Annotated in this window: 54 protein-coding genes; 33 read left to right on the plus strand and 21 right to left on the minus strand. The window is 57.9% G+C overall.

The window, feature by feature from the left end; translation table 11 throughout:
- Positions 1-206 precede the first annotated feature (206 nt).
- Positions 207-833: a hypothetical protein gene (locus tag QRN85_RS08130; protein ID WP_502870775.1), complete on the plus strand. Its 627-nt coding sequence runs from the start codon at positions 207-209 to the stop codon at positions 831-833.
- Positions 834-1,033: 200 nt separating this feature from the next.
- Here QRN85_RS08130 and QRN85_RS08135 read toward each other — a convergent pair whose 3' ends face one another.
- A complete protein-coding gene (locus tag QRN85_RS08135) occupies positions 1,034-1,489 on the minus strand; it encodes a nucleoside deaminase (RefSeq protein WP_112964029.1) in 456 nt (151 codons plus the stop codon).
- A 72-nt stretch (positions 1,490-1,561) separates the two neighbouring features.
- On the opposite strand from QRN85_RS08135, the gene QRN85_RS08140 reads away from it, so the two are divergent.
- The 10 genes from QRN85_RS08140 (at position 1,562) to QRN85_RS08185 (ending at position 11,606) form a co-directional block, all read left to right on the plus strand.
- Positions 1,562-3,463 carry a pseudouridine synthase gene (locus QRN85_RS08140; protein WP_284757387.1) on the plus strand — a complete coding sequence of 634 codons (1,902 nt, stop codon included), beginning with the start codon at positions 1,562-1,564 and terminating at the stop codon, positions 3,461-3,463.
- Positions 3,444-4,001, plus strand: coding sequence for a 16S rRNA (guanine(966)-N(2))-methyltransferase RsmD (gene rsmD / locus QRN85_RS08145; protein ID WP_113169681.1), 558 nt, complete (start codon positions 3,444-3,446; stop codon positions 3,999-4,001). The genes QRN85_RS08140 and rsmD overlap by 20 nt, the downstream gene beginning before the upstream one ends.
- Before the next feature lie 170 nt (positions 4,002-4,171).
- A complete protein-coding gene (locus QRN85_RS08150) occupies positions 4,172-5,023 on the plus strand; it encodes a patatin-like phospholipase family protein (protein ID WP_284758803.1) in 852 nt (283 codons plus the stop codon).
- Between the two features lie 91 nt (positions 5,024-5,114).
- Complete coding sequence (locus tag QRN85_RS08155; protein ID WP_112964141.1) at positions 5,115-6,461, plus strand: TldD/PmbA family protein; 1,347 nt, start codon at positions 5,115-5,117, stop codon at positions 6,459-6,461.
- Between the two features lie 96 nt (positions 6,462-6,557).
- Positions 6,558-7,361 (plus strand): 3'(2'),5'-bisphosphate nucleotidase CysQ, encoded by an 804-nt coding sequence (locus QRN85_RS08160; protein WP_284757388.1) that lies wholly within the window; start codon positions 6,558-6,560, stop codon positions 7,359-7,361.
- A 66-nt stretch (positions 7,362-7,427) separates the two neighbouring features.
- On the plus strand, positions 7,428-7,664 hold the full coding sequence (locus QRN85_RS08165) for a DUF4170 domain-containing protein (RefSeq protein ID WP_062586617.1): 237 nt from the start codon (positions 7,428-7,430) through the stop codon (positions 7,662-7,664).
- Positions 7,665-7,974: 310 nt separating this feature from the next.
- On the plus strand, positions 7,975-9,291 hold the full coding sequence (gene waaA / locus QRN85_RS08170) for a lipid IV(A) 3-deoxy-D-manno-octulosonic acid transferase (RefSeq protein WP_113093947.1): 1,317 nt from the start codon (positions 7,975-7,977) through the stop codon (positions 9,289-9,291).
- A 17-nt stretch (positions 9,292-9,308) separates the two neighbouring features.
- Positions 9,309-10,034 carry an HAD family hydrolase gene (locus QRN85_RS08175; protein WP_502870759.1) on the plus strand — a complete coding sequence of 242 codons (726 nt, stop codon included), beginning with the start codon at positions 9,309-9,311 and terminating at the stop codon, positions 10,032-10,034.
- An 85-nt stretch (positions 10,035-10,119) separates the two neighbouring features.
- A complete protein-coding gene (gene lpxK / locus QRN85_RS08180) occupies positions 10,120-11,151 on the plus strand; it encodes a tetraacyldisaccharide 4'-kinase (RefSeq protein WP_284757389.1) in 1,032 nt (343 codons plus the stop codon).
- Positions 11,152-11,261: 110 nt separating this feature from the next.
- Positions 11,262-11,606 (plus strand): hypothetical protein, encoded by a 345-nt coding sequence (locus QRN85_RS08185; protein ID WP_062586621.1) that lies wholly within the window; start codon positions 11,262-11,264, stop codon positions 11,604-11,606.
- 85 nt (positions 11,607-11,691) lie between these two features.
- Here the strand turns inward: QRN85_RS08185 and QRN85_RS08190 are convergent, their stop codons facing one another.
- The 3 genes from QRN85_RS08190 to mutL all read right to left on the minus strand — a co-directional run bounded on the left by QRN85_RS08190 (position 11,692) and on the right by mutL (position 14,453).
- The gene (locus tag QRN85_RS08190) at positions 11,692-12,189 is read right to left on the minus strand and encodes a YciE/YciF ferroxidase family protein (RefSeq protein WP_062586622.1); all 498 of its coding nucleotides are present in this window, start codon (positions 12,187-12,189) and stop codon (positions 11,692-11,694) included.
- Positions 12,190-12,322: 133 nt separating this feature from the next.
- On the minus strand, positions 12,323-12,559 hold the full coding sequence (locus tag QRN85_RS08195; RefSeq protein ID WP_284757392.1) for a DUF2093 domain-containing protein: 237 nt from the start codon (positions 12,557-12,559) through the stop codon (positions 12,323-12,325).
- Between the two features lie 76 nt (positions 12,560-12,635).
- A complete protein-coding gene (gene mutL / locus QRN85_RS08200; RefSeq protein WP_284757394.1) occupies positions 12,636-14,453 on the minus strand; it encodes a DNA mismatch repair endonuclease MutL in 1,818 nt (605 codons plus the stop codon).
- Between the two features lie 336 nt (positions 14,454-14,789).
- Between mutL and QRN85_RS08205 the strand changes: the two genes are divergently transcribed.
- Both QRN85_RS08205 and QRN85_RS08210 read left to right on the plus strand, forming a co-directional pair.
- Entirely contained in the window at positions 14,790-16,448 is a 1,659-nt protein-coding gene (locus tag QRN85_RS08205) for a response regulator (protein WP_113099942.1), read from the plus strand.
- Between the two features lie 128 nt (positions 16,449-16,576).
- Positions 16,577-17,938 carry a putative bifunctional diguanylate cyclase/phosphodiesterase gene (locus QRN85_RS08210; RefSeq protein ID WP_062587203.1) on the plus strand — a complete coding sequence of 454 codons (1,362 nt, stop codon included), beginning with the start codon at positions 16,577-16,579 and terminating at the stop codon, positions 17,936-17,938.
- Between the two features lie 40 nt (positions 17,939-17,978).
- On the opposite strand, the gene QRN85_RS08215 is transcribed toward QRN85_RS08210, so the two are convergent.
- The 4 genes from QRN85_RS08215 to QRN85_RS08230 are packed head-to-tail and all read right to left on the minus strand — an operon-like array spanning position 17,979 to position 21,196.
- The gene (locus QRN85_RS08215) at positions 17,979-18,866 is read right to left on the minus strand and encodes an SMP-30/gluconolactonase/LRE family protein (protein WP_284757397.1); all 888 of its coding nucleotides are present in this window, start codon (positions 18,864-18,866) and stop codon (positions 17,979-17,981) included.
- 2 nt (positions 18,867-18,868) lie between these two features.
- Positions 18,869-19,498, minus strand: coding sequence for a 2-dehydro-3-deoxy-6-phosphogalactonate aldolase (locus QRN85_RS08220; protein WP_122069845.1), 630 nt, complete (start codon positions 19,496-19,498; stop codon positions 18,869-18,871).
- Between the two features lie 10 nt (positions 19,499-19,508).
- Entirely contained in the window at positions 19,509-20,426 is a 918-nt protein-coding gene (locus QRN85_RS08225) for a 2-dehydro-3-deoxygalactonokinase (protein WP_284757402.1), read from the minus strand.
- Positions 20,426-21,196, minus strand: a complete 771-nt coding sequence (locus QRN85_RS08230; protein WP_284757405.1) for an SDR family NAD(P)-dependent oxidoreductase — start codon at positions 21,194-21,196, stop codon at positions 20,426-20,428. Before QRN85_RS08230 ends, QRN85_RS08225 begins: the two co-directional genes overlap by 1 nt.
- 122 nt (positions 21,197-21,318) lie before the next feature.
- On the opposite strand from QRN85_RS08230, the gene QRN85_RS08235 reads away from it, so the two are divergent.
- The 13 genes from QRN85_RS08235 to QRN85_RS08295 all read left to right on the plus strand — a co-directional run bounded on the left by QRN85_RS08235 (position 21,319) and on the right by QRN85_RS08295 (position 35,434).
- Positions 21,319-22,116 carry an IclR family transcriptional regulator gene (locus tag QRN85_RS08235; RefSeq protein ID WP_284757408.1) on the plus strand — a complete coding sequence of 266 codons (798 nt, stop codon included), beginning with the start codon at positions 21,319-21,321 and terminating at the stop codon, positions 22,114-22,116.
- Positions 22,117-22,286: 170 nt separating this feature from the next.
- Entirely contained in the window at positions 22,287-23,027 is a 741-nt protein-coding gene (locus QRN85_RS08240) for a helix-turn-helix transcriptional regulator (RefSeq protein WP_284757409.1), read from the plus strand.
- A gap of 76 nt (positions 23,028-23,103) precedes the next feature.
- Positions 23,104-24,327 (plus strand): CmpA/NrtA family ABC transporter substrate-binding protein, encoded by a 1,224-nt coding sequence (locus QRN85_RS08245; protein WP_284757410.1) that lies wholly within the window; start codon positions 23,104-23,106, stop codon positions 24,325-24,327.
- Between the two features lie 101 nt (positions 24,328-24,428).
- On the plus strand, positions 24,429-25,547 hold the full coding sequence (gene apbC / locus QRN85_RS08250; protein WP_284757412.1) for an iron-sulfur cluster carrier protein ApbC: 1,119 nt from the start codon (positions 24,429-24,431) through the stop codon (positions 25,545-25,547).
- A gap of 397 nt (positions 25,548-25,944) precedes the next feature.
- On the plus strand, positions 25,945-26,922 hold the full coding sequence (locus QRN85_RS08255; RefSeq protein ID WP_062586633.1) for a magnesium transporter CorA family protein: 978 nt from the start codon (positions 25,945-25,947) through the stop codon (positions 26,920-26,922).
- A 93-nt stretch (positions 26,923-27,015) separates the two neighbouring features.
- A complete protein-coding gene (locus tag QRN85_RS08260) occupies positions 27,016-28,854 on the plus strand; it encodes a potassium transporter Kup (RefSeq protein ID WP_244475439.1) in 1,839 nt (612 codons plus the stop codon).
- 170 nt (positions 28,855-29,024) lie between these two features.
- Complete coding sequence (locus QRN85_RS08265; protein ID WP_162729360.1) at positions 29,025-30,200, plus strand: cell wall hydrolase; 1,176 nt, start codon at positions 29,025-29,027, stop codon at positions 30,198-30,200.
- A 270-nt stretch (positions 30,201-30,470) separates the two neighbouring features.
- Positions 30,471-30,836, plus strand: a complete 366-nt coding sequence (locus tag QRN85_RS08270; RefSeq protein ID WP_062586636.1) for an AtpZ/AtpI family protein — start codon at positions 30,471-30,473, stop codon at positions 30,834-30,836.
- 61 nt (positions 30,837-30,897) lie between these two features.
- Positions 30,898-31,647, plus strand: a complete 750-nt coding sequence (locus QRN85_RS08275; RefSeq protein WP_062586637.1) for a F0F1 ATP synthase subunit A — start codon at positions 30,898-30,900, stop codon at positions 31,645-31,647.
- A 71-nt stretch (positions 31,648-31,718) separates the two neighbouring features.
- The gene (locus QRN85_RS08280; RefSeq protein WP_027673924.1) at positions 31,719-31,946 is read left to right on the plus strand and encodes a F0F1 ATP synthase subunit C; all 228 of its coding nucleotides are present in this window, start codon (positions 31,719-31,721) and stop codon (positions 31,944-31,946) included.
- Between the two features lie 78 nt (positions 31,947-32,024).
- Positions 32,025-32,663, plus strand: a complete 639-nt coding sequence (locus QRN85_RS08285) for a F0F1 ATP synthase subunit B (RefSeq protein ID WP_284757417.1) — start codon at positions 32,025-32,027, stop codon at positions 32,661-32,663.
- Between the two features lies 1 nt (position 32,664).
- On the plus strand, positions 32,665-33,150 hold the full coding sequence (locus QRN85_RS08290; RefSeq protein ID WP_062586639.1) for a F0F1 ATP synthase subunit B: 486 nt from the start codon (positions 32,665-32,667) through the stop codon (positions 33,148-33,150).
- Positions 33,151-33,601: 451 nt separating this feature from the next.
- A complete protein-coding gene (locus tag QRN85_RS08295; protein ID WP_284757418.1) occupies positions 33,602-35,434 on the plus strand; it encodes a HAMP domain-containing methyl-accepting chemotaxis protein in 1,833 nt (610 codons plus the stop codon).
- 11 nt (positions 35,435-35,445) lie between these two features.
- Here QRN85_RS08295 and rnhB read toward each other — a convergent pair whose 3' ends face one another.
- Both rnhB and QRN85_RS08305 read right to left on the minus strand, forming a co-directional pair.
- Positions 35,446-36,099: a ribonuclease HII gene (gene rnhB / locus QRN85_RS08300; protein ID WP_113169786.1), complete on the minus strand. Its 654-nt coding sequence runs from the start codon at positions 36,097-36,099 to the stop codon at positions 35,446-35,448.
- 254 nt (positions 36,100-36,353) lie between these two features.
- Positions 36,354-37,511 carry a PA0069 family radical SAM protein gene (locus QRN85_RS08305; RefSeq protein ID WP_112964008.1) on the minus strand — a complete coding sequence of 386 codons (1,158 nt, stop codon included), beginning with the start codon at positions 37,509-37,511 and terminating at the stop codon, positions 36,354-36,356.
- Between the two features lie 163 nt (positions 37,512-37,674).
- Between QRN85_RS08305 and QRN85_RS08310 the strand changes: the two genes are divergently transcribed.
- Positions 37,675-38,193: a glycosyltransferase family protein gene (locus QRN85_RS08310; protein ID WP_062586642.1), complete on the plus strand. Its 519-nt coding sequence runs from the start codon at positions 37,675-37,677 to the stop codon at positions 38,191-38,193.
- A 4-nt stretch (positions 38,194-38,197) separates the two neighbouring features.
- On the opposite strand, the gene moaB is transcribed toward QRN85_RS08310, so the two are convergent.
- The 4 genes from moaB to QRN85_RS08330 form a co-directional block, all read right to left on the minus strand.
- Positions 38,198-38,737 carry a molybdenum cofactor biosynthesis protein B gene (moaB, locus tag QRN85_RS08315; RefSeq protein WP_284757421.1) on the minus strand — a complete coding sequence of 180 codons (540 nt, stop codon included), beginning with the start codon at positions 38,735-38,737 and terminating at the stop codon, positions 38,198-38,200.
- Position 38,738: 1 nt separating this feature from the next.
- Positions 38,739-39,623, minus strand: a complete 885-nt coding sequence (locus QRN85_RS08320) for a 4-(cytidine 5'-diphospho)-2-C-methyl-D-erythritol kinase (protein ID WP_284757422.1) — start codon at positions 39,621-39,623, stop codon at positions 38,739-38,741.
- A 6-nt stretch (positions 39,624-39,629) separates the two neighbouring features.
- Positions 39,630-41,468, minus strand: coding sequence for a tetratricopeptide repeat protein (locus tag QRN85_RS08325; RefSeq protein ID WP_113169787.1), 1,839 nt, complete (start codon positions 41,466-41,468; stop codon positions 39,630-39,632).
- Positions 41,469-41,728: 260 nt separating this feature from the next.
- Positions 41,729-42,745, minus strand: coding sequence for a polyprenyl synthetase family protein (locus QRN85_RS08330; protein WP_062587207.1), 1,017 nt, complete (start codon positions 42,743-42,745; stop codon positions 41,729-41,731).
- Positions 42,746-42,861: 116 nt separating this feature from the next.
- Here QRN85_RS08330 and QRN85_RS08335 point away from each other — a divergent pair, with 116 nt between their 5' ends.
- From QRN85_RS08335 to QRN85_RS08350, 4 genes are all read left to right on the plus strand, one after another.
- Entirely contained in the window at positions 42,862-43,092 is a 231-nt protein-coding gene (locus QRN85_RS08335; RefSeq protein WP_284757425.1) for a putative signal transducing protein, read from the plus strand.
- A 3-nt stretch (positions 43,093-43,095) separates the two neighbouring features.
- Complete coding sequence (locus tag QRN85_RS08340) at positions 43,096-43,920, plus strand: tRNA1(Val) (adenine(37)-N6)-methyltransferase (RefSeq protein WP_284757426.1); 825 nt, start codon at positions 43,096-43,098, stop codon at positions 43,918-43,920.
- A gap of 120 nt (positions 43,921-44,040) precedes the next feature.
- Positions 44,041-44,898 (plus strand): S49 family peptidase, encoded by an 858-nt coding sequence (locus tag QRN85_RS08345; RefSeq protein ID WP_062586647.1) that lies wholly within the window; start codon positions 44,041-44,043, stop codon positions 44,896-44,898.
- Positions 44,899-44,912: 14 nt separating this feature from the next.
- Positions 44,913-45,107 carry a hypothetical protein gene (locus QRN85_RS08350; RefSeq protein WP_284757428.1) on the plus strand — a complete coding sequence of 65 codons (195 nt, stop codon included), beginning with the start codon at positions 44,913-44,915 and terminating at the stop codon, positions 45,105-45,107.
- A 17-nt stretch (positions 45,108-45,124) separates the two neighbouring features.
- On the opposite strand, the gene QRN85_RS08355 is transcribed toward QRN85_RS08350, so the two are convergent.
- The 4 genes from QRN85_RS08355 to QRN85_RS08370 all read right to left on the minus strand — a co-directional run bounded on the left by QRN85_RS08355 (position 45,125) and on the right by QRN85_RS08370 (position 49,973).
- Positions 45,125-47,053, minus strand: coding sequence for a DUF2207 domain-containing protein (locus QRN85_RS08355; protein ID WP_284757430.1), 1,929 nt, complete (start codon positions 47,051-47,053; stop codon positions 45,125-45,127).
- Between the two features lie 21 nt (positions 47,054-47,074).
- On the minus strand, positions 47,075-48,337 hold the full coding sequence (locus QRN85_RS08360; protein ID WP_284757431.1) for a 3-phosphoshikimate 1-carboxyvinyltransferase: 1,263 nt from the start codon (positions 48,335-48,337) through the stop codon (positions 47,075-47,077).
- A 41-nt stretch (positions 48,338-48,378) separates the two neighbouring features.
- Positions 48,379-48,930 carry a LemA family protein gene (locus QRN85_RS08365; protein WP_112964001.1) on the minus strand — a complete coding sequence of 184 codons (552 nt, stop codon included), beginning with the start codon at positions 48,928-48,930 and terminating at the stop codon, positions 48,379-48,381.
- Positions 48,931-49,016: 86 nt separating this feature from the next.
- Positions 49,017-49,973, minus strand: coding sequence for a glycine--tRNA ligase subunit alpha (locus QRN85_RS08370; RefSeq protein WP_042618133.1), 957 nt, complete (start codon positions 49,971-49,973; stop codon positions 49,017-49,019).
- A gap of 201 nt (positions 49,974-50,174) precedes the next feature.
- Here QRN85_RS08370 and glyS point away from each other — a divergent pair, with 201 nt between their 5' ends.
- A complete protein-coding gene (gene glyS, locus QRN85_RS08375; protein WP_284757432.1) occupies positions 50,175-52,328 on the plus strand; it encodes a glycine--tRNA ligase subunit beta in 2,154 nt (717 codons plus the stop codon).
- 15 nt (positions 52,329-52,343) lie between these two features.
- Positions 52,344-52,829 (plus strand): 2-thiouracil desulfurase family protein, encoded by a 486-nt coding sequence (locus QRN85_RS08380; RefSeq protein ID WP_284757433.1) that lies wholly within the window; start codon positions 52,344-52,346, stop codon positions 52,827-52,829.
- Between the two features lie 56 nt (positions 52,830-52,885).
- On the opposite strand, the gene QRN85_RS08385 is transcribed toward QRN85_RS08380, so the two are convergent.
- From QRN85_RS08385 to purD, 3 genes are all read right to left on the minus strand, one after another.
- Entirely contained in the window at positions 52,886-54,715 is a 1,830-nt protein-coding gene (locus QRN85_RS08385; RefSeq protein ID WP_284757434.1) for a methyl-accepting chemotaxis protein, read from the minus strand.
- Between the two features lie 274 nt (positions 54,716-54,989).
- Positions 54,990-55,448 (minus strand): plant virulence effector HPE1-like domain-containing protein, encoded by a 459-nt coding sequence (locus QRN85_RS08390; protein WP_284757435.1) that lies wholly within the window; start codon positions 55,446-55,448, stop codon positions 54,990-54,992.
- Between the two features lie 113 nt (positions 55,449-55,561).
- The gene (gene purD / locus QRN85_RS08395) at positions 55,562-56,836 is read right to left on the minus strand and encodes a phosphoribosylamine--glycine ligase (protein ID WP_284757437.1); all 1,275 of its coding nucleotides are present in this window, start codon (positions 56,834-56,836) and stop codon (positions 55,562-55,564) included.
- Between the last annotated feature and the right edge of the window lie 68 nt (positions 56,837-56,904).

Here is a 56,904-nt window from a genome sequence, read left to right on the forward strand (position 1 = left end):
TTAAGCGTTCATCCGGTAAACCTGCCTGAAATTGGCCGGATTTTAGCAGCAATGGGGGCTACCCAGTCGTCAGGAAAGCTAAAGCATGGATCTGAAAATCACTTCGATTTTTTAGAATGCGCGGCGACGGGAATTAGGATAAAGAGCGCCCTGTGAATGTCCGGAAGGACATGAAGGCGCTTCGGGGCGGAAGGGTTTCCATGAGCATGACGCAGAGTTTTCGCATATACGGCACCGTTCTTGGCGCGGTATCTGTTTGCCTTGCACTGAGCGCCTGCACCAGCCCGACCTACGGAACGGGCAAGTCGTCCGCCGAACAGCTGGTTGACGACCTTGGCAACGCCACGTCCATTACCGGCAATCAGGACAAGCGCAGCGTGAAGTATAACCCGCGCCCCAGTCTCGTCGTTCCTGCCCAGGCCCGTGCCGAGCAGCTGACGCAGCCGCAACAGAGCCTTGCCAACCGGGAAACCAATCCGCAATGGCCTGAGACGCCGGAAGAAGCGCGCGAGCGTCTGCGCAAGGAAGCCGACGCAAACCGTGACAATCCGAATTATCGCTCGCCACTGCTGGCCGGCAACGGCACAAACGGCCAGATGACCGAAAGCCAGAAGTGGGAAGCATTCCGCAAGGCCAAGGCCGATGCGCAGGGCGGCTCCATCGTCAACAGCAATCAGCGCAAGTTCCTGACAGACCCGCCGCTTGAATATCGCAGCGTTCCGCAGGAAGAGCTGGCCGATCTCGGTACGCCGGAATCCAAGAAGGAAAAAGAGCGCAAGAAGAACGCCGCCATGGCTGGCACCGGCAAGAGCTGGTGGAACCCCTTCCAGTAAGGATTAGGAGTTCGCATCTTCCGCCTTTGGAGGGTAGGGGCGTTGCAAAACGTCGCTTCGAACTCTGTCACCTCGCACTTGATGCGGGGTCCGGTGCGATAAAGTCTTTTGATCGCAAAAGACTCTTTATCGCCCCAGACGCGGCTCCGCTGGATACCGGGTCAAGCCCGGTATGACGAAAGAGGGGCATTTTGCGCCTTTCACTCTCCACGCTTGCCCTGAAAGAATCCGCGCAAAATCCGCGCACTTTCCACCTCTGCCATGCCTGAATAGACCTCTGGAGCGTGGTGGCATGTCGGCTGGTTGAAAAAGCGCACGCCGCTTTCCACCGCACCGCCCTTGGGGTCGTTGGCGCCATAATAGAGGCGCCTGATGCGGGCGAAGGAGATGGCCGTGGCGCACATGGTGCAGGGTTCAAGGGTCACATAAAGGTCTGCGCCGCTCAGTCGCTCTCTGCCCAGTTCCTCGCAGGCCATGCGGATGGCAAGGATTTCGGCGTGGGCTGTGACGTCGTTCAATTCGCGTGTGCGGTTGCCGGCGCTGGCGACAATGCGGCCATCCAGTACCAGCACGGCACCAATGGGGACCTCGTCCCTTTGGCCTGCTCTTTGCGCTTCTTCAAGCGCAAGGTCCATGAAATGCGTCGTTTCCGCCATTGTCCGTGCAATTTCCTCTTAACCAGTGCCGCGCGACCTGATAGGACACGGCAAACAACAGGCAAACAACAAATGACATTCAAAGACAAGCCGAAGCGCGCTGGCGGCAAAACATTCGACCGTGACAGGAAGCCGAAGCCTTCGGCGACACCGGATACGGCGCGCGACAAGAAGCCATTTACAGCCAAGGCCGAGACTGTCGTGAGCGAGACGGCGCCGAGCAAGCCGGAGCGGATTTCCAAGATCATGGCGCGCGCAGGCGTGGCTTCGCGCCGCGATGTGGAACGGATGATCATGGAAGGGCGCGTGTCGCTGAACGGCGTCAAGCTGGACAGCCCTGTCGTCAATGCCACCCTGGATGACAAGATCGAGGTTGATGGCCAGCCGATCCGTGGTGCGGAGCGTACGCGCCTGTGGCTGTACCACAAGCCAGCCGGTCTGGTGACGACCAATTCCGACCCGGAAGGGCGTCCGACAGTTTTCGACAATCTTCCGAAGGAGCTTCCGCGCGTTCTTTCCATCGGTCGTCTCGATATCAACACCGAAGGCCTGCTGCTGCTGACCAATGACGGCGGCCTCTCGCGCGTTCTTGAACTGCCGACCACTGGCTGGCTGCGCCGTTACCGCGTGCGCGCCCATGGCGAGGTCGATCAGGCCGCGTTGGACAAGCTCAAGGAGGGCATCGCGGTAGACGGTGTTCTCTACGGCGCAATCGACGCCACGCTTGACCGCACGCAGGGCCACAATGTCTGGATCACCATGGGTCTTCGCGAAGGCAAGAACCGTGAGATCAAGAATGTGCTTGGTGCGCTGGGTCTGGAAGTGAACCGCCTCATTCGCATCTCCTACGGACCGTTCCAGCTGGGTGACCTGCCGGAGAGCCAGGTGGTGGAAGTGCGTGGCCGCATGCTGCGCGATCAGCTTGGCCCCCGCCTCATCGAGGCTGCCGGTGCCAATTTTGATGCGCCGATCTATGATGCCGTTGTCGAGGAAGACGAGGCCCCGGTTCAGCGTCCCGTCAAATCCGAATGGACAAAGCGTGGTGATGCCGAGCAGAACCCGCGCGGCGGCAATTTTGCAGAAAAGCGCGACAACCCGCGTGACCGTGCGCAGGGCAAACCGGATGCAAAGCGTCCCGGAAAGCCTTTCGCAAAGGGTCGCGATGAGGATCGTGACGACGACCGTCCAAAGCGCCCGCCCATGGGCAGCAACCGCACAGCCAATGTGTGGATGGCACCAGGCGCGCGTCCCACGCGTGACGGCAAGGAGCGCAAGTCCGTGCGCGCCGAGGCAGAAAGCGTCTTCAAGAAGCCTTCGGCAGAGGCGGATGCGCGCCGCGCAATTGTCAGGCACCGGGATTCCGACGGTGAATGGATTCGCGCCGACAAGCCGGCGCAGGACGAGAGCCGTGGTCGCGGCAGGGGTGAGCGCGGCGAGAAATCCTTCGGTGACCGCAAGCCACGCGACGCAGGCAACCGGGGTGAACGCCCACGCGGCGACAAGCCCTTTGGCGACCGTCCTTCCCGCGGCGGGGAACGTAGTGAGCGGCCCTATGGCGACCGCAAGCCTCGCGATGCTGGAGAACGCTCATTTGGAGATCGTCCGGCTCGCCCGGAGAGGTCCTTCGGGGATCGCCCTGCGCGCAGCGAGCGGCCCTTCGGTGATCGCAAGCCACGTGAGGATGGTGACCGTCCGCGTTCAGAGCGTCCATTCGGCGACAAGCCACGCGGCGCAAAGCCCTTCGGTGACAAGCCTCGCGAAGGCCGCCCTTCTGGCGGCAAGCCAGGTGGCTTTGGTGGCAAGCCGAGCTTCGGCAAGCCGCGGGCAGAGCGGTCTGAGGGCGGGTTCGGTGGCAAGGGGCCCGGTGGTTCCAAGGGTCCCGGCGGCAAAGGTCCCGGTAGCGGTGGCAAGGGTCCAGGTGGTAAACCTTCTGGAGGCAGAGGAATGACGCGTAATGCGGATCGTAGGCGGTGAGTTTCGCGGCCGGTCACTGGCCGCTCCGAAATCCAACACAATCAGACCCACGATAGACCGGACACGGGAAAGCCTCTTCAACATATTGAGCCACGCCTATCCCGAAAGCCTGGATGGGACGCGCGTTCTTGATGTTTTCGCAGGCACAGGCGCGGTCGGGCTCGAGGCTCTGTCGCGCGGCTGTCGCGTGGCGCTGTTTGTCGAAAACGGCGTCGAGGGCAGGGGGCTGTTGTGGGAAAACATCGATGCTCTGGGCCTGCATGGCCGCGCGCGCATCCTGCGTCGTGACGCGACCAAACTGGGTAGCGTCAACAATATCGAGCCCTTCGATATGCTGTTTGCCGATCCGCCCTATGGACAGGGACAGGGCGAAAAGGCCTTGGCGGCGGCCCATCACGGCGGCTGGCTCGTGCCCGGCGCGCTTGCCATTCTGGAAGAGCGTGCAGACGTGCTGCTTACCGTCGAACCCGCATTCAAATTGCTGGAAAGCCGCACCTTCGGCGACTCCAAGATGCATTTCTATCGCTACGAGCCCTGACGATTATTTGCCCTCGATGATGCGCGTCTTTCGGCGCGCGTCACTCTCCTGTCGTCTTTGTCTCATAGAGCGGGTCAAGCATATGACATGTAGGAGAGGCCGCACTTTTGGCTGGAAAGAAAAAAAAGGCCTCTGGCAAGAAGCGTAAGCGCGAGGAAGCCACAAGAGAAATCCGCGACCCATCCTTTGCGCTCGCCCTTGGTGGCGGTGGCGCACGTGGCATCTGCCACATCAACATTGTCGAGGCTCTCGACGAGCTCGGCATTCGCCCCACGGCAATAGCGGGCTCCTCGATCGGCTCCATCATCGGCGCGGGCATGGCCGCTGGCATGAGTGGCCGTGACATCAGGGAATATACACTTGAGCTGATGGGCAAGAAGGGCAGCGTTGCCAACCGGCTCTGGAGCCTCGGCCCGGCCTCCATGCGCCACGCAGCTTTCGGATTTCGTCTGGGTCAGTTCAATCTTGAACTGGTGCTCGATGCGCTTTTGCCATCCGCCCTGCCCAAAAGGTTTGAAGATCTGGGCATTCCGCTGAAAGTCACAGCGACAGACTACTACGCGCAATCCGAAGTCATCGTCGAAAGTGGCGATCTGCGCCAGGCGCTGGCGGCATCTTCTGCCATTCCGGCCCTGTTCATGCCCATTCGGATGAACGATCGCATCATGATCGATGGCGGCATCTTCAATCCGGTGCCCTATGACCATCTGCTCGATGACGCCGATATCGTCATTGCAGTGGATGTGGTGGGAGGGCCCGAAGGTGACGGGACGACGATGCCCAGCCGCTTTGAAAGCCTGTTTGGTGCAAGCCAGCTGATGATGCAGTCGGTCATTTCGCTGAAACTGCGAATGCGCCCGCCGCATATCTTTCTGCGGCCCCCGGTCAATCGTTTCAAGGTGCTGGATTTCAGGAAAGCACATGAAGTGCTTGCGGAATCCGAAGTGACGAAAGACGAACTCAAGCGGCAGATTGAAATGCAGGTGGAGCTTTACCATCGCGGCCATGGTATCGAGCCGTAGGCATTTCGCTCAATTACGGGTGAAATGCGCCTTTGGCCTTGATGCGGCGTGTGCGTCGCAATAAATGAAGGTCAACGAAAGGCTTCGCCCCATGTCCTCAGCCATTGATTCCTCAAAGCTTCTCGATCGCGCCAGCGAATTGGTCGATCTGGCCCGCCGCGCCGGTGCAGATGAGGCAGATGCCGTCATCGTTCGCTCCCGCTCGCAATCTGTCGGCGTCCGGCTCGGCAAGGTCGAAAGCACGGAATCGTCCGAAAGCGATGATTTCTCGCTGCGCGTCTTTGTTGGCAGGCGTGTTGCCAGCGTTTCGGCCAATCCCGGCTTCGACCTCAAGACACTGGCGGAACGCGCGGTCGCCATGGCCAAGGTCTCGCCTGAAGACCCCTTTGCCTGCCTTGCGGACAAGGATCGATTGGCGACTTCCTATGATGATCTGCAATTGTTCGATCCGACCGAAGTTTCGGCAGATGAACTGCGTGAAGCGGCTCTTGCCGCAGAAGAGGCTGCGCTCAGCGTCAAGGGTGTCAGCAACTCCTCGGGTGCCGGGGCATCCAGTGGCATGGGCGGTCTCGTGCTTGTAACCTCGCACGGCTTTTCCGGTAGCTACATGGGAAGCCGTTTCGGCCGCTCCGTCAGCGTTATCGCCGGAGAAGGCACGAAGATGGAGCGCGACTACGAATATGACAGCCGCCTCTATTTCAAGGATCTCGACAATCCCGAAGACATCGGCAGACGCGCCGGTGAAAGAGCCGTCAAGCGTATCAATCCGCGTCAGGTGGACACGGGCAGCAATGTGACCGTCGTCTTCGACCCACGCATCGCGCGTGGTTTCGTTGGCAGCATTGCCGGTGCCATCAACGGTGCTTCCGTTGCCCGTAAGACCAGCTTCCTGCGTGACAAGATGGGCCAACAGGTTCTCAAACAAGGCCTTTCGATTACCGATGATCCGCAGATCGTGCGTGGCCCGTCGTCCCGGCCCTTCGATGGTGAGGGTATTCGCGGCGAAAAGCTTGTCATGATCGAGGACGGCGTTCTCAAGCATTGGTTCCTGTCGACATCGACTGCCCGCGAGATTGGCCTTACGACCAATGGCCGTGGCGTGCGCGGCGGAACGGCTGTATCACCCGCATCGACCAATCTGGCGCTGGAGCCCGGCGATATCTCGCCACAGGACCTCATTGCTCAGGTGGGTAGCGGCTTCTACGTCACGGAGTTGATCGGCCATGGCGCCAATCTTCTGACGGGTGAGTATAGCTGCGGCGCAAGCGGTTTCTGGATTGAAAATGGCGAGAAGGCCTTCCCGGTTTCGGAAGTGACCATCGCATCCAATTTGAAGGACATGTTCATGCGGGTTACGCCTGCAAACGACATCGACCGCAAATATGGTGTGGCTGCGCCGACACTTGCCATTGAAGGCATGACGATCGCCGGGCGCTGATACGACCGGCCGGCGGTTGCCTTTGAACACAGGCCATGCGCATGGTCTGACGGTGGCCGCATGTGCTCATGCTTATGCGCCGCCTCCCAACGGAAGATGACAGATATGAATGTTGCCGATTGGCACTCCGATCTCGAACTCATTGTGGATGCTGCCCGTCAGGCTGGAAAAGTCGCGCTGGGTTATTTCCGCAAGGACCCGGAAGTCTGGTGGAAGAGTGGCCATTCGCCCGTGAGTGCAGCAGACTACGCTGCCAATGAATTGCTGGAACGGTTGCTGCGCACGCCGCGCCCGGACTATGGCTGGCTTTCCGAAGAGACCGATGACGATAGTGACCGGCTGACGCGGGACACGGTGTTCGTGGTGGACCCGATCGACGGCACCCGCGCCTTCATTGCCGGCAAGGATACGTGGTGTGTCAGTGTGGCGGTGGTCCATCACGGCAAGCCCGTCGCCGCAGCGCTTGTTGCACCGGCCTATGACGAAGAATTTACCGCGCTTCCAACGGGGGCAGCCATGAAGAACGGCAAGCCTCTGGCCGTTTCGTCCAGCCGTGCCGACAAGATCAGGCTGGCAGCCTCCGAAGACGTTATTGCAAAGCTTCCCGGAAGCCTGAAGTCGCGGGTTGATCGGATCGCACATGTGCCATCGCTTGCTTACAGGCTTGCCATGGTCGCAGATGGCCGGATTGACGGGACATTGGTCAAACCGCATTCCCATGATTGGGATCTCGCGGCGGCGGATCTCATTCTCGAGCGTGCCGGAGGAATGTTGGTCGGGCTGGATGGCAAACGTCTGGTATACAATCGACGGCAGGTCTCCCACCCGGAATTATGCGCGGCGGGCAACCTGTTGCTTCCACATTTGCTGGAGCCGTTGAACTTGTCTGACAGAGGTTGATTTTCACAGCAAAATCCCGCAGATGAAGGCTTCTCGGGCCAACAGACAATTAGAAAGAAGTGAAATATGACTGTAGCGGGCAACCAGAAACAGCTTCTGCACCTCGTATTCGGCGGCGAGCTTGAAAATCTCCAGGACGTGCAGTTTCGCGATTTGAAGGCGCTGGATATCGTCGGTATCTTCCCGGACTACGCAACCGCATTGACGGCATGGAAGTCAAAAGCCCAGCAGACTGTGGATAACGCTCACATGCGCTACTTTATAGTGCATATGCACCGTCTTCTTGAGCCAGATAGCAAATAATCGCTGCTTTCCTACTTCGTTTGTACTATACCCAGTGGGGCAAAAAGTTGTGCGGCTTCCGTAAGGTTACGCACAACATCTGGGTGCCACTCGGCTTTTCGAGAGCTCTCTTCCGTTCTGAAACAAAAAAGACGCATTTTTGTATGAAGTAGGCTCAGACATCGACCTAAGATCGTCACACGGTTATTAGAAGATGCGATGTCTTAACAAGAACATAGAGCGATGCGGATGTGGCGTTTCGACGTGACGCGGTGCTCTTGTAGGGATCACAGGGGAAAGCATTGCGCGAAATGATCGAAGGCAGGGTGTCATGAACAGCCGAATCGCGCGTTTCGCCCTTTCGGGTTACAGAATTGCTGGTGTCGCGGCCTATCCCTTCGCGCGGCCCTATCTCATGTATCGCTCTGCCAAAGGCAAGGAAGACAAGCATCGCCGCCTTGAACGCTTTGGCTATTCCAGCGCCGAGCGCCCGCGCGGTCCGCTCGTCTGGTTTCATGCCGCAAGCGTCGGCGAAACGCTCGCGCTCGTCCCCCTCATCCGTGAAATCCGCAAGCGCGACATACACGTTCTTCTGACCACGGGCACTGTTACATCGGCAGAACTCAGCCGCACGCGCCTCGGCGGAGACGTCATCCATCAATATGTGCCGCTCGATATCAAGATTTGCCTGAACCGTTTTCTGAACTACTGGACACCGGATGCGGCGATCACGGCTGAGTCCGAGATATGGCCGATCACGATGATGGAGCTTGAGCGGCGGCATATCCCGCAAATCCGCGTCAATGCCCGGCTCTCGGATCGCTCCTTTGATCGCTGGCACCGCCGTTCAGACGTCGCAGAGGCGCTTTTCAGCAAGTTGGCGCTGGTTGTGGCGCAGTCCGACGTGGACGCAGAACGATTTCGCGACCTGGGCTCCTGGCCGGTTGTCGTGTCAGGAAACCTGAAGGGCGATACCGATCCGCCGCCTTGCGACATGGCATTGCTCGAAAACTATCGCCGCCAGATTGGCGGACGCAAGACCTGGGCCGCTATCTCCACCTTCGAAGGGGAGGAAAAGGCGGCGGGCACGGTTCACACTGCAATCAAGTCTCGAAACGGTCAACTCACCATCATCGTGCCCCGGCATCCTGAGCGGTGCGATGAGATCGAGGCGATGTTGAAGGGCATGGATCTGGTTGTTGCCCGCAGAAGCCGCAACGACGTCATCACGCCGCAGACGGACATTTTCCTTGGTGACACGATCGGCGAAATGGGTCTTTACCTGCGGCTGACCGAACTTGCCTTCGTGGGCCGCTCGCTGATGGCGGAAGGTGGTCAGAACCCGCTGGAGCCTGCAATGCTGGGCTGCGCCGTTCTTTCCGGTGCGCATGTTCAGAATTTCCGCGAAGCTTACCAGAAGCTTCTGCGTTCCGGTGGCGGTCGCATCATCCGGGATGTCGAGATGCTGGCAAAGGCCGTGCATTATCTGCTGGTCAACGATAACGAACGTTACAAGATGATCGATGCCGGCGGCAGGGTCATACAGGACATGCGCGGTGCGTTGTCCTCAACCGTCAAGGCGCTTGAGCCTTACATCAATCCGTTGACGGTAACCGCCAAGCTTCAGCCGCGCAGTGCTGTTGGTTGACGATGGACGCGGCCGGATTGGTTAAATCGCCGGATGATATTGCGGCAATCCTGTTCGACAAGGACGGAACGCTGATCGGCTATGATGCGAGCTGGGGTCCTGTTAACCGTGAGCTTGCGGCAATTGCCGCCCGTGGCGACGCGGCACTGGCCGACCGCCTGCTTCTGGCCTGTGGAATGGACCCCGTGACCGGCCATGTCATAGCCGACAGTCTGCTGGCCGCTGGCAATACGGCCCAGATTGCCGCTGGTCTGGTAGCTGCCGGTTCGCCCTGCGACGTGGGTGAACTAACGCAACGCCTCGACAAGCTGTTTACCGATGCGGCTTCCAAATCGGTGCCAGTCACGGATCTGCAGGGGCTTTTTTCCCGCCTGAAGCAGAGAGGCTACAGGCTCGGCATCGCTTCCAGCGACAATGAGGCTTCTATACGCGAAACCGCGCGACGCTTCGGCATCGAACACAGTGTCGATTTCATCGCCGGTTACGATAGCGGCCACGGCACGAAGCCGCAGCCGGGGATGGTTTACGGATTTTGCGAGGCAATCGGTCTTACCCCGGATCGCATCGCCGTTGTCGGAGACAACAACCACGATCTGCACATGGCGCGCAATGCCAAGGCGGGGCTGGGCATCGCGGTGCTCACCGGCACGGGCACAAGGCAAAGTCTTGCGGCAGACTGTGACTATTGTTTTGACGATATAACAGGTCTCGAAAGTCTTCTTCCGCCCCGCGCTGCGCTCTAGACTATTTCCCCTCTTTGCAAAATCCTTACCTTTCTGGCAGATAGCTTCTGCTAACAAACAGGGAATAGCGGGAGTTTGTGGACGGATGGTTTCGGAAGCACCGCCATTCTGGTGGGAAAAATCCGGCTGGCAGGCCTGGGCACTGGCTCCTTTTTCCTTCGTGTATGGCAAGGTCGCCGGACGGACGATGAAACGGGCAAAGCGTGCATCCGTGCCCGTACCGGTCATCTGTATCGGCAATTTCACAGTCGGCGGTGCGGGCAAGACCCCGACTGCCATTGCAATTGCGCGCGCAGCCATCGCAATGGGGCTGACGCCGGGTTTCCTCAGCCGTGGCTATGGCGGCACACTGGACGTGACGACACGGGTCGATGTCGGGCATCACCGGTCTGTCGATGTTGGCGATGAGCCCCTTTTGCTCGCTCGTGAGGCGATAACGGTCATTTCCCGCAGGCGTGTCGAAGGCGCAAAACGCCTTGTCGAAGAGGGTGTTGACCTCATCATCATGGACGACGGCTTTCAAAGCGCGCGGCTGACACTGGACTATGCCTTGGTCGTCATCGATACCCGCAGAGGCATCGGTAATGGGCATCTCGTGCCTGGGGGACCCGTCCGGGCACCGCTGGACGAGCAGATGCGCCAACTGTCTGCAATTCTCAAGGTCGGCGATGGACCTGCGGCGGATGCGATCATTCGAACAGCAGCACGGGCGGGTAAACAGATTTACGTCTCATCCATACGTCCCCGGCCACAGGCGGATCTCAAGGCCAAACCTGTCCTCGCCTATGCGGGCATTGCAGATCCCGAGAAGTTCTATCGTACCGTCTCGTCTTTGGGCGCCGATCTCGTGGTCCGGCGCTCATTCCCGGATCATCACCAGTTCAGCGACGAAGAGATTGCCGATCTGATGGAGGAGGCAGCCAAGGCCAACCTCTTGCCGGTCACAACAGCCAAGGACGCGATGCGGCTTGAGGGGCGTCATGGGCCGGCATCGGCTCTGCACCGCGCCAGCCGTGTCATCGAGATAGATATGGAATTCGATGACCCGAATGCGGCTGCGGCAATCATCGACACGGCCATGGAAAATTGCAGGCGCAGAAGGCTTCAGCAACCTTAATAGGGCCCATGGTCCGAATATGGCAGCGGCGAAGGAACAATACGACCTCAGCGCGCTTTTCCTGAAGAGTTGAGCACTTGGAGTGCTCTCCATTGCTTCAGGAGGAACACATGCCGCAGGGTACCGAAAAGAAAGTTTTCACCCCACGCGAGAGTCGCCAAGGTTTCCGGGGAAGTCCCGTTCTGATCATTCTCGTTATCAGCCTACTATTGGCAGGCGCCGTCTGGATTGTTGCCGAGACCTGGGGGGAGAGTACCGCGCCAGCGACGACAGAAACACAGTCCGCGCCTGGCCCATCGACACCAAATGCACCGGCAGACCCCGGCCCAAGCGGCACAGGTGCTTTCGACAACAACGCCCCGTCTGGCACACAGCCAGCAACAGGTGGGACCGACAGCAATCCAAATCCAGGCCAGGCCTCGCAGCCAGCCCGACCCGCGCAGCCGGCGCAATAACAACAGCAAAAAACCGGGCATTGCCCGGTTTTTTTATGTCCGTAATGCAGAACCGGGTGGATCGCCCGGTTCTGCTAAAGAGATGTCACGCAGCTTTCTGAGCAGCAGCGTTGACCGATGTCGTCGCAAGTTTGCTGAGCGATTCGTCTGTCGTGGATTCTTCGGTCAGCGTAGCGTCCAGCAACGGAACAGCCTTCGAATAGCCGAGCTTTTCTGCCCAGGCCTTCAGCGTGCCGTAACGGGTAATTTCGTAATGCTCGACAGCCTGCGCGGACGAGATCAGGCCGGCGTCGAGTGCAGCGGTGCCCTTGTAGTCTTCCATGATTTCTTCGCCTTCAGCGATGATACCCTGGATTGCTTCACAGGTTTTGCCCTGTGCGCGCTTGCCGATGATTTCAAAGACTTCCTGCAGGCGTTCGATCTGGCCCTGCGTTTCTTCCTTGTGCTTCTCGAAAGCAGCTTTCAGCTTTGGGTCGGTTGCTGCGCGTGCCATTTTCGGCAAAGCTTTCAGCACCTGACGTTCGGCGTAATAGATGTCCTTCAGCGTATCGTAAAAAAGATCGTCGAGTGTCTTCTCGGCCATTGTCAGCTCCTGTTGAAAATTGTGCCGTTGCATTGCAACGCTGATCTAACCAGCCCCGTCAGCGATAGTTCCTGACGGGTTGCGCACAAAGTTCAATTTACTTGAGCAGATCGTAATGTAAGGCCGATGCCGTTCAGGCACTTCTCTTCTGGTTTGGAAGCGCACCGGCTCGCTTCTCCGCCTCAAGAGAGGCTGCTGCGTCGGCATAGGGCTCCTGCTTGATAACGCTCCAGTAACGCAGCTCATCCAGCGGAATGAATTTGCCCGTCATGGCGCAGACGACGTGTGAACCGTTTTGAACGATGCGCATATCCCCATCGAGATATTCGATCTTCGCCTCACGGCTGCCGCCGCCTTCAAATCTGTTCATCTGTCCTGTCTCCTGACGATCTCTGTTTTCTAGCTTTTTCCTTGCGAAAATGCCAGCGGTGGCGCGTGGGATCGGCTTAACTTCTGCCGAACAGCCTTTCGATATCGGAAAGCTTGAGCTCGATATAGGTGGGGCGGCCGTGATTGCACTGGCCTGAGCCGGGTGTGTTTTCCATCTGCCGCAAAAGCGCATTCATTTCTTCTGGCCTCATGCGACGGCCCGACCTGACCGAGCCGTGGCAGGCCATGGTGGCCGCGACATATTCGAGTTTGTTGGCAAGACTGGCGGCGCTGTCCCATTCGGCAATTTCGTCCGCCAGTTGCCGCACCAGACCCTGAACGTTGACCTCGCCCAGCATGGAGGGAGTTTCGCGCACGGCGATGGCTCCGGGGCCGAAACGCTCAATGGCAAGGCCCATGCTGTCGAAGCCAGCAGCATGTTCCATCAACCGATCGCAATCCTCCTCCGGCAAATCGACAATCTCCGGAATGAGCAGAACCTGAGAGGCAGGACGCATGGAATGGAGCGCCTTGCGAATTTCCTCAAAGACCAGCCGTTCATGGGCTGCGTGTTGGTCAACGATGACAAGGCCATCATCCGTTTGCGCCACAATGTAGTTGGCGTGCACCTGTGCTCTTGCCGCGCCCAAAGGATAGCGCGCCGCATCCATGGTGGGAATGCCATCATTGGAAGGTCCAGCCTGTTCGGCACGTGCCGTCGGCATGGTGATATCGGCAAATTGTGCCTGCGCGGTTTCGCGCAGCGCCAGCTCGCCGCCGACGGACAGGGGCCGCGACGGCGAGGTTGCTGGCGACCATGCCTGCGATGAAAAAGACCGAACGGAAGAGGGGCTGTAGCCGGGACGAAACGCGCTCATCATCTGCGCAGCACCCGTCGTTGCCGCCCGGTCTCCCTCGCGCGTCAGAGCCTGCCGCACGGCACCAACGATCAGCCCGCGTATAAGGCCGGGATCGCGAAACCGCACGTCGGACTTGGCGGGATGGACGTTCACATCCACAAGAGCGGGATCGAGCGTGAGAGAGAGCACCGCTATGGGATAGCGGCCATGGGGAATTGTTTCGGCATAGGCACCGCGAATGGCGGACAGAAGCAGTTTGTCCTGCACCGGGCGTCCATTCACAAACATGTATTGATGCGCCGAATTCCCGCGGTTGAATGTGGGAACGCCCGCAAAGCCCGTCAGGGTTACGTCCTCGCGGATGGCATCGATTTCGATGGCATTGTCCTTGAAGTCGGCGCCAAGAATTTGCGCCATGCGCGCAAGGTGGTCATCACCCGTTGCCGGGAATTCCAGCGTCGACCGGTCCGTTCCCGACAGGACGAAGCGGATATGCGGGAAGGCGATGGCCATGCGTTTGACTATTTCCGTGATCGCGCCCGCTTCGGCCTTTTCCGATTTCAGGAATTTGAGGCGCGCCGGTGTGGCAAAAAACAGATCGCGCACCTCTACCGTCGTTCCCCTGTTGGAGGGAGCGGGCCGGACAGGCGACACCTTGCCGCCAGCAACCGAGATTACGGCGCCTTCGGCCGCATCCTTCTGACGGCTGGTGATCGTCAGTTTGGCGACCGAGCCGATGGAGGGCAGGGCTTCGCCGCGAAAACCCAGCGTCCGTATATCGTCCAGGTTCAGGGAAATCTTGGATGTGCAATGTCTGCGGATTGCCAGTTCAAGATCGGAAGCAGAAATGCCGCAGCCATTGTCCGAAATTCTCACGAGACCCTTGCCGCCGCCAGCGGTGGCGATTTCGATCCGGGTAGCGCCCGCATCGATCGCATTTTCAATCAATTCCTTTGCAGCACTGGATGGGCGTTCAATGACTTCCCCGGCGGCAATCTGATTGATAAGGGTTTCGGAAAGCTGTTTGATGGACATGACGCCATTTTCGAGGATTCGAGAGGTTTGCGAAAGCAAAATCCATCCAAATGGCGAAAAATGCGGGGTTGTCCCGCCAAATATTTCTTGGGCACAGCGTTAAGTGCGTCTTAAGCTAATAATTTTAGTGTGCAACCAGCTCGCAATGAATGCAGCATCATCCCGGCGCCCACCGCAGCAGGATGATTTGTGACGAAAAGCAGAGGGCGTTGCCAGGACGTGCCAGTCTGCTTCAGGTTTCACACAACATGCCCTTTATCTTCAGCCATTTTCCCCCGGCCAGAGGCCGATTTTGTGAGTGTAATTCGCTTTGAGACAGGCATGTGAGGAAGTGCAATGAATGGTGGGGCGTCGACCTGCGCAGATATGTATACTGCCATGCTCGAAGCCTTTTGCGATGCCATGTCGGTTGCCCTCATCGGCTATGATCGCGATGATCACATTGCCTTCGCCAACCGGCGAGTGCTCAGTCTTCTGCCCCTCAATGAAGCGGACATAGCCACCGGAACGCGCCTTCGCGATTTCATTGGCGCTGTCTACGATTGCCGCAGGCCGGATGGCGATGCCGTGCAGCCGCGATTGGCAGATCGTGAAGACTGGATTGCTGAACGTCTCGCCTCACACTGGAAAGAGCGGTCGGAATTTACCGAGCGCGGACTTGGCGACCGTTGGCTGCGCTTCACCCAACGACGATTGCCGTCAGGCATGGGCATCTGCGTCATTTCCGACATTTCCGAACAGAAGAAACGCGAGGACCAGTGGCGTTCCGATATTGAACGGGTGCAACTGACCGAAGAGATACTGGACACGCTGCCGCTTTCGATTTTCGTCAAGGACCGCAACGCGACCTATGTCGGTGTCAACAAGGCTGGCTGCGCCCTGCTGGAAACATCGGCAGACCTTATCCTCGGGCGCACGGTTGCCGACATTCATTCCGATCCTGTTGCCTCGCGGATCGATGCCATGGACCGCCATGTGCTGGACACCGGCAGACCAGCTATTCTGCCGGAGCGTTTAACGCGCCTTACGGGAGAGGAAATTCTCGTCATCACGAGAAAGCAGAGGGTCGGTAAACCGGGCCGATATTTTCTCGTTACGACCATGGATGATGTATCTGCCTTCGCCACCACCGGAGCGGACGGAAAACAGGTCATTTCCGGGCTGGAGCACATGTCATTCGTTCAGACGTCCTACATGGACGACGAGCACCATCAGGCTTCCCGAATTTTGCAGGGTCGCAGCATTTTGATCGTTACGCCCAATGCAAAGCTTGGCGAACAGGCGTCGAAGAAGATGAGCGCCATGGGTATCGATTGCGCAGTTGCATCGGGATACCGAGAGCAGAAAGCCTTCATGGAGTATGCCGCCTCCGCCAATGTGCGGATCGATCTCGTGGTCGTGGACATACAATTGGACGTCGCCTGCCTTGATCTGCCGCCAGTCTACGGCGTCGACGTCATGACGGTCGATGATTTTCAGCTTGAAGGCATGATCATCAGTCAGGTTACGCGTCACTTCCGTCTCATCGCCCAGAATGCGATCGCCGAACGGGCAGGGGAAGGCGTGGACATCTCCACCGGCACGGAGAAAGCGCCCCCTAAACGAGCGACTGAAGTTCTGGTCGTGGAAGACAACACGATAAACCAGATTGTCTTTTCACAAATACTCGAAAGCATGGGATTGACCTACAAGATCGCGGCTACGGGTGCTGAGGCCCTGCGGCTTTACGAGCAGGAAAAACCGTCTTTCGTGCTGATGGATACGACACTGCCGGATTTCGATGGCTTTGAAGCGACCCGCAGGCTGCGCAAGATATCGCATCAACAGGACCGCGTCCCCGTTATTGGTGTTGTTGCTCTTGCTTTTGAGGGTGACCGACAGGCCTGCTTGGATGCGGGAATGGACGATATGCTGTTGAAACCGATCAGCCCCGACATGATAGAAGCATTACTGAAACGATACATGCCTCAGAAAAACCAGTTCAACCATGGTTGAGCCGGGAAAATATAGAAATCGGGCCCGGAAAATCGGTGGCAATTTCGCAGAGTTCCGCGATAGTGTTTTCGCAAGAATCAAACATTATTGATCAACACTGACTTCAGTTTGTTGACTAGGACATGCGCATGAAACCGCCCGAGCCAAATGCGCCACAAGTGAGCCAGCACGAGTTGCAGGCCATGGCGTATAGCGACCCTTTGACAGGGTTGGGCAACCGGTACAGGCTTCGCGACAAGATCAGAATGCTTGCCGCAGAACGTGCGACTGATCCGGCGCCGTTTACCATCGGCGTGGCGAATATAGACGGTTTCAAACCCATCAATGATCTTTTTGGCGCCGAAGCGGGCGACGAAATCCTGTGTCAGGTTGCGCATCGTCTCAAAGCCTGTGTGCCTGATGGCGCTGTCGTTACGCGTCATGATGGCGATGAATTTGCTTTCGTGCTGCCGCTGGTGTTCGAACGGCTGGGTGCCGAGCGCGTCGGCAACATGATCAAGGATGTTCTGTCCGCTCCCTATGATCTGGGCGACCGCAACGTTCGGCTATCGTCATCCTTTGGCTTTGCCATTTATCCCTTCGCGGGCGAGGAATTCGAGGATCTGCTGAAAAGTGCGGAAACTGCGCTTTATCGTTCCAAGCGTCGCGGTCGCGGGCAGATTACTGTCTATTCGCGTGAGATTGCGCAGGAGATGAAACGTGCCACGCAGCTCGAGCAGGCTCTGCGCAATGCCATCATCACCGATGCGGTGGATGTGCATTTTCAGCCTATCGTGCGGTTGCACAGTGCAACGGTGATCGGCTTCGAGGCTCTCGCGCGCTGGAACGATCCCGATCTCGGCTTCGTCTCGCCCGCCGTTTTCGTGCCGCTGGCGGAAGAGCGCGGTTTTATCGACGCTCTCTCCGAAACGCTGTTGCGCAAGGCGGCGGAAGCCGCGCTTTCATGGCCGCGAGAGCTGTTCTTGTCTTTCAACCTCTCGTCCGCGCAATTGATGGACCCGACGACGGCTGGCAACATCCTGTCCATCTTGCGGCGCGTGGGGCTCGATCCCAGAAGGCTGGAGCTTGAGATCACCGAAACCGCGGTCATGACATCGGCAGACACGGCCCAGCGCATCATCCGCGAGCTTCAGCAGGCGGGCGTCAAAATCTCGCTGGATGACTTCGGCACAGGCCAGTCAAGTCTCGGCCGCTTGAGAGATTTCTCGTTCGACAAGGTGAAGATCGATCGGGCGTTCGTATCGCGGATCAGCACCGACCGCCCGTCCGAACATATCATCAAGGCAATCGTGGCCATGTGTGATGGTCTCGATCTGGAGGTCGTAGCAGAAGGGATCGAAAACAAGTCCGAGGCCGACAAGCTGCGCAGTCTCGGCTGTGCCATGGGGCAGGGTTATTTCTACGGACGCCCGGTAGATGCCGCCGCCACCCAGCGATATCTTCAGGAAAACTACCGCGATCTGCCGACATCCGGTCTGGATTTCAGCTGACCCGGGAAAGAGCCAAAGGGCGCCTTTCCCGGGTCAGGGATCAGGCGATGTAAGCGCCATCGGCCATGCCTTTGACCTCTATGCCAAGGTCGAAGGTCGCGCCAAACATCGGATTGGCCTTGATGGTGGCCTCGTCCAGACCTTCGCAGGCTGAGGTGAGGCCAAGGCGGTTGAGGCCGCTGCCGAAAAAGACCGGACACGTGGATTGTTCCGCTGGCACAAGATATCGATCGAGATGCTTTCCATCGGCGGAGTAGCGATCAACGGCACCCATTCCCCAGCGCGCATTCCAGATATGGCCATCCGCATCGCATACGGAGCCATCGATGCCACCGTCCTCACCAGCCTGATCCACCAGTATCTTGGCTTGTCCAACCGGCAACCCGGTTGCCGGATCGAGTGGAACGGCCATCAATCTGTTGACCTTGGTATCCACATAATACCCCGTCGCTCCATCGGGAGAGAAGCAGATGGAGTTGGAAATGCTGATGTTCTCGACCAGCGTCGTCACCACGCCCCGGGCGACGTGATAGATGCCGCCTGCTCCATCTTCGGCCTTCTTGCCCATGGTGCCGATCCACAATGCACCGCAGGGATGAACGCGGCCGTCATTGGAGCGATTGCCAGGCTTGCCCGGCTCGAAATCCGCATGAAAGGAAAGTTCGCCTGTTGCCCGGTCACGGAGGAAGAGTCCATCTTCGGACGCGAGCAATTGACGCTTCTCATCGATGCGAGCGACGACGCTTGCCATGAAAGGCAGGGCGTGAACAGCTTTCTGGCCGCTCGAAAGATCGAGTTCGTGAAGTTCCTTGCCGAGAATGTTCAGCCAGCAAAGCTTGCCCGTGATTGGATCGAACGCCGGTCCTTCACCAAGATGCATCTGCGTGGCATCCAGCACGCTGCCTTTGAAGTCGTGTATGGTGGCCATCCCTATGCTCCAATCGCTGTTTCATAGGCCTTGACGGTCATCAGCGCGCGTTCGTGGACATCTGAGGCCGTCATGCCTGGCTTGTACAGGCTCGTGCCAAGGCCAAAGGCTGTGATGCCTGCGCTGGTGTAGTCGCTGAAATTCTTGTCCGACACGCCGCCGACTGCGGCAACCAGCGTATCCTTCGGCAGAATCGTTCTGATGGCGTTGATACCCGACGGACCGATTACGCTGGCGGGGAAGAACTTGAGGCCGGTTGCTCCCGCTTTCAGCGCCAGCAGCGCCTCCGTCGGTGTCAGAACGCCGGGCATGGTAACCATGCCTTTTTCGCGTGCAGCCGTGATCACCTCGACATCCACATTGGGGCTGACCATGAGCTTGCCGCCCACCGCATCAAGCCTTGCGACATCATCGATTGTCAACACCGTGCCCGCGCCGATCAGGGCATCCGACGGTGCCAGCTTCGCAGCGATTTCGATGGAGCGAAAGGCGTCCGGTGAATTGAGCGGTATTTCGATGGCGCGCAAGCCGCTTTCGAGAAGCACACTGACAATGCCTTCTGCTTCTTCCGGCTTTATACCGCGCAGAATGGCGACCAACGGATATTTCATGGGTGGAAAGGGGATACGCATCTTAAACTCCTCAGTGCCATATGGCGTTTGCGGCGGCGACAAGCCCGTTGCGAACGGCTTCATCGGCATCAATGGTAACGAAATCCATGGAAAGCGCCTCAAAAGCGGCGCTGTAAAGGGCACCAAGCGCGCCGGATGCGATCAGCACCACCTTGGCGCTCCTGGGTGCAGTGGAGTGCGCTCCGGCAATCTCCAGCCCGATCATGGTGCCCGAAAGTCTTGCCTTTGCGTCGGTGGGTGTGAGGCCATGCAACAATTGCCCGGACCGAACGGTAAACAGCCGGTTGGTCGCCATATACGGATGCGCATAGCTATCGGCCACCGCAGAACGAAACGCTGGAAGATCGCCGGTAAATGGGCTTGCGTCTGCAAGGGCGTGGGACAGGATGGAATGCTTTGAGATGACGTCGAACAATTCCCCGGTCATGAAGGTTGAAAATCCGGTGACCTTGAGCGCGTTGACGCTGACCCATTTGGAATGGGTTCCCGGCATGCAGACGAGCTGCTCGCCGGTCTTGTGGTGTTCGGACAAGGCCCCGAGCAATTGTGTTTCCTCGCCACGCATCACATCTGGCGCATCGTTCGAACGTTGCGCCAGTCCGGGCAGAATACGGATGTCATCCGTTTGGCCCTCGACGCGCACGGCACCCTTCAAGACTTCCGAAAGATCAGCCGGGACATCCACATAGCCAGCCTCCACCCAGCCCTGACGAGCACCAGCCATGCCGCAGATAATCACGGGCAGACCGGCAGGCGCAGAGAGTGCCGCCAGATGGGAAGACAACACCTTTGCAAAACCCGTCTGCATGGCGGTCGTCATGCCTTCGCCGCTTCTGCGTTCGCCGAGGATTTCCCCGGACGCGCTCATCAGCCAAAGCCGGAAACTGGTTGTACCCCAGTCCACAGCAACAAATGCGGCATCGGACATTACAAAAGACCTCCATCGATGATGATTGTTTGCGCCGTCATGGCGGCAGATGCGGATGAGGCAAGAAACATGCAGGGGCCGACAAGATCTTCGGCCGACAGCGCACGTTTCAGGCATTGGCGCGACACGCCCTGGGAAATGGACTCGTCCGTCAGCCAGAGGTCCCGCTGCCTCTCGGTGACGATCATGCCGGGCAAAATCGCGTTGACGCGGATGTTCTCCGGACCCAGCCGCCCGGCCAGACTTTTCGTAAGCCCGATGATGCCGGCTTTCGCTGCAGCATAGGCGGGCAGTTCGCCCATATTGAGAAGATAGGAGATGGAGGAGAAATTGATGACCGAGGCGGCTTGGGCCTGACGCAGATAGGGCAGGGCGGCCTGAGTGACGAAAAAGACTGGCTTCAGATTGACCGCATGGTTGGCGTCCCAGTATTCACTGGTCACCTCGTCAATATCATGCCGGTCATCCCAGGCGGCATTGTTGACCAGGACCTTGATCCCGTCCGTAGCCTGTGCCGCAGCATCAACGGCGCTCGAAAGCTGATCGGCTACGCGCAGATCGCCATGGACGAAGGTGACCGGATGACGGGCGTCGCCGCTCAAGGATCCGGCAAGCGCCTCTCCCGCATGGATGTTGACATCGATAAAGGCGACTTTCGCGCCGCTTTTGGAAAAGGCGCGGACCAGTGAGGCGCCGATGCCGGTGGCGCCGCCGGTGATCAAGACGCCTTGATCCGCAAACTCAGGGTCGTGCCTCGTCACCTGCGCCATCCCGCTCTCCAGATTGAGGATTGCCTGTTCCATTATTTGGAACTATGTTTCATTAAATGGAATAGTGCACTTTCCGCTCTTGCAATGTCAAGCATGGCTGGTTGGTTGATCGAGGAAACATCATGCCATATCATGGCGAAAGAACGCAGATGAGCGGCACGGGTACGCTTGGTAAGCTTATTCACGTTCTGGAAATCGTGACCGCCTCGGCAAGGCCTCTTCGTTTCACCGATATACTGGAGCGGTCCGGGCAGCCGAGAGGGACATTGCACCGGCAGCTGATGCACCTTGTAGAAGAGGGGCTGCTCGACCACACTGACGAGCAGACCTACGTAGCAGGACTGCGACTGCTGACATTCGCATCCCAGGCCTGGAATGGTAACGATCTGCGCTCCATAGCTGCGCCGCACCTGCGCAGGCTGCAGGAACAGACAGGGGAATCCGTTCATCTGGGCGTTTTGCGAGGCACGCAGATCATTTACCTAGACAAGATAGACGGAAAACACTCTGTAAGAATGCATTCACAGATCGGCCGCGTGTCGCCAGCCTATTGCACTGGCGTGGGAAAAGCGGCCCTCTCACTGCTACCGGAAGCAGTTCTGAATACAACCGTTTCGGCCATGGAATTTCATAGCTACACCCCGCACACCATAGTTTCTGCGTCCGAGCTAAAACAGGAAGTCGAAACAATCAAAAAGAGGGGTTTTGGTTTTGATCTTGAGGAACACGAGACAGGAATACAATGCATTGCAGTACCAATAGTTGCAACCGGAAGGTCGTATAGCGCAGCTATTTCAGTAACGGGCCCAACCTATAGGCTTAGTCGCGAGCGACTTGAGGGTTGGGCTGGAATTATTTGTGAAGCAGCGGCCAATATTTCTTCGGATATACTCGTAAGGACATCTCCAAATCATGAGTGAATCCCAATAGATTTTCCATAAATGTACAATAACAATCCTCATTTTCGAAAATTGTGATTAATTATCTCATCAACTTTTGTTTGCAAAAATGTGGTAAATTGGTATCTGTTTGTGGGATATTTCTTTAGCCGACAACTTTCATTTTATAACAGCCGTAAAGACAAAAGACGATGTTGAAGTCAGATACCCCATTTTCTACGCTCCCCGGTGCGGAATCGGCGCAGGAAGTGGCCGAGCTAAAAACTCAGTTCGATATATTCAGATTCCTCAAGAAAGTGACTGAAGCTTGGGGTCTGAAGGCATTTATGGTCATCAACCTGCCTTCTCACATCGCAACGGAACTGTCTCAATTCACCGTCATTACAAACTGGCCCGCTGAACTTTTGCACCAATACGACCATGAACGGCTCCTGTCGCGCAGCAACGTTTTACGAGAGTTGAAACAGTGCTGTGTGCCCTTCCAAGTCGACCTTACCCTTGCAACACGTGGCTTTGACGCGGCTTCCACCGCTATGATCGTGGATCTTTTCAATCGCTTTGACATGAACAGCGGTCTTTGGTGCCCGGTCCATGATGCGACAGGTCAGCGCGGAGCGGTTTCCTTCCATGGTCAGGACGTGGTCTTTTCTCCCAGGGCCATGGCCGAGATATCCTATATCGCATCGCATGTGTTCAGCCGTCTGGCTTTCGTGCGCAGCCTTGATGCGCGCATTCCCGAAACCCTCACGGACCGCGAAATCGACTGCCTCAACTGGACCGCTGCCGGCAAGACGAGCGCGGAGATCGCTGAAATCCTCCTTTTGTCCGAGCATACCGTCAATCACTACCTCAATCGGGCTACCAAAAAGCTGAACACCGTCAATCGAACACAGGCTGTCGCCAAGGCGCTGAGAGTCGGTCTGATAAAATAGGAATATTTTCGATTTTTTGATTGTTATCTGTGCCGTCGTAAGCAATTCTTGAATGGCTTGCGGCAAGGAGATTCGTTTGTCAGCTACGAGAAGCTTCAAGGCTGGATTTTCTCCCACGGTTGATTGTGCGGTCCTTGTTGCGGCGGCTGAAAAAGGATTTGCCACGGACGAAGGTCTGTCGCTCGAACTTTCAAAGGCATCGTCTCCCCGCGAGCTGTTGGACGCGTGGGAGGACACCGGCCTGCACGGCATGCACCTTCCTGCGGTGCTGCCGGTTGCTTCCGCGCTTGGAATGCCTGGTCTCCCCGCCGATCTCATAGCCCCATTCGTCCTTGCTACCGGCGGCGCGGTTCTTGCTGTCTCGAAGGTCGTTCATGACGATCTGGTTGAGCAAGGCATGAAAATTCCGGATCCAGGTAGCGTAGCGCGGGCGCTTGCGCGCCTGGCTTCTTCACGCGCCGAGGCAAAGCTTAAGCCGCTCATGCTCGCCGTCGAGCATGAGCTTTCCGTATCCATGTTCGAACTGCGTTACCTGATCGACAGTGCCAGATTGCGGATCGACCGAGAGATCGTCCTTCTGGAGGTGGCACCCGCAGCCATGCCGGATATGCTTGAGAACGGCGACATCGATGGCTTCTATGTATCGGAACCCTATGGAACATCGGCGGTCCTGCGCGGCACGGCACGTATACTGACGACAAAATCGCACATCTGGCAGAATGCGCCCGAAAAGGTTCTGGCCGTCTCCCGCGATTGGGCCAGCGCCAATGCCCCGACGCTGGAAGCGCTTCTGCGCGCTCTTTATCGGGCGGGAGAGTGGTGTTCCAGCAATGCCAATATCGAGGAACTGGCAGGCATTCTGGCCGCTCCTCAATATCTGGACACTGACGGCGAACTCATACTGCCTGCATTGACCGGTTTCATCTCGCATTCTCCCGCGCGTATGCTGGAATGCCCTGACTTCTTTTCCACAAGCGCAGGAGCGGCCAATTTTCCCTGGCAAAGTCAGGCGCTCTGGTTTTTTGCCCAGATGCTGCGGTGGAGCGATTGTCCGGCCGAGTTTTCGGCAAACGTCAAAGCCTACGAAGCGGCCTGTGAAGCCTTCCGCCCGGATATCTTCCGCAAGGCCATCAAGCCACTCTTCGCACCCGTTCCGTCCGCCAATATGAAGCTTGAGGGCACGCTGCATCAACCTGTGCATGTCGGCGCATCACGCTCCGGGCTGATCCTTGGTCCAGATGCCTTTTTTGACGGGCGTATCTTCGATCCGGAAAAATTCGACACGGTCGGGGAAAACTGACATATCGGCACATATGTGAGCGGGTAACGGCCCGATCCTGGCAACACGTGCTCTTCTCGGCACGGTCTGCGGGCGAGAACTGTCGCAAGAATGGACATGACATGGCACAGATAGACAAGAAAGAGATTGAAAAGGCACTCGAAAGCGTCGTCTACCCTGGCAGCGATCAGAGCATCGTGGCTCTCGGCATGGTGTCGGAAATATTCATCGCTGACGGCAAAGCTTTTTTCTCTGTCACTGTTCCGGCTGAAAAAGCCAATGAGATGGAGCCGTTGCGACTGGCCGCCGAAAAAGCCGCACTGGCCGTGCCCGGCATTAAATCGGCGATGGTGGCGTTGACAGCAGATCGCAAACCCGGTTCTGCTCCGCAAAAACCGTCGGCGAGTGCCGCAAAGGCGGCGCCGCAGGCGCGGACAAAGGCTGGCGTTCCGGGAATAGGCTCGATCATCGCGGTAGCGTCGGGCAAGGGCGGGGTTGGCAAATCCACGACAGCCGTCAATCTGGCATTGGGCCTCCAGACACTCGGCCTTCGTGTCGGGATTCTCGATGCCGATATTTACGGGCCTTCGCTTCCTCGCCTGTTGAAGATCTCGGGACGACCGCAGCAGGTGGAAAACCGCATCATCCTCCCCATGGAAAATTACGGCCTGAAGGTCATGTCCATGGGCTTCCTGGTCGATGAAGAGGCGGCAATGATCTGGCGCGGGCCCATGGTTCAATCCGCCCTGATGCAGATGTTGCGGGAAGTGGCATGGGGTGAGCTCGATGTGCTCGTGCTGGACATGCCGCCGGGCACCGGCGATGCGCAGTTGACCATTGCCCAACAGGTGCCTCTGGCCGGTGCCGTCATTGTTTCCACACCCCAGGACATGGCACTGATCGATGCCCGCAAGGGTATCACCATGTTCCGAAAGGTCGAGGTTCCACTTCTCGGCGTCATCGAAAACATGAGCTACTTCATAGCGCCGGATACAGGTGCGCGTTACGATATATTCGGTCACGGCGGTGCGCGGGCCGAGGCGGAGCGCATTGGTGTTCCGTTTCTGGGCGAAGTCCCGTTGACGATCTCCATTCGCGAGCTATCGGACGCTGGAACGCCCGTTGTCGTGTCCGAACCGGACGGTCCACAGGCAAAGATTTACCGTGATATTGCCGAGAAGGTTTGGGCCCAGGTGGGGGCGGGTTTGAGCAAACCAGCACCGCGCATCATCTTCGAATAGCGGTCTGATCGATGCGTCCTGCGCATGGCACTCTGTCTTTTCCACAACTTGACATTGCTCGTGGTGCCAGCCGGAACCATGTGAGGTGTCTGTTTCGAGCAGGGGAAGCGGGAAAAACGCGCTGGAGTATCGATTTAAGCCGCTGAATTTCAATCGTTAATTCCGTATTTTCTGAATCGTCATGCGAACGCTGGCGCACATACAGCAGCTCGGTCGCGGCAGTTGGTCGTGAGGCTGGAAGAGCTTCCTGTGAAAAATAGCCCTTGATTATTGCGGGCATTCGGAGCATAGCCCTGCGCCGTTTGATCCGCCGTCCATCCGGGCGTTTGCGGAAGCCACACATGATGTGTTAGAGCAGCCTTCCGACCTTTGTCGGTGTGCTGACCGGAGAAACTGATTGATCAAAGCCTATCGCTCGAATTGCGAGGCAATCAGCCTGTCGGCGGACCTATCGGCCCCGCAGATTTCGGACGATATTGTCTGGATCGATCTCGTGAATCCCGAACGATCCGAGGAGCTCTTCGTCGAGAAGCTGCTCGGTGTCGAATTGCCCACCCGCGAAGATCTGAAAGATATCGAGCCATCCAGCCGACTTTATGTCGAAGACGGAAATGTCTTCATGACGGGATCGCTGGTCTGGAACGCAGATTCCCGCGATCCGCGGTTGACGGATGTCGCCTTCGTTCTGGCGGGCCGGCGGCTTGTCACCATTCGCTATGCCGAGCCGAAATCCTTCAATCTCTTTATCGGCGCCATCTCGCGTGTTCCCAACGAGATGCGCAGCGGCACGTCGCTGTTGTTGAAGCTTCTGGAGACGATCGTCGACCGGACAGCGGAGATACTGGAGACCTCGGTTGTGCGCATCGATGATGTCGCAGCCGGGATATTCGGAGAGCAGGCGCGCAGCAAGCGCAAGGCGCCCCGCTATCTCGAAGACAAGATCGCAGATATCTCGGCCTATCACCGGCTGATATCCAAGGTGCGCGATAGCCTTGCATCGCTTGCGCGCCTGCAATCCTTTCTGCAAGCCACGCCAAATGTGCAGCAGGACAAGGAAAACAAGGAAACGGGTCGCTCCATCGGACGGGACATACAGTCGCTTTCCGAACACGCCTCCTTCATTTCCGGCAATCTGACCTTTTTGCTGGACGCTGCTCTGGGCATCATCAATGTCGAGCAGAACGCCATCATCAAGATTTTTTCCATTGCGTCGGTGGTCTTTCTGCCGCCCACGCTTGTGGCATCCGTCTACGGAATGAACTTCAACGTCATGCCGGAACTGCAATGGTCCTACGGATATCCATTGGCGGTCTTCGTCATGCTCGTCTCAGCCATCATTCCGTTCATCTTTTTCCGCTGGAAGGGCTGGCTTTAACCGGTCAGGATAAACATGTCTCATGCCTTGGATAAGGAAAGCCTCGAGAAACCGGACACGGACGACCGTCGTCTGAAGGGGCTGTTTCCGGCAATGCTCGGTTCAATCGGCGTCGTCTATGGCGACATCGGCACCAGCCCGCTCTACGCTTTCCGCGAAGCCTTGAAGCCGATTTCCCATGATGGCGTGACCGAGTCGGAGGTCATCGGGCTCATCTCCCTGATGATCTGGGCTCTCACCATCATCGTCACGATCAAATACATCTGTTTCCTTCTTCGGGCAGACAATGATGGCGAGGGCGGCACTCTTTCCCTTCTTGCCCTGTTGATGAAGACGGCGGGCGCAAAGCGCGGCGTTCTCATCATGCTGGGTCTGATCGGTGCAGCACTGTTTTTGGGCGATGCGATGATCACGCCCGCTCTATCCGTCCTTTCGGCCGTCGAAGGCTTGAAGCTTGTAACGCCGCAGATGGATGAATTCATCATACCCATATCCGTGGGTATCATGGTGGCATTGTTCGCCATCCAGTCGCACGGCACCGAAACGGTGGCAAAGTTCTTCGGCCCGATTACCGCAGTCTGGTTCATCGTCATGGGCCTCGTCGGCCTCATGCACATTTCGGACGACTACAGCATTCTCTATGCGTTCAATCCGTGGCATGCCGTGGAATTTCTGCTTGCCGAAGGTTTTTACGGTATCGTTGTTCTCGGTGCCGTATTCCTGACGATTACCGGAGCGGAGGCGCTGTACGCCGACCTCGGCCACTTTGGCCGCAGACCGATCCAGTGGGCGTGGTTCGTCCTGGTATTTCCGGCGCTGACACTGAATTATCTGGGGCAGGGCGCGCTAGTGCTCAAATACCCGGAAGCGATGGCCAACCCGTTTTACCTCATGTTTCCGCAGTGGGCGCTGCTGCCGGCGGTCATTCTGGCAACGGCTGCAACCATCATTGCCAGCCAGGCCGTCATCACCGGTGCATTCTCGCTGGTCAGACAAGCCATCCATCTTGGCTATCTGCCGCGCATGGAAATTCTCTTCACGTCCGAAACCAATACGGGGCAGATCTACCTTCCGTCCGTCAACACCATCCTTCTGTTCGGTGTCGTGGCGTTGGTGCTGACCTTCAAGAGCTCTGATGCTCTGGCGACCGCCTATGGTATTTCCGTCACCGGTGCCATGGTCGTAACCAGCCTCCTGTTCTTCCAGTTCGCCAGAACGCATTGGAAGTGGTCGGTTTCGCTTGCCATGCTTGTCATCTTCCCCTTCATCTCGCTGGAGCTGATATTCCTCGGCGCTAACCTGCTGAAAATCCATGATGGTGGCTATGTTCCGGTTCTTCTGGCCCTGGCCTTCGTCGTCATCATGACCACATGGCAGCGCGGTTCCAAAATCCTGTTCGCCAAGACGCGCCGCACGGACATACCGCTGAAGGCTTTCGTGGCGTCTGTTGAGAAGGAAAGCTCCCACGCGCCGGTTCGCATTCCCGGCACGGCCATCTTCCTGACCGGCGACCCGGAAACAGCACCTGCGGCCCTGTTGCACAATCTCAAGCATAATCACGTTCTGCACGACAAGAATGTGATTCTGACGATCCGTACGGAAGACACGCCGCGCGTTCACCCGGACAAACGTTACACGATCACCAAGATCAGCGAACGCTTCGTGGTCGTGGAACTGCATTTCGGGTTCATGGAAACGCAGAACGTCACCCAGGCGCTCGGCTATCTGCGCCGCACGGGGTACAAGTTCGACATCATGTCGACCTCGTTCTATCTCGGCCGCCGCAAACTCGTGCCGGATCCAAAATCTGGAATGCCCGGCTGGCAGAACCGTCTGTTCATCGGGCTGGCCGAAACGGCGGCGGATCCCTCCGATTACTTCCGGCTTCCGGCAAACCGCGTGGTGGAACTCGGCTCCCACGTCGTGATCTGACGCTGGAACCGAAGCGATAAAATCAAGCGCCATCCCGGTAACGGATGGCGCTTTTTACATGCGCGCATACTAAAATGATCGCCGTCGCCGCCAGCGCGTTAACCAAGCATCAAGGTTAATGAGAGATTATCCGGAGCCGTAGCAGTGAGTTGCGTCTTGTGTCCGGAGTGATGGTTTTGCGTTCAAGAAAAGTATCGCGTCGCGGGTCTTTGTTCTCGTTTGAGAAATGGACATCGCCTGTCGTCTTCGGCCTTGCCGCCTGGCTTGCATTTCCCTCTCTCGCCGCACGCGCCGACCTTGCATCGCTTCTGGCGGGGCTTGATGCCGGTGGCGAACAATGGCGCATGGTTCTCACCAACTCCCCGGCGGGTTCGGTCCACCAGGCGTCTCTCGCATTTGATCAGGCATCTCCGGATTCGGCATTGACCGGCGGTGGCATGATTACGCCTGATGGCAAGAAAGTGTCCTTCGTCACCGGCAAGAGCGGCAAGGAAACCACGCCGGACAGCGACCGCGTCAACCGGGCCGCCAAGAAGGGCAGGGTGGTTTCCACGGAAATCATGCAGCCGCCCAAATCCTTTACCGCAGGTTCCGTTCTGCAACGCACCAGTATGCTCGATATCGAGCCGCTCAAGCGCAAGGACCGGACGGCCTTCGTCAAGCAGAAGAAGAGCAAGGACATTGAACTCGCCTCCTTCTATTTTCGTCGCGATGAGGCGAAGAAGGAAAAGAGCGTTTCCCCCATGGTGGCGGAGCTGATTACAAACCGCACGGCCGATGTGCTGGCGACGGCCTATGCTCCTCCCGAACCGGATTTCGCCCGGGAATCGCCCTTTGACGCGATTTTGAAGAAGCCGGATGCAGGTCGTTTCATTCCGCAGATATCTGCCGACGATCATGCCTGGGCGGCAACGCCCCTGCCAGCAGAAGTCTTTTCGGCCGCCGAGCAGCAGTGTCTTGCTTCCGGCATCTATTTCGAAGCGCGCGGCGAATCGGTCAAGGGACAGGCCGCTGTTGCACAGGTCATTCTCAACCGCGTGCGCAATCCGTCCTATCCAAAGACCATCTGCGGTGTCGTCTACCAGAACAAGGACTGGCGCAATCGCTGCCAGTTCTCATTTGCCTGTGACAACATAAGAGACCGCGTCAATTCGGAGCGTCACTGGAAAATGGCCCGTGAAGTGGCCATGGCCACGACGGCCGGAAAGATCTGGCTGAACGAAGTGGGCTCCGCGACGCATTATCATGCGGTCTATGTTCGCCCGGCCTGGGGCAAAAGCATGAAAAAAGTCGGAAGAATCGGTCTGCACGTCTTCTACCGCACCTATGGCGGCGGCTGGAGCTGATCTGCCGGGCTTTTTCCCGGGATAAACGTGTCAAAAATGCCGATTCCTGACACTCACATCACGCGAAAACCGCGCAAATCGCGCAAGTGCATGAATTTCATACACAATTTTGTAATATGGGAAGCGCGGTCAGTGCCTTGACTAGCGAAGTCCCTAAAACTATGTTGCGCGCGACTTCAGAGCGGGCTGGAACAGGCTTGAAGCCCTGCCGTTTACAACTCCGAGGGGTTCTGGCAACACCGGAACGGAGAAGAAAGGCGGGTTTTGAAAATGACTGGCAACCGTAACGATAGTCTGGATGAGCGCCGCAAACGCCTTGCCGACGAATTGGCCAAGGTGAAAGCGGAGGACGACGCGGAAGCAAGGACTGAGCAGAATGCTGCTGAAAGCCGGAAAGGCTTTGCAATGGCAATCAAGCTCTCTTCTGAGTTTATCTCCGCGGTCATCGTCGGTGCGATGCTGGGTTATCTTCTGGACCATTTTGCTGGCACGTCGCCTTGGGGGATGATCGTTCTTCTTCTTCTGGGTTTCTGTGCAGGCGTGTTGAATGTACTGCGTTCCGCAGGAGTGGTGGCCAAGCCGCCGCTCATGGAAGGCGGGTTGGGACAAGACAAGGGTGGGAAGAAAGGCGAGTGATCGCTCCTTTCCATAGACGTTAAGTGCCGCTGCGAGCGGCAACAGGCTAAGAGGGCACACGGTGGCAAACGATCCGACCCATCAGTTTATGGTAACGCCGATCATCCCGATTGAGATCGGTGGCGTCGATTTCTCGTTCACCAATGCGTCTCTTTTTATGGTCGCAACGGTAGCTGCTGCATCAGGCTTTCTGTATTTCGCAACGTCGAACAGGGGCTTGATCCCGACGCGTATGCAGTCCGTGGCGGAAATGTCCTATGAATTCATCGCCTCGATGCTGCGCGAAGGTGCGGGCAAAAAGGGCATGGTGTTCTTCCCCTTCGTGTTTTCGCTGTTCATGTTCGTTCTGACAGCCAACCTGCTTGGCATGTTCCCGTACTTCTTCACGGTCACCAGCCAGATCATCGTGACATTTGCGCTGTCGTGCCTCGTCATCGGAACCGTCGTCGTCTACGGCTTCTACAAGCATGGTCTTCATTTCCTTGGAATCTTCGCGCCATCAGGTGTGCCGGCGGTGCTTTTGCCGCTCGTGTCGTCCATTGAAATCATCTCCTTCCTTTCGCGTCCGATCAGCCTTTCCGTTCGTCTCTTCGCGAACATGCTTGCCGGTCACATCACGCTGAAGGTTTTCTCGGGCTTCGTCGCTTCCATGGGTGCTCTTGGCGCACTTGGTATCGGTGGCGCAATCCTGCCACTCATCATGACGGTCGCAATGACCGGTCTGGAATTTCTCGTCGCCTTCCTGCAGGCATACGTCTTCGCGGTACTGACTTGCATGTACCTGAACGACGCCGTGCATGGCGGTCACTGAGAAGTAAAGTCGCTGGCCCCGATACACGGGTGTCAAAAATAGCCGCAACAACCCATTCTAAGGAGCTTAACATGGAAGCGGAAGCAGCAAAGTACATCGGCGCAGGTCTCGCATGCCTCGGCATGGCTGGTACGTCCCTCGCTCTCGGCCGTATCTTCGGCGATTTCTTGTCGGGCGCACTGCGCAACCCGTCTGCCGCTGATAGCCAGTTCGGCCGTCTGGTATTCGGCTTCGCCGTTACGGAAGCTCTGGGCATCTTCTCGCTGCTCGTAGCTCTCCTTCTCCTGTTCGCTGTCTAATTTCGGCATCAGGTATGGATCACGGCTCGCTCTGGCGTGCCGTGATCCTTCGCATTTGCACTACCCCTGGAGGTGAGCATGTTCGTGACCGAGGCTTTGGCCCAGTCAGCACCGGCGATAAGTGAAACGAATACCGGAACTCCGGCTGTCGGTCAGACCGCTCCGGAAGCAACGCATACGGAAACCGGAGTGGCGCATGACGCCGGTCACGAATCCGCAGTGTTCCCGCCGTTCGATCAGACCACTTACGCATCCCAGCTTCTTTGGCTGGCCATTACGTTCGGCCTGTTCTACGTGCTCATGAAGAAGGTCATCGTGCCGCGCGTAGGCGGTATTCTCGAAGACCGTCACGGCCGTATCGCACAGGACCTCGATGAAGCATCCCGGTTGAAGGCCGAGGCAGATGCCGCTATCGAAACCTATGAAAAAGAATTGAGCGCTGCTCGCGCAAAGGCCGGCTCAATCGCAGCTGCCGCTCGCGAAGCCGCAAAGACCAAGGCGGATGCGGATCGCGCAGCGATCGAGGCAGAGCTGGCTGAGAAGCTGGCTGCCGCAGAAGCTCGCATCACCAGCATCAAGGAGCAGGCGTTTGCCGACGTCGGTACGATTGCTGAAGAAACCGCGACTGCCATTGTCGATCAGCTGATCGGCACCAAGGTCAAGGATACGGATGCAAAGGCAGCCGTGGTTGCTGCTTCCGCAGCGAAGGAGGCTTGATATGGCGTTTGATGCAACATTTTTCGCACTCGTCGGTCTTATCCTTTTCTTCGTTCTGATCGCTTACCTCAAGGTTCCAGGTATGCTGGCAAGCTCGCTCGATGAGCGCGCTGGAAACATCAAGGAAGAGCTGGCGGAAGCCAAGCGCCTGCGCGAAGAGGCTCAGCATCTGCTGGCTGAATATCAGCGCAAGCGTAAGGAAGCCGAAGCCGACGCAGCAAACATCATCGCTGCTGCCGAACGCGAAGCTGCCGCATTGACGGCAGAAGCCAAGCTCAAGACGGAAGAATTTGTGGCACGCCGCAACGCGCTTTCCGAACAGAAGATATTGCAGGCCGAGACCGATGCCATCGGCGCCGTCCGTTCTGCCGCAGTTGATCTGGCCATCGCCGCTTCCGAGAAGTTGATTGCCGAGAAGATGACCGCTGCCTCTAAGGCAAAGCTCTTCAAGACGGCTGTCGGTGACGTCAAGACGCGCCTCAACTGATCTAGCGGTAAGCCACACTCTGTCTGGTCTTCAAACCACAAACCCTCTCCGAGACATCGGGGAGGGTTTTTCTTTGCGCAAGAGCGTCCCTTCCCACGAGGTGACGCTCCAGTTCATCGCCACCTTGAGAGTTCAGGACAACCCACACCCAGTAATACGTCCCGTGTTTAGCCGACGCTGAAGAAAGACATGGATATCGTCTTGTATAGCTGAGCAGAACGGACGTCATGACGGGTCGGGTCGAAGACAAGTGCTCCAGGGAAAAAGTCCAATAAAGAAAATTTAATAAAATTCAAATATTAATCGATGCAAGTATCAGACTATGCAGGGAGAAGCGCCATCCTTCAATGGTTTGAATGGGGAGCGACCGTGGATAAGTTTGCTGACAAATTTAGACGTAAATCTATTTCCTGGAGTACTTCTCCGGATTTGACAGTTTGAGGACTTTCCAATGAAGATATCAATCGGCGTCGTCTTGGCCGGGCTCTCCGGTGTCATGTTACTTGTCGCTGGCGTTCAGGGGATCGCATCGATCTCCTCTCTGAACAATATCCGAGGCGGTATCGGAACGATTGTCGAAGATCGCGTCCCGGCCTTCATTCTTCTTGGTGAGATTAATGCCACCGTTGGCGACGTCCGCAATGCCCAGAGCTCGATTGTGAGTTCTCCGGCAGAGGCGCGCCCACAGTTCGAGGCTCAGATGCAAACGGCGAGGCTCTCCCTCGAGAAGGGATTTGCCGAATACCAGAATTATCTCGTTGATGAAGCCGACAAGAAATTTTTCATGTCCTTCCTCGAGAAATGGAAACTGTCGGAAGGTCGCTGGGACAGCGTCAAGGCGTTGCTGAACGAAGGCAAGAGTGAAGAAGCTCGATCCACATTCGTTGGGGAGGCTCTCAAATTCTACACCGACGCAAAGACCGCACTTCAAGGCGCAGTGGATGACATGGAAAGCGACGTGCGAGAAGAGGGCGCCACCACTGTAGGGATCGCCCGTTCCGCCACTATCCTCAATTATGTCTCCCTTTGTTTCGCTCTCGCCATTGGGGTCGGGGCAACTCTTTTCGGCAACATCCATCTGGCAAGACCTCTCGCCCGGATGACCGGCGTGATGCGACGTCTGTCGGATGGTGAAACGGATATCACCATTCCCGCTCAAGGCCGGAAGGACGAAATTGGCTCGATGGCTGAGGCGGTCGAAGTTTTCCGTCAGGGCGCAATCGAGAAAAGGCGTCTGGAAGCCGAGGGTGAAAGCCTTCGTCAACAGGCTGAGGCCGAAAGAATTGTCATGCAGCAGAAAGCAGAAGCCGACGCGCAGGAAAGGCTTCAGGTCGCAACGTCTGGCTTGGCCGCTGGCCTGAAGCGCCTGGCGGACGGCGACCTCTCATTCCAGATCAACGAGATATTTGCGCCAGACTTTGAGCAATTGCGTCATGATTTCAATCGCTCCGTGAAGCAGTTGGGAACGACGCTGTCAGAAGTTCAGCATTCGATTGCGACGATGAACAGCGGCACCCGCGAAATTGCCAAGGCGTCCGTTGACCTGTCGAAGCGTACGGAGCAGCAGGCCGCTACGCTGGAGGAGACAGCTGCCGCGCTTGACGAAATAACAGTCAATGTCGGCAACTCGGCCCGACGGGTCAACGAAGCGCGCGGGGCCGCAACCGAGGCGAACCGTGCTGCGAAGTTCTCAGAGGACGTGGTTGCCACCGCAATCGATGCGATGCAGCGAATCGAAAACTCCTCGGGGCAAATTTCCAGCATCATCGTCGTGATCGACGAGATTGCGTTTCAGACCAATCTTCTCGCGCTGAATGCCGGAGTTGAAGCAGCCCGGGCCGGTGAAGCGGGCAAAGGCTTTGCTGTCGTGGCGCAGGAAGTCCGGGAACTGGCGCAGCGCTCGGCCAAGGCTGCGAAGGAAATCAAGGAGCTTATCAGCAAGTCGTCCATCGAGGTGGAAAACGGAGTGTCACTTGTCCGCCAGACGGGCGACGCGCTCAAGACCATTGAACGTCATGTTACCGTTATGAACGACCATATGGGTGCCATTGCCTCGTCGGCGCATGAGCAGGCAACTGGGCTCGCCGAAGTGAACACCGCCGTCAACCAGATGGATCAAACGACACAGCAGAACGCCGCTATGGTCGAGGAAACAACGTCGGCCACGTCTGCCCTCGCGAGCGAGAGCGACAGGCTAAGGGAGTTGTTGCAGCATTTCCAACTCGCCTCGCAAACATCGAACGGATACGAAAATAGATCCTACGAGTTGCGTCGCGCCGGCTGAGTGCATCCTTTTCACACGCGGCGTATGGGACGGAAACTCATGCGGTGAAGCGGGCATGGGCCATGTGCCTCGATGGCTCGCAAATGGGTTGGCGTGCCATACCCGGCGTGGGCTTCGAAACCATAGGCCGTGTGGATCGCACCTGCCTTTTCCATCATCCGGTCACGCGTGACCTTGGCGACGATGGATGCGGCCGCAATCGATAAAGAGCGCGAATCACCCTTTATAACGGCCTTGCCTTCACAGGACAGGCCGGGTGGAACGTCGCGCCCATCCGCCAATATCAGCGCGGGCGCTATCTCCAGTCCCAGGACGGCGCGCCGCATGGCATCGAGGCTGGCACGCAGGATATTCATCTGGTCGATCAGGACAGGTCCTGACGATGCGATGGACACGATGGAGCTCTGGAGGATCTGGCCAAACAGAACTTCCCTGCGCGCCTTCGAGAGCTTTTTCGAGTCATCAAGACCAGCGGGGATGTTATCGGGATCGAGAATGACCGCTGCAGCGACGACAGGTCCAGCAAGCGGGCCTCTTCCTGCCTCATCCGTACCGGCGACAGGCCATTGCCCGCGCTTTCTTGCCTCCAGTTCCATGCTGAAATCCGGGCCGGTGTCGATGATCTCGAAGAGGGCAGGAGAATCGGATGCTGTGCGTTGTTTCATGCGGCGAAACTGGCACAGGCAACCGATCTCCTGCAAGCCCCCGGTCGCAGGGTAAATGCAGCAGCCAAAGGGGGGCGGAAGGCTGATGCGGGAGGCTTGATAGGCCTCCTGGCTTTTCCAAGCGGAGAAAAGCGGAACCCTTGCGAGGCGGCAGATGCCGGGGGCAAACCCATAGCGCAGGGCAACGACACTATGGGTATTCTGTGCATCCACTCGTCAGCCTGTCGGGCTAGCGAGAGGAGATGAGGCTTGGTTTAAAGCAAGGACAACTGAACGCCAGCACCGCCAGGAGCAATGAACAGATCGTCGCGCAGTTGTATGCCACGGCGGATCAGCCCAAGGCGCTTTGTCGTCATCTCGAAGCGGCGGCCGATCTGCCACGCATAGGGCCCGGCGCCCTTCATCCGTTTTCCAAACTCGGCATCGTAATCCTTGCCGTCTCGCATCGAGCGAACCAGCGACATGACGTGCTGATAGCGGTGAGGATAATTGCGCAACAGCCACTCGCGAAACAGCGGGCTGACTTCAAGCGGCAATCGCAGCAAGACATAGGATGCTTCCGTCGCGCCAGCGGCCTTTCCGGCCTCCAGAACCCGTTCGATCTCGTGGTCGTTCAAGGCGGGAATGACCGGTGCCATCATGACAGCCGTTGGAATGCCCGCATCCGTCAACGTCTTTATTGCTTCCAGCCGCTTGGTGGGTGTTGATGCGCGAGGTTCCATGCTGCGCGCCAGCTTGCGGTCCAGCGTCGTGACCGAAATGCCGACCTTCACCAGCCCCTTGGCGGCCATGGGCGCCAGAATATCGATGTCGCGGGTAATCAACCCGGACTTGGTGACGATCGCGACCGGATGTTCCGCCTTTGCCAGCACTTCAAGAATCTGACGCATGATGCGCCACTCCCGCTCGATCGGCTGGTAAGGGTCGGTGTTCGTGCCGATTGCGATGACCCGGGCCTTGTAGCCGGGCTTGGCGAGCTCTCTCTCCAGAAGCTTGGCGGCATCAGGCTTCGCAAACAGCTTTGCTTCGAAGTCCAGACCCGCGGACAGGCCCATATAGCTGTGGCTCGGTCTTGCAAAGCAATAGATGCAGCCATGCTCACAACCCCGATAGGGATTGATGGACCGATCAAACGGAATATCGGGTGACTCGTTGCGCGTAATGATGCTGCGCGGCTTTTCGACCTGCACTTCAGTGCGAAATTCTGGCAATTCTTCGATGATCTGCCAGCCATCATCCACAGGTTCATGCTGCAGGGCTTCGAAACGACCGCCGGGGTTGATGCCCGCGCCACGTCCGCGCCTGCGATCGATCTCGATCCGCAGACCAGATGCATCAGCCAAAGCATTGGCAATATCCTGGCTATGACCCGGCTGGAATGCAGCCTGCCCCGAAAGCACATGTTGTCTCATCTGGATGCTCCTGACCGGCAATTGCCAGCATGTTGGATGACCAGATTCTTAAACGAAGGATGAGAACAATACAAGAACAAAATGCGGAAACGCGTGATAGCTATTTCTTTTGCATTGCGATAGAAATTTATAGAAGAAATTTCATAGGTTTGCTGACGACGAGATGCTGACAGTCATAATGGAATGCCGTGACCAGGAGCCTGAGCTCGCTCACACGCTTTCAACGCTCGTATCGGGAGCGGTGGAGGGGCTCATCAGCGATGTCATCGTGCTCGATCACGCGTCCAGCGATGGCTCATCCCGGGTGGCGGAAGCTGCGGGTTGCCGCTTTCATACGGAATGGGACATTTGCGATATCGTGGCATCTGCACGCGGTGAGTGGATCCTGATCATGGAGCCGGGCAGTCGTCCCCAGAGCGGTTGGATTGAGGATATTCTCGAATATACCTCTCTGAACACGCAAGCGGCGCGGTTTTCTCCGTCCCGCCACTACAAGCCATCTTTCCTTTCGCGACTTAGCCGACGCCAGCCGCCGCTGGAATATGGCTTGCTGCTCGGAAAGCAGCATGCCCTGTCCGCCGCAAGGCCCGGTATGCCGCTGTCCGACTTCACAAAAGCACAGAAAAGCAGGCGGCTGAGTGCCGAGCTTATTCCCGCACGCGTGCTGCGGGCTGCCCGGTAAGCGCTCAGGACTTTCCGCGTTTCAGATGCTCATCAAGGCGGGGCATGATTTCCACGAAATTGCAGGGCATGTGGCGATAATCCAGCTGCGGCTTGAGGATGCCATCCCAGGCGTCCCGGCAGGCGCCGGGAGAGCCGGGCAGCACGAAGACGAAGGTCTGATTGCAAAGGCCAGCCGTCGCGCGGGATTGGATTGTCGACGTGCCGATCTTATCCTCCGAGATACGGTGGAACACCACAGAGAAACCATCCATCCGCTTGTCAAACAACGGTTCCAGTGCCTCCGGCGTCACATCACGGCCGGTAAAGCCGGTGCCACCCGTTGTAATCACCACATCGACTTCGTCGGAGAGGGTCCAGTTGCGCACCTGCTCCTGAATGGCGGCCTTGTCGTCGGGTACGATGGCGCGGTCTACGAGCATGTGACCGGCTTCGGAGATGCGGGCGCAAAGCGTTTGGCCAGATTTGTCATCTTCCAGCGTTCTCGTGTCTGACACCGTCAGGACCGCAATGCCGACCGGGATAAAGGGTCTCTCTGCACTCATGTCAAATTCCGCCTATGGTTTTCGTTGCCTGAACATACCAGCCGGGGCGCTGGTGGCGAAGCTGGGCCGCCGCCGCGGTGGCATCATCCATCGCCGGGTATATACCAAAGCATGTCGCACCCGAGCCCGACATGCGCACAAGCTGCGCACCGGTGCCACTCAGCAAATCGGAGACCTCGGTAATCTCCGCCAGAATGGCGCGGGCAGAGGGCTCAAGATCATTGCGATTTTGCGCGATGAAATCCATCCAGCTGCTGTGGCCGCGCGGCTTCAGTGACGGATTTTGCTTGCTGACAAGACGTCTGAACACGTCCGGTGTCGAAACGCCCTTCAGCGGGTTGACCAGAACGAGCGCCATGACCGGCATATCCGCAAGAAAGGTGATGGTTTCGCCAATGCCGCTGGCGATCAAAGGTCGACTGGCCAGACACATGGGCACATCCGCTCCAAGCGAAAGTGCAATCCGTTGAAGCGTCCCAGCATCCGGCTTTAAATCCCAGTGACGGCAAAGAGCGCGAAGAGTAGCCGCAGCATCGGCAGATCCGCCGCCGATGCCCGAGGCAACCGGAAGATTCTTTTCAAGTTGAATGGCAACCGGGCCGGCATATTGCGGCAAAGCCGTCCGCAGAAGGTCGCGTGCCTTCAGAACGAGATTACCGCTTTCGTTTTCCTGCTGAAGAAGCTCGGAAAAGGGTCCGCAGATGCGGAAACTGTCCTCTGCGGCATCGCGAATGCGGATCACGTCACCGACCTCGGTGAAGGTCACGAGCGATTCGAGCAAATGATATCCGTCTGCTCTTTGACCCGTAACATGAAGCGCGAGGTTGATTTTGGCGGGAGCGGCCTCGATGGTCTCGGTCGCTCCGGCATGTTCACTCGACAACATTGTGGCTCAAGATTTCTTGTCCGGCGCGGGAGCAGGCGCAACGGGCTGAGGCTGCCCCTGATCCTTCTTGGCGGTATTCTGCGCGTCCTTTTCCAGAGGTGGCAGGCCGTTGGCAATCTTTTCCTTCACCTTGGCCTTGTCGACATCATCGCTTTCGCCAATGAGGGCACGGTTCCACTGGTAGACGGCTTCGATCTTGCGACCGACACGCCAGTAGGCGTCGCCCAGGTGGTCGTTGATGGTAGGGTCTCCGGCGCGCAGTTCAATGGCGCGTTCCAGTTCCGTCACCGCCTCATCGAAAGCGCCGAGTCGGTAATGCGCCCAGCCCAGCGAATCGACGATGTAACCATCATTGGGGCGAAGCTCGACAGCGCGGCGGATCATGTCGATCCCTTGCTCGAGGTTCATGTTCTTGTCGACCCAGGAATAGCCCAGATAATTCAGCACCTGCGGCTGCTCGGGATTGAGTTCCAGCGCGCGCTTGAAGTCGGGCTCGGCCTTGTCCCACTGCTTCAGCCGCTCATAGGCAATCCCGCGCTGAAAGAAGATCGTCCAGTCGCTCTTCTTCGGCACGGCCCCGATAACCTCAACCGCCTTGTCGTAATTGGCGGCCATGGCCTGATAATCCTTGGCATCGGACAAAACCGACCCATAGGCGAGATAGGAGCGGATATCCGAAGGGTCGGACTCAAGCAGCGACTTGAGGTGTGTCCGTGCTTCCGCAACCTTGTCGGTCTGTGCCAGCGTCAGGCCAAGCTGCAATTCCGAAATGCGATGCATTGGCGAGTCAGCCGGGACTTCGCGGTAAAAGGCAATGGCACGCTCGGGCTGCTTCTGCGCTTCGGCCAGGCCGCCAAGGAGAATGAGCGTATCGGCACTTTTCGGATCCAGCGCGCGCGACGTCTGCAGGTAAAGCGTAACGATTTCCTCGGCGCCTTCGCGGTTGAGAGCCCCGGCAATGGAGAACATCACGGCGGCAGCGCCGTCCACAGGGGTCTGCACCTGCTGTTCGGGCTTGTCGCCTCGTTCAATGCTTTGGCGCAGCGCCTTCAAGGGCGCGTAATTGGGCGCAAAAGTATCGCCCACGGCGATGGTGTCGAGCGCCTTCTGCTTGTTGCCTGCCTTTGCTTCCAGCCGGGCCAACGCCATGACCGCACGCATATAGGTGTCGGTTGCGGTCGCGCCACCTTCGCGGTCGGTCACCGCATCATTGAGGCTCTTGCGGGCAGCGTCGATATTGCCGGAGACGAGCGCGATGGCGCCGGCATTATATTTCTGGAAAATCGAGAACCAGCCCGGTCCCTTCATGCCGTTGACGAGAGCCAAAGCTTCCTTGTTCTTGCCAGCACCGGCGCGCGCCCATGCCGTCAAAAGCGTGTTGACCATACGGTCGAGATCGTTCGGGCCGCTATATTTGAGGATTTTCTCGGCGTCAGAGAACTTCTTGTCCTTGATGGCGGCCAAGGCGCGAACAATGGTCGTCACGCGCTCGACAGACGAATCATCCTTCAAGGAGTCGGCGATCTTTGCCCCGGCATCGAAGTCACCGCTGAGCAGCTGCGCGATCATCAGACGCTGGCGGATTTCAACATTCGCCGTGTCGAAATCGAGAGCTTTCTTGTAGAGCGTTATCGCGGTCGCAAAATCCTGATCGACATCTGCGGTGCGGGCAGCCAGAAACGCGCCTGAAAAGGTGTTTACCTTTGCGGGATCGAAGGTCGCGGTTTCGGCGGGCTTGTCTGCTGGTTTCGTCTCGGCCAGAGCGGCTGTCGTGCCCGCGCCGATGGAAAGCACGGCAATGAAAGCCGCGCCGCAGAATAGACGAAATGCTGGTTTGCGCCGCATGAAGGAACCTTTGCTTTTGTGCATTCGCACCGAAAAATCAGTTTCCCGCCTTACGGTCCGGGCAGCAGGGGTGCACCCTCGTGCCGCAAGGCTTGAATTGGATCATGATGCATGAACCCGAAACGATTCACGCCATCACACCACGTCACGACAGAATGGCTTTTTTGGAGCAAGCCTGCAAGAATTTCCACCGGACTCACCGATGACAACCGTGAGGATTTCGTCCGGCTGCCATCAACCAGGCCGATAGGGCCGCCCGCTCAGTTCACGCGCTGGATGCAGAAGTCGATCACTTCCATCAGCGCATTTTTCCATGGGCTCTGTGGCAAAGGTGCCAGTGCGTCGCGCGCGATCGTTCCGTAATGCTTGGCGCGGGCAATCGTGTCCGTCAAACCATTATACTTCTTGATCAGGACCAGCGCCGCTTCGAGGTTTTCATCGGTGCTTTCACCGTTCTCGATGGCGCGCTTCCAGAAATCACGCTCTTCCGCAGTGCCGCGACGATATGACAGGATCACAGGCAGCGTGATCTTGCCCTCGCGGAAATCATCGCCGGTGTTCTTGCCGAGATCGGCGGATTTTCCGCCGTAGTCGAGAACATCGTCTACCAGCTGGAACGCCAGGCCAAGGTTCATGCCGTAGGACTTCAACGCACCGCGTGTGGCCTTGTCGGTCTTGGCAACAATCGGGCCAACTTCGGCGGCGGCGGCAAACAGGGCAGCTGTCTTTGCGCGAATCACCTGAAGATAGTCATCCTCGGTGGTCTCCATGTTCTTGGCGACGGAAAGCTGCAGGACTTCGCCCTCGGCGATAACAGATGCGGCGGTCGACAAAACATCGAGTGCATCCAGAGAGCCGACATCGACCATCATCCGGAAGGCTTGCCCGAGAAGGAAATCGCCGACCAGAACGCTGGCCTGATTGCCCCAGATGGTGCGCGCGGTGGATTTGCCACGGCGCAGATCGCTTTCGTCCACCACGTCATCGTGCAGCAGCGTTGCGGTGTGCATGAACTCGACGCTGGTTGCCAGCTTGATATGGTGATCGCCCTGATAATCGAACATGGCGGCAGATGCGAGCGTCAGCATCGGGCGCAGTCGTTTCCCGCCTGATGAAATCAGATGGTTGGCGACCTCCGGTATCATCTGGACATCCGATCCAGCTTTGGAGAGGATAAGCTGGTTGACCCTTTCCATATCCGGACGGGTCAGGTCGACAAGCGGCTTGACGGATGCGAGTTTGTTTTTGCTTTCTTCAAGCGGTATGACGACGCCCAACGGACCGGACTCCTGTTCGATATTGGGGCCGACAATAGAAAGCAGCGGTGCAAGCGGCAAGGGGCGAATTGCCTCACACCGTTCAAAAAGATGGGATTTTAGTTGGAAACTTACCAATGCGAGAACTGATCCGCACGAACGACGCCGTTCTCTTGTCCTTTGCGCAGAGCCTTATGAAGGACGCCGGCATCCACAGCATGATCGCAGATCAGGGCATGAGCATCCTCGAAGGGTCTCTTGGGCTTTTGCCGCGCCGCTTGCTGGTGGAGGATGACCGGGGCGATGAGGCCCGCCGGATCCTGACCGATGCTGGCTTGGCTGACAAGCTTCGCGAAGACCGGACATAACACATGGCCGCATCCGTTTCAGAAACAGTGGATGCGTTTCATCGCGGCCGCTTCCAGATCTTGCAACCCAAGGGCCGGGGCCACAGGGCAGGCATCGACGCCATGCTTCTAGCAGCGCTGGTGGCAGACCAGAACCCGTGCCGCGTGGCCGACCTTGGAGCCGGGGCAGGGGCCGCAGGCATGGCGGTGGCATCCCGGCTGGAAAAAGCCGATGTCACCCTTTTCGAGCTTTCTGACGAGATGGTTGATTTCGCCACGCGCAGCCTCCGGCTTCCTGCAAATGAGGCCTTTGCAGGGCGTGTCCGCGTCAGGCAGGCAGACGTTACCTTGCGGGCCGATGCGCGCAGGCGGGCCGGTCTGCTGGACGACCATTTCCACCATGTCATCATGAACCCGCCCTACAATGACGCGGGCGACCGCAAGACCCCCGATGCCCTGAAAGCGGCGGCCCATGCGATGACGGATGGCCTGTTCGAAAACTGGCTGCGCACGGCCGCCGCCATCATGGTGCCGGGTGGCCAGCTGTCTCTCATTGCCCGACCACAATCCATCTTCGACATCATCGCCGCCTGTGGTCGCCGGTTCGGTGGCCTGGAAATCACCCTCATCCATCCAAGGGTCGAAGAGGATGCGGTTCGGATGCTTGTCACAGCCATCAAAGGGTCTCGTGCACGGCTCAATTTCCGGGCGCCGCTTGTCATGCACGAAAACGCAAGCCATGCATTTCTGCCTGAGGTGGATGACCTCACCAACGGACGAAAAGCCTACCCCCGGACTGGCGCGAGCGAGAAAAAGCGGCAGGAGACGAGCGCGCTCGGAGCGGGCTGACGCAACGGGAAGGCGCTCTGTCGCTGGCAAAGCCTCACCAAATTATCACCGGCCCCGCCATTGTCTTTGTCTGCACGATACCCACATCGTCTGACACATGAGTAGGACGATGAGGAAAAAATGGTTGGATTACTGAAACGACTGGTGCCGAAGCGATTTCGCAAGACCGAACTGGTCATTCCCGTGGTGCGTATGCACGGGGCAATCATGGCCGGTGGCAGTCAGTTTCGTCCCGCACTCAATCTGGCATCCTATGGTCCGCTGCTCGACAAGGCATTCGGCATGAAGGACGCCCCGGCGGTCGCCATCACGCTGAATTCGCCCGGCGGTTCGCCGGTTCAATCGCGGATGATCTTCAACCGCATTCGCCAGCTGGCGGAAGAAAAGAACAAGAAGGTGCTGATCTTTGTGGAAGATGTAGCAGCTTCCGGCGGTTACATGATCGCCCTGGCTGGCGACGAGATCATCGCCGACCCCACCTCCATCGTCGGCTCGATCGGTGTGGTTTCCGGCGGCTTCGGCTTTCCCGAAATGCTGAAGAAAATCGGCGTTGAACGTCGTGTCTATACATCCGGCCAGAACAAGGCGATCCTTGATCCGTTTCAGCCTGAAAAGGATGACGACATCGAATATCTCAAGTCTCTTCAGGTCGAGATACACAATGTTTTCATAGACATGGTCAAGATGCGGCGCGGCGCGAAGCTCAAGGACGATCCGGCACTTTTCACCGGTCTGTTCTGGACGGGAATGCGCGGGCTGGATCTGGGCCTCATCGATGGTCTGGGCGATATGCGAGACGTGTTGCGCCGTCGCTATGGCGACAAGGTCAAGCTTCAGCTTGTCAGCGGCGCGCGCAATTTCTTCGGCAAGAAGTTGCCGGGCGTTGGCCTGCAAGGCCAGTCGATTGCCGCATCCGCCGCCGCAGGGCTTGCGGAAGTGGCCGAAGAAAAGGCATTGTGGTCACGTTACGGATTCTGATGGACAAACGATAGATGGCCCAATTGATTACGCTCGCCCTGCTCGTTTTCGGGGCGATCATTCTTTACAAGCGTTTTGTGAATGATGCCGAAAAACTGTCGCAGAAATCAAAGCGGCAAGAGAAAGAGCGCGAAACGGGCGCTACCGGCACGCTCATCAAGGACCCGAACACCGGGGAATACCGCTTGAAAAAGGAAGACGAGGTTTAGCCTTGTTAGAGAGGCGGCTACCAGCCGCCCCCTCCGCCACCACCACCGCCAGACCCGGACGAACCGCCGCCGCCAGAAAAGCTGGAGGAGGAGGACGAAGTCGTCTGCTGCGGAATGGTGGACGCAATCGTCGATGCCATGGACGACGAAAACCCTCCGATACTGTCGCCGAAATTGCTGTAACTGCCGCTGTACCAGCCCGGAGAATAGGCCGTAGCGGCACCCGCCGCTGCGCTGGCAAGCCATGTCTCGAACGCTGCGCTCCACGGCTTTTCCACACCCAGCGCCACCGCATAGGGCAATAGCGTTTCGAAATGCTGCGGCGACATCTGCGGTGCGCCTTGCATGTTCATGCGGTCCTTCTCCGCAACAGTGAGGTAAAGCCGCAGACCCTCGATGCCGTCCATCAGCTTGCGGCCCAGCGGTGTCGGCGCGCCCATCAGCAACAAGAAGATGAGATTGGTTGCTATAATACCCGCGACCGACATGATGGCGGGCAACTGCAGGGCTTCGAGCGCTTCCAGAGAGATCACGCTGATCGCGCCGCCGATGCCGGAGATCAGCATCGACCCCACAAGCGCAAGCACGATGATCATTCCCACGCGCTTGAGCAAGGAGCCGCCCCGCGTAAAAGATTTCCCGAACAGGAGTGCGAAAATCGTGCCGACAAAGGACATGATGCCGATAACGAACATGGCAACAAGAGCTTCAGGCTCGAAATTTCCGAAGACGACAACGGCGAAGACCACGATGATGGACAGCGCGACGCCCAGCACGGTAAAACCTGCATTGGCCTGGTAATATTTGCCGCTATGTTCGGTTTCGATGGATTTGCGGAAAGCATTTCCGAGCGACACCACCCGCGACCCATTTTTCTTGTTGATCTCGAATGCCATCCCGGGCTCATCGACCGTCTTGATCAGCGTTGCCTCGCCGGGCTGCAACTTGTCTCCAATCGGCTTTTCGGTGCGGCGAATGATGAGCGACGTCTTCAAATCCTCCAGCACGACGTAGCCTTTGACGGCAAGATTGAGGGCAGCTGCTGAGAAGGCCGTCCAGCCACCTTCGGAAAACCCGTGATTATCAACGTAGTTGACGAGCGCAGGCGATAATCCCTCAGGCGCATCCCAGCGCGGCACGATCGTGCCCTTGGCGGGATCGCGGCCAACAGCTGACCACGCCCTGTAGTAATAAATCAGGATGAGAATGAACCCGGAAACCCCCAGAATCGAGCCCAGATGATCCAGCAACCACCAGCTTCTCTGTTGCGCAGCTGTCGGTGGGTCGATTGCTCCTTTTGGCAGCTTTACCGCAATGGTCATGCCTTCGCCCTGATAGAAGGGACGGGTGGAGGCAAAGAAGACCTCGTTGCCTTCGGTCAACATGCGGGCGTCCTTGCCGGTCGCGCCCAGTTTTCCGGTAAAGACAGCCGTGCCCGTTGGCGCCACATCTTGGGGAAGGGACACGGTGGCCGAGATATCGCGCATGGGGAACTGCCAGCCATTGCCGGTGACGTTCCAGGTCAATTCGTCATAGCGATCGAAATAGCGGATCTGGCGGTCCGCGGTGTAGGTGATCTGAAAAATATGTTCGCCGACCGGCAGAAGCCTGTCGGCATTGCCGGTATAGATGCGGATGCCGCCATCAATGCTTTCGGTGCGCCAGTCTTCTTTTGAGCCATCCCGCTCCACTGAGACGACGTTGAAGCCGACCTTGGTGCGGTTTCCATTCGCGTCTAGGGCATAAAGCGGAAAATCGCGGAAGATGCCGCGCTTGATCCGGTTGCCTTCCGCCCGGGCCGTGATGGTTTCGGTCACCGTCAGCTGCCCGCTTTTGGCAACATCGACAACCGAATGATAGGAGCTGATGAACTCCTCAGCCGCTGCCGGAAGGGCCGCCAGCAGGAAGACGAAAAGCGCGAGATATCTGGCGGTTTGGGTCTTCATGGGCGGCGTCCTTCTCTGCAATCAGTCTTGTCCGGTTTCGCTGTATTGAACGCCCAAAGATGCAAGCGCCTTCCAGTATCCGGGATAGGTCTTACCCACGCAAACAGGGTTCTGAATGGCGATACCACCCGTTTTCAGACCCGCCAGCGCAAAGCTCATGGCAATGCGGTGATCGTGGAACGTATCGATGGACGCAGCCACAGTTTGACCTGCCAGTGCGGGGTCGGCATGCACGATCAGATCATCACCATCCTCATGCGCCAGCCCGTCGCGGATGGCATTGAGGCCCAGCGACAGCGCACGGATGCGGTCGCATTCCTTCACGCGCAGATTGGCGATACCGACAAAGCGCACCGGCGTGGTGTTGTAAGCTGCCAGAACCGCAATGGTCGGAATGGCATCCTGCATCTGGCTGCCGTCTATTTCGGCGGGCAGGTTGGGAAACTGCGCCATGATGCCGTGCGCCTTGGCATCCGGCTGGGTGAAGGCGTCCGCCGGCGTGCCGATATCGATCTTGCCACCCGTCAGCAATTCCGCGCCCCATAGATAGGTGGCGGCAGATGCGTCCGGTTCGATGTGGAAATCAGTCGCTGTATAACCTGTCGGCTGCACGCGCCACACGGCGTTGGAAACGCGCTCCACCTTGGCGCCGAAGGCTTCCATGGCCGCCACCGTCAGGTCGATATAGCCTTTCGCGCCAATGTCTTCACCGGCCAGCACAATATCCAGCGGCTTTGCGCCGCAGGGTGCGGCCATCAACAGTGCTGAGACATATTGGCTGGAAAGATTGGCGTCGATGGTGACGCTGTCCTTCGCAAAACCGAGGCCGTTGCCCTTGACGGTTACAGGCGGGCAGCCGGTTGGCGCATGTGCATCGATGCCGAGCGCGATCAGGGCTTCCACCAGCGGCTGGATCGGGCGCTTGCGCATATGTTCGTCGCCATCAACCACAACGGTGCCGTTGACGGAAGCAACAGCCGCCGTCAGGAACCGCGTCGCCGTGCCCGCATTGCCAAGGAAAAGCGGCTCTTTAGGCGCTTTCAGCACGCCATCGCTTTCCACCACGAAGCTCGTCGCGTCCGGTTCCGTTACATCAACGCCCATGGCGCGCAGGGCTTGAGCCATGAACAGCGTATCGTCGCTTTTCAGAGCGCCGGTCAGCAGGCTGCGGCCCTTGGCAAGCCCAGCAAGCAGAAGAACGCGGTTGGTGATGGATTTGGAGCCGGGTGGCTCTACCTTGCCGGAAAGCGGGTGGTTTGGGGGGGTAATGGTCAGTTCGATCATGGCTTTATCGTTTTCTCAACCGGACGGTGCCGGTTATCGCATCAGAATTTCACAGCAGGAACAGCGCGATCCGCCTCGTTGGTGATCTCGAAGTAGGGGGCTTTGATAAAGCCGAAATTGCGCGCCACGAGATTGGACGGGAAGCTCTCCACCTTGACGTTCAGATCCCGCGCAGAGCCATTATAGTAACGACGCGACATCTGGATTTCACCCTCAATGGTCTCAAGTGATTTTTGCAGCTCCAGAAAGCCCTGGTTGGCTTTGAGGTCGGGATAGGCTTCTGCGAGAGCAAACAGTTTTCCCAGGGCCTGGGAGAGAAGACCTTCCGCCTGCGCACGGCCCTCGACATCACCAGCTGGCACGGCCTGAGCGCGGTTGCGCATGGCGACCACTTCCTCGAAGGTGCTTTTTTCGTGAGCGGCATAGCCCTTCACGGTTTCGATGAGGTTGGGAATGAGATCGGCGCGACGCTTCAACTGCACGTCGATACCAGACCATGCTTCTTCGGTCATCTGCCTGGATTTGACGAGACCATTATAGATGAAGACGACATAGAGCGCGATTGCCGCGACAATAGCCAGTGCGATATACATGTGCCGTTCCCCCTCGTGAAACCCTCTAGGTCTGGCCGGAAAACTTGCGTTCCGGCCATCCATGTCATCGCCCGTCAGTCATGCCGTCAGGCTGCGTCTTTATTCCAGTTCGCGCCACCGGCATCTGTCATCAGGAAGGCTTCGCCGCAGGCCTTGGAAAGTGTGCGAACGCGCAGGATATAGCTCTGCCGCTCGGTAACGGAGATCACGCCGCGTGCATCCAGAAGGTTGAAAACGTGCGATGCCTTGATGCACTGGTCATAGGCCGGAAACACGCATTTGTGCAGAACCTGATTGGCATTCTCACCGGGCGCACCGGCATCCAGCAGCGCCTTGCACTCTTTCTCTGCGTCGATGAAGTGGCGGTGCAGCATGGCGGTATCGGCATATTCGAAATTGTGCCGTGAATATTCCTGCTCTGCCTGCAGGAACACATCGCCATAGGAAATCTTCTCGTCGCCTTCGCGGCCGTTATAGTTCAGGTCGTAAACATTATCGACGCCCTGCACATACATGGCCAGACGCTCGAGGCCATAGGTCAACTCGCCCGCAACAGGCGAGCATTCAATACCGCAGACCTGCTGGAAATAGGTGAATTGTGAAACTTCCATGCCGTCGCACCAGCACTCCCAGCCCAGACCCCAGGCACCCAGCGTCGGGCTTTCCCAGTCGTCTTCCACAAAGCGCACATCATGTAGCAGCGGATCGAGGCCGATGGCCTTCAGCGAGCCGAGGTAAAGCTCCTGCAGGTTGGAAGGGTTTGGCTTCAGAATGACCTGATACTGGTAATAATGCTGCAAACGGTTCGGGTTTTCGCCATAGCGACCATCGGAAGGGCGGCGCGATGGCTGCACATAGGCGGCCTTCCACGGCTTGGGGCCGAGTGCGCGCAGCGTGGTTGCCGGATGAAACGTGCCCGCGCCCACTTCCATATCGTAAGGCTGCAACACGGCGCAGCCCTTGTCCGCCCAGTAATTGTGCAGCGTCAGGATCAGCGCCTGAAAGGAACGTTTCGGGTTCATATGGTCTGGAACGTCGGTCATTGCAGTCTTCACGGTCAAAAGAGGATAGTCAGAATGCACTGACTTTGGATGCGGACAGGTGCCATGGCAAGGGCCTGCGGGTCAAGAACTTCTGTTTGCGACGCACCGCCCGCACGGGGGCGCCCGATATTTACATTGTGCACCGGCCTCAAATTTTGCTAGCAGAGGCCAACGAAAAATCCATGACACCGGAAAACAGATATGCCTGATCTTCTGCTCGAACTTCGCTCCGAAGAAATCCCCGCACGCATGCAGCGCAAGGCGGCGGGTGATCTCAAGAAGCTTGTCACCGATGCGCTGGTAGAAGCAGGCCTGACCTATGAAGGTGCCCGCGAATACTGGACGCCGCGCCGCCTGACGCTGGATATTCGCGGCCTCAATGCCCGCTCTGCCGATGTGCGGGAAGAAAAGAAGGGTCCGCGTACCGACGCCAACGAAAAGGCGATCGAAGGCTTCCTGCGCGGTGCCGGTCTGTCGTCCGTGTCGGAAGCGCAGGTCGTATCCGATCCGAAGAAGGGCGATTTCTATATCGCCGTCATCACCAAGCCTGGCCGCCCGGCAGAAGAGATCATTGCCAGCGTCATGCCCGGCATCATCAGGGGTTTTGCATGGCCGAAATCCATGCGCTCCGGCCCGGCCTCCATGCCCAAGGGTTCAAGCTATGGCGGCATCGAAGGCAAGGGCTCGGAAAGCCTGCGCTGGGTGCGCCCGCTGCAATCCATCGTCTGTGTATTCGGCCCTGAAAATGATGAAACACAGGTCATTCCCTTCGAGATCGATGGCATCGTTGCTGGCAACGTGACCTATGGCCACCGTTTCCATGCGCCTGAAGCCATCACCGTGCGCCGTTTCGAAGATTACGTATCTAGCCTGGAAAAGGCCAAGGTCATTCTGGATGCAGAGCGCCGCAAGGACATCATTCTGCATGACGCTAAGGATCTGGCTTTCGCCAATGGCCTCGACCTTGTGGAAGATGAGGGCCTGCTGGAAGAGGTTTCCGGCCTCGTGGAATGGCCTCAGGTGCTGATCGGCACATTCGAGGAAGACTACCTCGAAATCCCCGCCGAAATCATCCGCCTTACCATCAAGACCAACCAGAAGTGTTTCGTGACGCGCCCGCAGGGCGCGACAGAGGGCCTCTCCAACCGCTTCATTCTGGTCTCCAATATTCAGGCCATCGATGGCGGCAAGGAAATCATGCACGGCAACGGCAAGGTCGTGCGCGCCCGCCTGTCTGATGCCAAGCACTTCTGGACCCGCGATCAGGGCAACCTGCCGGATCTTGAGACACTCAAGGCATCCGCCGCGAAGTTCGACCTTGATCTCACCAAGCCGCTGGACCAGCGCATGGCCAAGCTCGATGCGTTGAACGTGACCTTCCACGCCAAGCTCGGCACACAGGGTGAGCGCGTGGCCCGCATCCGCGAACTGGCCAAACAGCTTGCGCCTGTGATCGGCGCAGATGCAGCGCTAGTGGACCGTGCCGTGGTTCTCGCCAAGGCCGATCTGCGCACCGAAGCGGTGGGTGAATTCCCCGAATTGCAGGGCCTGATGGGCCGCAAATATGCCTTGCTTCAGGGCGAAAACGGAAGCGTTGCCGCAGCGATTGAAGACCACTGGAAGCCGAATGGCCCGTCCGACCGTCTGCCGCAAGACAAGGTCGGGCTGACTGTGGCTCTGGCCGATAAGCTCGACACCCTCGTTGGCTTCTGGGCCATTGATGAAAAGCCGACTGGTTCGAAAGACCCCTTTGCGCTGCGCCGTGCGGCTTTGGGTGTTGTGCGGATGATTTTGGAGAGAGGGGTTCGTCTGCCGCTGCTGAGCATCGTTAGAGACGGCGACCTCCTGTCCTTCTTCCACGACCGCCTCAAGGTCTACCTCCGCGATCTCGGTGCACGCTATGATCTCATTGAGGCCGTGCTGACGCCTGAGACTGACGATCTTCTCATGGTCGCGCGTCGCGTCGAGGCGCTGACAGCATTTGTGACGGATCAGGATGGCATCAACCTTCTGGCTGGCACCAAGCGCGCTACGCAGCTTCTGGCGGCGGAAGAAAAGAAGGGCACTGTGGTTGCCAACAGCGTTTCGGAAGAGCTGCTGAAGCTCGATGCCGAAAAGGCGTTGTATGCTGCCATCAAGACTGCCTCTGCCGATGCCGCCAAGGCGGTTGAGGCGGAAGACTTCCGTTCCGCGATGCAGGCGCTTTCCACTCTGCGCGCCCCGGTCGATAAATTCTTCGAAGATGTGCTGGTGAATGATGAGGACAACGCCATCCGCGCCAATCGTCTGGCACTCTTAAAGGCCATTCGTGAGGCAACCGGTACCGTTGCGGATTTCTCCAAGATCACCGGGTGATATGGTCGGAAGGCGTTGACGTTAAAGATTCTGATCAGCGCCTGCCTGCTCGGCCATGCCGTTCGCTATGACGGCAAGGGCAAGCCGCTTGCGCATCCGGCCGTCGAACGCTGGAAGCAGGAGGGTCGGTTGGTGACGATCTGTCCGGAAATGGCTGGTGGTATGGCCGTTCCGCGTCCGCCAGCGGAAATCGAGGGTGGTGCGTCCGGGCTTGATGTGCTGGAGGGAAGGGCGCGTGTCATCGAAATCACCGGCGGTGAGGTAACCTCACAATTCATAGACGGCGCGCAAAAGGCGCTGGCTTTTGCGAAGGAGCACGGCTGTGCTTATGCCCTGCTGATTGACGGCAGTCCATCCTGTGGCTCCGTGGCCATCTATGATGGCTCGTTTTCGGGCCGCAAACAGGCGGGCAATGGCGTGACGGCTGCGCTGCTCGCCCAAGCCGGAATAGCCGTCTTCTCACCCGCCAATATCGATGCGCTGGACCGCCTCACGCAATGAAACGCCGGAGATTTCTCCCCGGCGTGTGTGTGATCCATTGATGTTAAAGAAGCAGGTCAGCTTGCCCGGCGCATTTGCTGCGCCATTCCATGCAGGCTGCCGTTCTGGGAGCTGGAAACGCGGAAATTGCGGATGAGGTTGAGAAGCTCTTCCGTGTCGGCGGCCAAGGCTTCGGCGGATGCGGTGGTTTCCTCCGCCATGGCTGCGTTGTGCTGCGTTGCTGCATCCAGCTGGTTGAGCGACGACGAGATGGAGCGCAGCGTCGTGTCTTGTTCCGCTGCCGAGTGGGCGATCTTGCTGACGATCTCGCTCGAAGACTTGATCTGATCGGAGATACGCTTCAGCGCATCGCCGGCTTCGCCAACCAGACGCACGCCATTTTCCACCTGGGAGGATGAGCGGGCGATCTGTTCCTTGATTTCCTTGGCGGCAGCGGCGGATTTCTGCGCGAGTTCGCGCACTTCCTGAGCAACCACGGCAAAGCCTTTGCCTGCTTCTCCCGCACGGGCCGCTTCTACACCGGCATTCAACGCCAGAAGATTGGTCTGGAAGGCGATGTCGTCGATGACGCCGATGATTTTCGAAATCTCTTCGGATGATTGCTCGATACCGCTCATGGCGCCGATTGCCTGTTCCACGATAACGTCGCTGCGGTTGGCATCGCCACTGATCGAAGATACCCGCTTGGCCGCTTCGGACGCACCATCCGCCGTCTGGCGCACGGCGACCGTCAGCTCGTCCAGCGCTGCGGAGGTTTCCTCCAGATTGGCGGCCTGGCGCTCGGTGCGTTGCGACAACTCATTGGACGCCTTGCGGATTTCATCCTTCGAGCCGCCAATATCGATGCTCTTGGCGTTGACCTTTGCCATGGCGGCATCGAGTTGCGAAAGCGCCTCGTTGAAATTGTCGCGCAAGTTGGAATATCGCGAACCGAGATCGGCACAGCGCACGGTCAGATCGCCCTGTGCCAGCTGCGCCAGCGCGTTGCCGATGGTGTTGACGACGCGGGCCTGAAGCGCTGCTTCGTCACGCTGCATATCGAGATTGGTTTGACGCTCGCTATCCAGTTGCAGCTGCTGTTCTTCCTGGTGACGCTGCATCGTGTGGCGCTCTCGCACCTTGTCCTGCAGAGCCTTTGTGGCGTTTGCCATCAGGCCGATCTCATTCTTCATGCCGGTATGGGGAATGGGCAGATCGACATTCTCATTGGCCACTTCGCCCAAGGCCTTGTGCAGTTCTTCCAATGGTCTGGAAATGCCACGAATGACGATATAGGCGGCCAGCAGGCCAAGCAGGAAAACGCCGACGCCAACCGAAACCGCGTTGATGATGGTTGAGCGAACCTGAGCCTGGAGATCATCGATATAGACGCCGGTTACCACAACCACCTGCCAAGGCTCGAATGCCATCGCATAGGAGCTCTTGAGAAAGTTGTCGCCTTCAGCGCCGGGCTTGGGGCCGTAGAAACTCGTTTCGCCGCCGCCAGCCCGCGCCAGCCGCACCAGTTCGTCACGATAGGCGAAACCCTGGCTATCCGGCTTTCCCTTGAAGCTCTGTCCAACGCGTTTTGGATCCGGGTGAAACAGCATTTTGACGTCATAGTCATAGCCGAACATATAGCCATCCGGCGTATACTTCATGGATGCGACGATGGCGAAAGCCTGGGTCATGGCCTGTTCGCGGGTCAGCGTCCCGGCTTTTTCCTTGTCATAGAAAGATTGCAGAATTGAGATGGAAGACTGCACCTGCGTCCGCAGCATTCCATAGCGTTCCTCGTAAATCGCATTTACGGAGGATCTGATCTGAAAATAGGTCGCTACGGCAAAAGCCGCCATCAGCGCCACTACAAGCAGGATCAATTGGCGAGAAATGGGCATGTTCTTCATGGACGCTCACAGGGTCAAAGCACCGATGCCTGAAAGGCAGCGGTTGGGTTGATAACGCGTGGGGGGCAGCGCGCATGATGCGCCAGTAATGGTGCAATCATCGCACCGATATGTGAGATGAAGCTTTAGAAGGTTGAAGAATTGTTTAAATTTGAAAGTATCGGCGCGAATATTTGGAAAAATAATTGCAATAAGTCACTCTTGTAACGTTTGTCTTCTATTATCGGTTGATCGGGTTGGTTATTGGGACTCCCGGTAGACGGATTTATAAGGCTCAGAGCGAGGGCCGCAACGCGGTTCCTTCGAAGCTTGGTGGCGTTGTGACTGCCGCCACGGGTGGAATTTCTCCAGCGGACTTATCTGCAACCGCCGATGTCGTCATCGTCGTGTCGATCGTTGAAGGCTCCTCGGCGAGCTGCGGGGTGGTGTCCCGCACTGGCAACCATGCCGGATTGTTGCTGACATAGGTCACCGGAGATCCGCCCAGCCATGCCTCCTGGCGCACCAGCTGCTTCTTTCCATCCTTGTCCCGAACGGTGATATCCTGTGTGCCGAGCGCCAGCACTGGTGCTTTATCGGCTTTGACTGGAGAAGGGGCGGGCGGGCATTCGGCGCAGGAAATAACGATGATGCTGTTATTGCCGGTGCGATTTCCGCTCACGATCTCGATAGACGACGCCATGGCTGGAAAACCCGCCAGCACGAATGCGACCGTCATCAAAACCTTGCCCATGAAAACCCCCGTTGCTCACGGCCAATCCGCTGCCAACGTCGAGAATCTTACGGTGACTTTCTTTCAATCCGGTCAGGAAGACTGGTAAATATTGAGCGAATTGCCAGTGTCGACTACTTGCCTTTTTCCCGGGCAACCGCCTGCCAGCCAATGTCGCTGCGGCTAAACCCGTTTTCCCATTGGACGTTACTTGCCAGTGCATAGGCGCGGCTCTGCGCCTCGCTGACTGTTTTGCCGATGGCGGTCACGTTCAGCACGCGTCCGCCCGTTGCCACCAGCTGTCCATCCTTGATGGCGGTGCCCGCATGGAACACCTTCGCCTCGTCGCTGGCTTCGGGAATGTGGTCAATGGGCGTGTTCTTGTCATATCCAGCCGGATAGCCCTTCGACGCCAGAACGACTGTCAGCGCAGCGTCGTCGCTCCATTCGGCCTTGATCTGGTCCAGCGTGCCGGTGGCTGTGGCGTAGAGCATGGGAAGCAGGTCGCTTTTCAGCCGCATCATCAGCACCTGGCATTCGGGATCGCCGAAGCGGACATTGTACTCAATCAGTTCTGGACCCTTGCGGGTGATCATGAGGCCCGCGAAGAAAACGCCGGAGAAAGCATGGCCATCCTGCGCCATACCGCGCATCGTGGGCTCGATGATCTCCTTCATGGTCCGCTCGACCATTTCCGGTGTCATAACCGGGGCGGGTGAATAAGCGCCCATGCCGCCGGTGTTGGGGCCGGTGTCGCCATCGCCAACGCGCTTGTGATCCTGCGCTGTTGCCAGTGCCAGAGCGGTCTTGCCGTCGCAAAGGCAGAAGAAGCTCGCTTCCTCACCGTCCAGAAACGCCTCAACGACAACTTCCGCGCCGGCTGCGCCAAAAGCGCCGTCGAAACAGTCGTCAATCGCCGCAAGCGCCTCGTCCTGCGTCATCGCAACCGTCACACCCTTGCCAGCCGCCAGACCGTCGGCCTTGATGACGATGGGAGCCCCCTGTTCGCGCACATAGGCCTTGGCCGGTTCTGCAGCCTTGAAGCGCTGATAGGCGCCCGTTGGGATGTTGTAACGGGCGCAAAGGTCCTTGGTGAAACCCTTGGAGCCCTCCAGTCGAGCCGCAGCGCGGGACGGGCCGAAAGTGGCGATACCGGCATCGCGAAGGTCATCGGCAAGTCCTGCCACAAGCGGGGCTTCTGGACCGACGACGACGAAATCGATGGCGTTTTCTTTGGCAAAGGCGATGACGGCGCCGTGGTCTTCCACATCAAGCGAAACCAGTGTCGCATGTTCGCCAATGCCGGGGTTGCCGGGTGCTGCGAAAAGCTTTGTGAGGAGGGGAGACTGGGCGATTTTCCAAGCCAGCGCATGTTCGCGTCCGCCCGAACCGATCAACAGAACTTTCATGGTCAACACCCCTGCCATCTCGCGTTTTAACGTGTTGCTGGGGCGTTAAGGGCAGGGGGCGGAAAGGT

Source organism: Agrobacterium sp. fls2-241-TYG-188a (assembly GCF_030209845.1).

What these genes read in the sequence shown, in the direction of transcription:
- QRN85_RS08130 (WP_502870775.1), top strand. Translation starts at nt 207, where the DNA reads ATGACGCAGAGTTTTCGCATATACGGCACCGTTCTTGGCGCGGTATCT.
- QRN85_RS08135 (WP_112964029.1), bottom strand. Translation starts at nt 1,489, where the DNA reads ATGGCGGAAACGACGCATTTCATGGACCTTGCGCTTGAAGAAGCGCAA.
- QRN85_RS08140 (WP_284757387.1), top strand. Translation starts at nt 1,562, where the DNA reads ATGACATTCAAAGACAAGCCGAAGCGCGCTGGCGGCAAAACATTCGAC.
- rsmD (WP_113169681.1), top strand. Translation starts at nt 3,444, where the DNA reads ATGCGGATCGTAGGCGGTGAGTTTCGCGGCCGGTCACTGGCCGCTCCG.
- QRN85_RS08155 (WP_112964141.1), top strand. Translation starts at nt 5,115, where the DNA reads ATGTCCTCAGCCATTGATTCCTCAAAGCTTCTCGATCGCGCCAGCGAA.
- QRN85_RS08160 (WP_284757388.1), top strand. Translation starts at nt 6,558, where the DNA reads ATGACAGATATGAATGTTGCCGATTGGCACTCCGATCTCGAACTCATT.
- QRN85_RS08165 (WP_062586617.1), top strand. Translation starts at nt 7,428, where the DNA reads ATGACTGTAGCGGGCAACCAGAAACAGCTTCTGCACCTCGTATTCGGC.
- waaA (WP_113093947.1), top strand. Translation starts at nt 7,975, where the DNA reads ATGAACAGCCGAATCGCGCGTTTCGCCCTTTCGGGTTACAGAATTGCT.
- lpxK (WP_284757389.1), top strand. Translation starts at nt 10,120, where the DNA reads ATGGTTTCGGAAGCACCGCCATTCTGGTGGGAAAAATCCGGCTGGCAG.
- QRN85_RS08185 (WP_062586621.1), top strand. Translation starts at nt 11,262, where the DNA reads ATGCCGCAGGGTACCGAAAAGAAAGTTTTCACCCCACGCGAGAGTCGC.
- QRN85_RS08190 (WP_062586622.1), bottom strand. Translation starts at nt 12,189, where the DNA reads ATGGCCGAGAAGACACTCGACGATCTTTTTTACGATACGCTGAAGGAC.
- QRN85_RS08195 (WP_284757392.1), bottom strand. Translation starts at nt 12,559, where the DNA reads ATGAACAGATTTGAAGGCGGCGGCAGCCGTGAGGCGAAGATCGAATAT.
- mutL (WP_284757394.1), bottom strand. Translation starts at nt 14,453, where the DNA reads ATGTCCATCAAACAGCTTTCCGAAACCCTTATCAATCAGATTGCCGCC.
- QRN85_RS08205 (WP_113099942.1), top strand. Translation starts at nt 14,790, where the DNA reads ATGAATGGTGGGGCGTCGACCTGCGCAGATATGTATACTGCCATGCTC.
- QRN85_RS08210 (WP_062587203.1), top strand. Translation starts at nt 16,577, where the DNA reads ATGAAACCGCCCGAGCCAAATGCGCCACAAGTGAGCCAGCACGAGTTG.
- QRN85_RS08215 (WP_284757397.1), bottom strand. Translation starts at nt 18,866, where the DNA reads ATGGCCACCATACACGACTTCAAAGGCAGCGTGCTGGATGCCACGCAG.
- QRN85_RS08220 (WP_122069845.1), bottom strand. Translation starts at nt 19,498, where the DNA reads ATGCGTATCCCCTTTCCACCCATGAAATATCCGTTGGTCGCCATTCTG.
- QRN85_RS08225 (WP_284757402.1), bottom strand. Translation starts at nt 20,426, where the DNA reads ATGTCCGATGCCGCATTTGTTGCTGTGGACTGGGGTACAACCAGTTTC.
- QRN85_RS08230 (WP_284757405.1), bottom strand. Translation starts at nt 21,196, where the DNA reads ATGGCGCAGGTGACGAGGCACGACCCTGAGTTTGCGGATCAAGGCGTC.
- QRN85_RS08235 (WP_284757408.1), top strand. Translation starts at nt 21,319, where the DNA reads ATGCCATATCATGGCGAAAGAACGCAGATGAGCGGCACGGGTACGCTT.
- QRN85_RS08240 (WP_284757409.1), top strand. Translation starts at nt 22,287, where the DNA reads ATGTTGAAGTCAGATACCCCATTTTCTACGCTCCCCGGTGCGGAATCG.
- apbC (WP_284757412.1), top strand. Translation starts at nt 24,429, where the DNA reads ATGGCACAGATAGACAAGAAAGAGATTGAAAAGGCACTCGAAAGCGTC.
- QRN85_RS08260 (WP_244475439.1), top strand. Translation starts at nt 27,016, where the DNA reads ATGCTCGGTTCAATCGGCGTCGTCTATGGCGACATCGGCACCAGCCCG.
- QRN85_RS08265 (WP_162729360.1), top strand. Translation starts at nt 29,025, where the DNA reads ATGGTTTTGCGTTCAAGAAAAGTATCGCGTCGCGGGTCTTTGTTCTCG.
- QRN85_RS08270 (WP_062586636.1), top strand. Translation starts at nt 30,471, where the DNA reads ATGACTGGCAACCGTAACGATAGTCTGGATGAGCGCCGCAAACGCCTT.
- QRN85_RS08280 (WP_027673924.1), top strand. Translation starts at nt 31,719, where the DNA reads ATGGAAGCGGAAGCAGCAAAGTACATCGGCGCAGGTCTCGCATGCCTC.
- QRN85_RS08285 (WP_284757417.1), top strand. Translation starts at nt 32,025, where the DNA reads ATGTTCGTGACCGAGGCTTTGGCCCAGTCAGCACCGGCGATAAGTGAA.
- QRN85_RS08290 (WP_062586639.1), top strand. Translation starts at nt 32,665, where the DNA reads ATGGCGTTTGATGCAACATTTTTCGCACTCGTCGGTCTTATCCTTTTC.
- QRN85_RS08295 (WP_284757418.1), top strand. Translation starts at nt 33,602, where the DNA reads ATGAAGATATCAATCGGCGTCGTCTTGGCCGGGCTCTCCGGTGTCATG.
- rnhB (WP_113169786.1), bottom strand. Translation starts at nt 36,099, where the DNA reads ATGAAACAACGCACAGCATCCGATTCTCCTGCCCTCTTCGAGATCATC.
- QRN85_RS08305 (WP_112964008.1), bottom strand. Translation starts at nt 37,511, where the DNA reads ATGAGACAACATGTGCTTTCGGGGCAGGCTGCATTCCAGCCGGGTCAT.
- QRN85_RS08310 (WP_062586642.1), top strand. Translation starts at nt 37,675, where the DNA reads ATGCTGACAGTCATAATGGAATGCCGTGACCAGGAGCCTGAGCTCGCT.
- moaB (WP_284757421.1), bottom strand. Translation starts at nt 38,737, where the DNA reads ATGAGTGCAGAGAGACCCTTTATCCCGGTCGGCATTGCGGTCCTGACG.
- QRN85_RS08320 (WP_284757422.1), bottom strand. Translation starts at nt 39,623, where the DNA reads ATGTTGTCGAGTGAACATGCCGGAGCGACCGAGACCATCGAGGCCGCT.
- QRN85_RS08325 (WP_113169787.1), bottom strand. Translation starts at nt 41,468, where the DNA reads ATGCGGCGCAAACCAGCATTTCGTCTATTCTGCGGCGCGGCTTTCATT.
- QRN85_RS08335 (WP_284757425.1), top strand. Translation starts at nt 42,862, where the DNA reads ATGCGAGAACTGATCCGCACGAACGACGCCGTTCTCTTGTCCTTTGCG.
- QRN85_RS08340 (WP_284757426.1), top strand. Translation starts at nt 43,096, where the DNA reads ATGGCCGCATCCGTTTCAGAAACAGTGGATGCGTTTCATCGCGGCCGC.
- QRN85_RS08345 (WP_062586647.1), top strand. Translation starts at nt 44,041, where the DNA reads ATGGTTGGATTACTGAAACGACTGGTGCCGAAGCGATTTCGCAAGACC.
- QRN85_RS08350 (WP_284757428.1), top strand. Translation starts at nt 44,913, where the DNA reads ATGGCCCAATTGATTACGCTCGCCCTGCTCGTTTTCGGGGCGATCATT.
- QRN85_RS08355 (WP_284757430.1), bottom strand. Translation starts at nt 47,053, where the DNA reads ATGAAGACCCAAACCGCCAGATATCTCGCGCTTTTCGTCTTCCTGCTG.
- QRN85_RS08360 (WP_284757431.1), bottom strand. Translation starts at nt 48,337, where the DNA reads ATGATCGAACTGACCATTACCCCCCCAAACCACCCGCTTTCCGGCAAG.
- QRN85_RS08365 (WP_112964001.1), bottom strand. Translation starts at nt 48,930, where the DNA reads ATGTATATCGCACTGGCTATTGTCGCGGCAATCGCGCTCTATGTCGTC.
- QRN85_RS08370 (WP_042618133.1), bottom strand. Translation starts at nt 49,973, where the DNA reads ATGACCGACGTTCCAGACCATATGAACCCGAAACGTTCCTTTCAGGCG.
- glyS (WP_284757432.1), top strand. Translation starts at nt 50,175, where the DNA reads ATGCCTGATCTTCTGCTCGAACTTCGCTCCGAAGAAATCCCCGCACGC.
- QRN85_RS08385 (WP_284757434.1), bottom strand. Translation starts at nt 54,715, where the DNA reads ATGAAGAACATGCCCATTTCTCGCCAATTGATCCTGCTTGTAGTGGCG.
- QRN85_RS08390 (WP_284757435.1), bottom strand. Translation starts at nt 55,448, where the DNA reads ATGGGCAAGGTTTTGATGACGGTCGCATTCGTGCTGGCGGGTTTTCCA.
- purD (WP_284757437.1), bottom strand. Translation starts at nt 56,836, where the DNA reads ATGAAAGTTCTGTTGATCGGTTCGGGCGGACGCGAACATGCGCTGGCT.